The 56,003-nt window shown below is 49.5% G+C and carries 62 protein-coding genes, 1 tRNA gene and 1 pseudogene (2 of these 64 only partly in view); 2 read left to right on the top strand and 62 right to left on the bottom strand.

Features of this window, described 5'->3' with window-relative positions; all coding sequences use genetic code 11:
- The 28 genes from OQJ98_02185 to OQJ98_02050 all read right to left on the bottom strand — a co-directional run.
- Positions 1-1,131, bottom strand: the 5' portion of a protein-coding gene (locus OQJ98_02185) for a peptidoglycan DD-metalloendopeptidase family protein (protein MCW9054767.1). It extends 243 nt beyond the left edge of the window; only the first 1,131 of its 1,374 coding nucleotides appear in the window; its start codon is at positions 1,129-1,131; its stop codon lies beyond the left edge, outside the window.
- Complete coding sequence (gene gltX, locus OQJ98_02180) at positions 1,085-2,449, bottom strand: glutamate--tRNA ligase (GenBank protein ID MCW9054766.1); 1,365 nt, start codon at positions 2,447-2,449, stop codon at positions 1,085-1,087. Before gltX ends, OQJ98_02185 begins: the two co-directional genes overlap by 47 nt.
- Positions 2,450-2,456: 7 nt before the next feature.
- Positions 2,457-3,587, bottom strand: coding sequence for a UDP-N-acetylglucosamine--N-acetylmuramyl-(pentapeptide) pyrophosphoryl-undecaprenol N-acetylglucosamine transferase (locus OQJ98_02175; GenBank protein ID MCW9054765.1), 1,131 nt, complete (start codon positions 3,585-3,587; stop codon positions 2,457-2,459).
- A 3-nt stretch (positions 3,588-3,590) separates the two neighbouring features.
- Positions 3,591-4,682 (bottom strand): putative lipid II flippase FtsW, encoded by a 1,092-nt coding sequence (locus OQJ98_02170; GenBank protein MCW9054764.1) that lies wholly within the window; start codon positions 4,680-4,682, stop codon positions 3,591-3,593.
- 128 nt (positions 4,683-4,810) lie between these two features.
- Positions 4,811-5,899, bottom strand: coding sequence for a hypothetical protein (locus OQJ98_02165; protein ID MCW9054763.1), 1,089 nt, complete (start codon positions 5,897-5,899; stop codon positions 4,811-4,813).
- 2 nt (positions 5,900-5,901) lie between these two features.
- Positions 5,902-6,927, bottom strand: coding sequence for a serine hydrolase (locus tag OQJ98_02160; protein MCW9054762.1), 1,026 nt, complete (start codon positions 6,925-6,927; stop codon positions 5,902-5,904).
- 2 nt (positions 6,928-6,929) lie between these two features.
- Positions 6,930-7,487: an SMC-Scp complex subunit ScpB gene (locus OQJ98_02155; GenBank protein ID MCW9054761.1), complete on the bottom strand. Its 558-nt coding sequence runs from the start codon at positions 7,485-7,487 to the stop codon at positions 6,930-6,932.
- Positions 7,488-7,489: 2 nt separating this feature from the next.
- A complete protein-coding gene (locus tag OQJ98_02150) occupies positions 7,490-8,233 on the bottom strand; it encodes a segregation/condensation protein A (protein ID MCW9054760.1) in 744 nt (247 codons plus the stop codon).
- Positions 8,234-8,235: 2 nt separating this feature from the next.
- Positions 8,236-9,639 (bottom strand): leucyl aminopeptidase, encoded by a 1,404-nt coding sequence (locus OQJ98_02145; GenBank protein ID MCW9054759.1) that lies wholly within the window; start codon positions 9,637-9,639, stop codon positions 8,236-8,238.
- 12 nt (positions 9,640-9,651) lie between these two features.
- Complete coding sequence (aspS, locus tag OQJ98_02140; protein MCW9054758.1) at positions 9,652-10,989, bottom strand: aspartate--tRNA(Asn) ligase; 1,338 nt, start codon at positions 10,987-10,989, stop codon at positions 9,652-9,654.
- Positions 10,990-11,027: 38 nt separating this feature from the next.
- Positions 11,028-11,972 carry a tryptophan--tRNA ligase gene (trpS, locus tag OQJ98_02135; protein MCW9054757.1) on the bottom strand — a complete coding sequence of 315 codons (945 nt, stop codon included), beginning with the start codon at positions 11,970-11,972 and terminating at the stop codon, positions 11,028-11,030.
- Between the two features lie 90 nt (positions 11,973-12,062).
- Positions 12,063-12,560, bottom strand: a complete 498-nt coding sequence (locus tag OQJ98_02130; GenBank protein ID MCW9054756.1) for a hypothetical protein — start codon at positions 12,558-12,560, stop codon at positions 12,063-12,065.
- A 7-nt stretch (positions 12,561-12,567) separates the two neighbouring features.
- A complete protein-coding gene (locus OQJ98_02125) occupies positions 12,568-13,650 on the bottom strand; it encodes a DnaJ domain-containing protein (GenBank protein ID MCW9054755.1) in 1,083 nt (360 codons plus the stop codon).
- Between the two features lie 88 nt (positions 13,651-13,738).
- Complete coding sequence (gene dnaK / locus OQJ98_02120; protein MCW9054754.1) at positions 13,739-15,646, bottom strand: molecular chaperone DnaK; 1,908 nt, start codon at positions 15,644-15,646, stop codon at positions 13,739-13,741.
- An 8-nt stretch (positions 15,647-15,654) separates the two neighbouring features.
- On the bottom strand, positions 15,655-16,230 hold the full coding sequence (locus OQJ98_02115) for a nucleotide exchange factor GrpE (GenBank protein MCW9054753.1): 576 nt from the start codon (positions 16,228-16,230) through the stop codon (positions 15,655-15,657).
- Positions 16,231-16,327: 97 nt separating this feature from the next.
- Complete coding sequence (rpsI, locus tag OQJ98_02110) at positions 16,328-16,729, bottom strand: 30S ribosomal protein S9 (protein MCW9054752.1); 402 nt, start codon at positions 16,727-16,729, stop codon at positions 16,328-16,330.
- 13 nt (positions 16,730-16,742) lie between these two features.
- The gene (rplM, locus tag OQJ98_02105) at positions 16,743-17,087 is read right to left on the bottom strand and encodes a 50S ribosomal protein L13 (protein ID MCW9054751.1); all 345 of its coding nucleotides are present in this window, start codon (positions 17,085-17,087) and stop codon (positions 16,743-16,745) included.
- Positions 17,088-17,091: 4 nt separating this feature from the next.
- Complete coding sequence (rplQ, locus tag OQJ98_02100; GenBank protein MCW9054750.1) at positions 17,092-17,448, bottom strand: 50S ribosomal protein L17; 357 nt, start codon at positions 17,446-17,448, stop codon at positions 17,092-17,094.
- 6 nt (positions 17,449-17,454) lie between these two features.
- Positions 17,455-18,417 (bottom strand): DNA-directed RNA polymerase subunit alpha, encoded by a 963-nt coding sequence (locus OQJ98_02095; GenBank protein ID MCW9054749.1) that lies wholly within the window; start codon positions 18,415-18,417, stop codon positions 17,455-17,457.
- Positions 18,418-18,443: 26 nt separating this feature from the next.
- On the bottom strand, positions 18,444-19,052 hold the full coding sequence (gene rpsD / locus OQJ98_02090; GenBank protein MCW9054748.1) for a 30S ribosomal protein S4: 609 nt from the start codon (positions 19,050-19,052) through the stop codon (positions 18,444-18,446).
- A 4-nt stretch (positions 19,053-19,056) separates the two neighbouring features.
- The gene (gene rpsK, locus OQJ98_02085) at positions 19,057-19,491 is read right to left on the bottom strand and encodes a 30S ribosomal protein S11 (GenBank protein MCW9054747.1); all 435 of its coding nucleotides are present in this window, start codon (positions 19,489-19,491) and stop codon (positions 19,057-19,059) included.
- Between the two features lie 4 nt (positions 19,492-19,495).
- Positions 19,496-19,876 (bottom strand): 30S ribosomal protein S13, encoded by a 381-nt coding sequence (gene rpsM / locus OQJ98_02080; protein MCW9054746.1) that lies wholly within the window; start codon positions 19,874-19,876, stop codon positions 19,496-19,498.
- Positions 19,877-19,890: 14 nt separating this feature from the next.
- Entirely contained in the window at positions 19,891-20,004 is a 114-nt protein-coding gene (gene rpmJ / locus OQJ98_02075; GenBank protein MCW9054745.1) for a 50S ribosomal protein L36, read from the bottom strand.
- 119 nt (positions 20,005-20,123) lie between these two features.
- Positions 20,124-20,345 carry a translation initiation factor IF-1 gene (gene infA / locus OQJ98_02070; GenBank protein MCW9054744.1) on the bottom strand — a complete coding sequence of 74 codons (222 nt, stop codon included), beginning with the start codon at positions 20,343-20,345 and terminating at the stop codon, positions 20,124-20,126.
- A gap of 72 nt (positions 20,346-20,417) precedes the next feature.
- Entirely contained in the window at positions 20,418-21,701 is a 1,284-nt protein-coding gene (locus OQJ98_02065) for a hypothetical protein (GenBank protein MCW9054743.1), read from the bottom strand.
- Between the two features lie 56 nt (positions 21,702-21,757).
- Positions 21,758-22,813: a hypothetical protein gene (locus OQJ98_02060; protein MCW9054742.1), complete on the bottom strand. Its 1,056-nt coding sequence runs from the start codon at positions 22,811-22,813 to the stop codon at positions 21,758-21,760.
- Positions 22,814-23,049: 236 nt separating this feature from the next.
- Positions 23,050-24,936 carry an alanine--tRNA ligase gene (locus OQJ98_02055; GenBank protein ID MCW9054741.1) on the bottom strand — a complete coding sequence of 629 codons (1,887 nt, stop codon included), beginning with the start codon at positions 24,934-24,936 and terminating at the stop codon, positions 23,050-23,052.
- A complete protein-coding gene (locus tag OQJ98_02050; GenBank protein ID MCW9054740.1) occupies positions 24,923-25,138 on the bottom strand; it encodes a hypothetical protein in 216 nt (71 codons plus the stop codon). Before OQJ98_02050 ends, OQJ98_02055 begins: the two co-directional genes overlap by 14 nt.
- 88 nt (positions 25,139-25,226) lie before the next feature.
- Between OQJ98_02050 and OQJ98_02045 the strand changes: the two genes are divergently transcribed.
- Positions 25,227-26,489 (top strand): insulinase family protein, encoded by a 1,263-nt coding sequence (locus tag OQJ98_02045; GenBank protein ID MCW9054739.1) that lies wholly within the window; start codon positions 25,227-25,229, stop codon positions 26,487-26,489.
- Between the two features lie 8 nt (positions 26,490-26,497).
- On the opposite strand, the gene OQJ98_02040 is transcribed toward OQJ98_02045, so the two are convergent.
- Positions 26,498-26,920, bottom strand: coding sequence for an EamA family transporter (locus OQJ98_02040; protein ID MCW9054738.1), 423 nt, complete (start codon positions 26,918-26,920; stop codon positions 26,498-26,500).
- A gap of 40 nt (positions 26,921-26,960) precedes the next feature.
- On the opposite strand from OQJ98_02040, the gene ung reads away from it, so the two are divergent.
- The gene (ung, locus tag OQJ98_02035) at positions 26,961-27,641 is read left to right on the top strand and encodes a uracil-DNA glycosylase (GenBank protein MCW9054737.1); all 681 of its coding nucleotides are present in this window, start codon (positions 26,961-26,963) and stop codon (positions 27,639-27,641) included.
- 3 nt (positions 27,642-27,644) lie between these two features.
- Here the strand turns inward: ung and OQJ98_02030 are convergent, their stop codons facing one another.
- The 33 genes and pseudogenes from OQJ98_02030 to OQJ98_01870 all read right to left on the bottom strand — a co-directional run.
- Positions 27,645-27,890, bottom strand: coding sequence for an MGMT family protein (locus OQJ98_02030; GenBank protein ID MCW9054736.1), 246 nt, complete (start codon positions 27,888-27,890; stop codon positions 27,645-27,647).
- Between the two features lie 6 nt (positions 27,891-27,896).
- Positions 27,897-28,757, bottom strand: a complete 861-nt coding sequence (locus OQJ98_02025; protein MCW9054735.1) for a PD-(D/E)XK nuclease family protein — start codon at positions 28,755-28,757, stop codon at positions 27,897-27,899.
- A 63-nt stretch (positions 28,758-28,820) separates the two neighbouring features.
- The gene (locus OQJ98_02020; GenBank protein MCW9054734.1) at positions 28,821-29,330 is read right to left on the bottom strand and encodes an MgtC/SapB family protein; all 510 of its coding nucleotides are present in this window, start codon (positions 29,328-29,330) and stop codon (positions 28,821-28,823) included.
- Positions 29,331-29,340: 10 nt separating this feature from the next.
- Entirely contained in the window at positions 29,341-29,862 is a 522-nt protein-coding gene (locus OQJ98_02015; protein MCW9054733.1) for a hypothetical protein, read from the bottom strand.
- 28 nt (positions 29,863-29,890) lie between these two features.
- Complete coding sequence (locus tag OQJ98_02010) at positions 29,891-30,742, bottom strand: ATP cone domain-containing protein (protein ID MCW9054732.1); 852 nt, start codon at positions 30,740-30,742, stop codon at positions 29,891-29,893.
- Positions 30,743-30,752: 10 nt separating this feature from the next.
- Entirely contained in the window at positions 30,753-31,811 is a 1,059-nt protein-coding gene (mnmA, locus tag OQJ98_02005; protein ID MCW9054731.1) for a tRNA 2-thiouridine(34) synthase MnmA, read from the bottom strand.
- Positions 31,812-31,835: 24 nt separating this feature from the next.
- On the bottom strand, positions 31,836-32,849 hold the full coding sequence (gene mltG / locus OQJ98_02000; GenBank protein MCW9054730.1) for an endolytic transglycosylase MltG: 1,014 nt from the start codon (positions 32,847-32,849) through the stop codon (positions 31,836-31,838).
- Positions 32,850-32,851: 2 nt separating this feature from the next.
- Positions 32,852-34,180, bottom strand: coding sequence for a hypothetical protein (locus OQJ98_01995; GenBank protein ID MCW9054729.1), 1,329 nt, complete (start codon positions 34,178-34,180; stop codon positions 32,852-32,854).
- 75 nt (positions 34,181-34,255) lie between these two features.
- Positions 34,256-35,284 carry a hypothetical protein gene (locus OQJ98_01990; GenBank protein ID MCW9054728.1) on the bottom strand — a complete coding sequence of 343 codons (1,029 nt, stop codon included), beginning with the start codon at positions 35,282-35,284 and terminating at the stop codon, positions 34,256-34,258.
- Positions 35,285-35,371: 87 nt separating this feature from the next.
- Positions 35,372-37,039 (bottom strand): class I tRNA ligase family protein, encoded by a 1,668-nt coding sequence (locus tag OQJ98_01985; protein MCW9054727.1) that lies wholly within the window; start codon positions 37,037-37,039, stop codon positions 35,372-35,374.
- Between the two features lie 60 nt (positions 37,040-37,099).
- A pseudogene (locus OQJ98_01980) lies at positions 37,100-38,206 on the bottom strand (class I tRNA ligase family protein).
- Positions 38,207-38,215: 9 nt separating this feature from the next.
- Positions 38,216-39,169 (bottom strand): DUF5671 domain-containing protein, encoded by a 954-nt coding sequence (locus OQJ98_01975; GenBank protein ID MCW9054726.1) that lies wholly within the window; start codon positions 39,167-39,169, stop codon positions 38,216-38,218.
- 117 nt (positions 39,170-39,286) lie between these two features.
- Positions 39,287-40,384: a redox-regulated ATPase YchF gene (gene ychF, locus OQJ98_01970; GenBank protein MCW9054725.1), complete on the bottom strand. Its 1,098-nt coding sequence runs from the start codon at positions 40,382-40,384 to the stop codon at positions 39,287-39,289.
- 84 nt (positions 40,385-40,468) lie between these two features.
- Positions 40,469-41,065: an NAD(P)H-dependent oxidoreductase gene (locus OQJ98_01965; protein ID MCW9054724.1), complete on the bottom strand. Its 597-nt coding sequence runs from the start codon at positions 41,063-41,065 to the stop codon at positions 40,469-40,471.
- A 5-nt stretch (positions 41,066-41,070) separates the two neighbouring features.
- Positions 41,071-41,568, bottom strand: coding sequence for a hypothetical protein (locus OQJ98_01960; GenBank protein ID MCW9054723.1), 498 nt, complete (start codon positions 41,566-41,568; stop codon positions 41,071-41,073).
- Positions 41,569-41,576: 8 nt separating this feature from the next.
- Entirely contained in the window at positions 41,577-41,804 is a 228-nt protein-coding gene (locus tag OQJ98_01955) for a hypothetical protein (protein ID MCW9054722.1), read from the bottom strand.
- Between the two features lie 51 nt (positions 41,805-41,855).
- Positions 41,856-42,275: a hypothetical protein gene (locus OQJ98_01950; protein MCW9054721.1), complete on the bottom strand. Its 420-nt coding sequence runs from the start codon at positions 42,273-42,275 to the stop codon at positions 41,856-41,858.
- Positions 42,276-42,314: 39 nt separating this feature from the next.
- Positions 42,315-42,599 (bottom strand): RNHCP domain-containing protein, encoded by a 285-nt coding sequence (locus OQJ98_01945; protein ID MCW9054720.1) that lies wholly within the window; start codon positions 42,597-42,599, stop codon positions 42,315-42,317.
- A 122-nt stretch (positions 42,600-42,721) separates the two neighbouring features.
- Positions 42,722-43,234 (bottom strand): hypothetical protein, encoded by a 513-nt coding sequence (locus OQJ98_01940; GenBank protein MCW9054719.1) that lies wholly within the window; start codon positions 43,232-43,234, stop codon positions 42,722-42,724.
- A 145-nt stretch (positions 43,235-43,379) separates the two neighbouring features.
- Complete coding sequence (locus OQJ98_01935) at positions 43,380-43,940, bottom strand: hypothetical protein (GenBank protein MCW9054718.1); 561 nt, start codon at positions 43,938-43,940, stop codon at positions 43,380-43,382.
- A 73-nt stretch (positions 43,941-44,013) separates the two neighbouring features.
- The gene (locus OQJ98_01930; protein ID MCW9054717.1) at positions 44,014-44,430 is read right to left on the bottom strand and encodes a hypothetical protein; all 417 of its coding nucleotides are present in this window, start codon (positions 44,428-44,430) and stop codon (positions 44,014-44,016) included.
- 270 nt (positions 44,431-44,700) lie between these two features.
- On the bottom strand, positions 44,701-45,114 hold the full coding sequence (locus OQJ98_01925; protein ID MCW9054716.1) for a hypothetical protein: 414 nt from the start codon (positions 45,112-45,114) through the stop codon (positions 44,701-44,703).
- Between the two features lie 179 nt (positions 45,115-45,293).
- Positions 45,294-45,367: transfer RNA gene (locus OQJ98_01920), tRNA-Ala, on the bottom strand.
- 24 nt (positions 45,368-45,391) lie between these two features.
- Positions 45,392-46,360, bottom strand: coding sequence for an ATP-grasp domain-containing protein (locus tag OQJ98_01915; GenBank protein ID MCW9054715.1), 969 nt, complete (start codon positions 46,358-46,360; stop codon positions 45,392-45,394).
- A gap of 40 nt (positions 46,361-46,400) precedes the next feature.
- On the bottom strand, positions 46,401-47,636 hold the full coding sequence (locus OQJ98_01910) for a GIY-YIG nuclease family protein (GenBank protein MCW9054714.1): 1,236 nt from the start codon (positions 47,634-47,636) through the stop codon (positions 46,401-46,403).
- 48 nt (positions 47,637-47,684) lie between these two features.
- Positions 47,685-47,951 carry a hypothetical protein gene (locus tag OQJ98_01905; GenBank protein ID MCW9054713.1) on the bottom strand — a complete coding sequence of 89 codons (267 nt, stop codon included), beginning with the start codon at positions 47,949-47,951 and terminating at the stop codon, positions 47,685-47,687.
- Positions 47,952-48,041: 90 nt separating this feature from the next.
- The gene (uvrA, locus tag OQJ98_01900; protein MCW9054712.1) at positions 48,042-50,666 is read right to left on the bottom strand and encodes an excinuclease ABC subunit UvrA; all 2,625 of its coding nucleotides are present in this window, start codon (positions 50,664-50,666) and stop codon (positions 48,042-48,044) included.
- A 134-nt stretch (positions 50,667-50,800) separates the two neighbouring features.
- Positions 50,801-51,265 (bottom strand): trp operon repressor, encoded by a 465-nt coding sequence (locus OQJ98_01895; GenBank protein MCW9054711.1) that lies wholly within the window; start codon positions 51,263-51,265, stop codon positions 50,801-50,803.
- 237 nt (positions 51,266-51,502) lie between these two features.
- Positions 51,503-53,515, bottom strand: a complete 2,013-nt coding sequence (gene uvrB / locus OQJ98_01890) for an excinuclease ABC subunit UvrB (protein ID MCW9054710.1) — start codon at positions 53,513-53,515, stop codon at positions 51,503-51,505.
- Positions 53,516-53,583: 68 nt separating this feature from the next.
- The gene (tgt, locus tag OQJ98_01885; GenBank protein MCW9054709.1) at positions 53,584-54,783 is read right to left on the bottom strand and encodes a tRNA guanosine(34) transglycosylase Tgt; all 1,200 of its coding nucleotides are present in this window, start codon (positions 54,781-54,783) and stop codon (positions 53,584-53,586) included.
- Positions 54,784-54,810: 27 nt separating this feature from the next.
- Positions 54,811-55,026 carry a hypothetical protein gene (locus tag OQJ98_01880; GenBank protein MCW9054708.1) on the bottom strand — a complete coding sequence of 72 codons (216 nt, stop codon included), beginning with the start codon at positions 55,024-55,026 and terminating at the stop codon, positions 54,811-54,813.
- A gap of 2 nt (positions 55,027-55,028) precedes the next feature.
- The gene (locus OQJ98_01875; GenBank protein ID MCW9054707.1) at positions 55,029-55,508 is read right to left on the bottom strand and encodes an FKBP-type peptidyl-prolyl cis-trans isomerase; all 480 of its coding nucleotides are present in this window, start codon (positions 55,506-55,508) and stop codon (positions 55,029-55,031) included.
- 78 nt (positions 55,509-55,586) lie between these two features.
- Positions 55,587-56,003 carry the 3' portion of a rhodanese-like domain-containing protein gene (locus tag OQJ98_01870; GenBank protein MCW9054706.1) on the bottom strand. The gene runs 186 nt beyond the window's last position, so the window shows 417 of its 603 coding nt (coding positions 187-603); the start codon falls outside the window, past its right edge; its stop codon occupies positions 55,587-55,589.

Here is a 56,003-nt window from a genome sequence, read left to right as displayed (position 1 = left end):
TGTCGAGAGTCCGTTGTTGTGTTTAATAAGGACCCATTTTCCATATGAATAACAACCGCGTTGTAGGTCGGTGTCTCCGGTTTCAACGACAGTACCGGCGAGTGCTGCTTGTACCTTGGTTCCGGTTGAGGCGCGGAAGTCGACACCGCTGTGTCCTCCTCCGTTGTAGACTTGTGGGTTCTTTGATGCAAATGGCGTGTTGCCAAAGTACTGGGTAATACAATAGATATTGCCAAGGTAACCTTCATACGAAGGACACTTTGACATATATGATTCACTAAACGGCCAGCGAAGCACCCCAGCGCCGATTGGTGGGATGCTACTCGGGTCGATAATGACGCGCAGCTGTGACTCGATATCGCGGAGTTCGCTCTCAAATTTCTCGCGAGCTTCTATTTTCTCATTGAGAAGCGCTTGGTACTCGGACTCTTTTTGTGCGGTTCTCTTAAACTTTACGCTTGTCTCAGAGAGCGTGCCTTCGAGTACCACTCTTTGTCCTGAGAGTTCGGTATTGTAATTCGTCAGCTCAGCCTTTTTTCGCTCAGACGCTTTCTTCGTTGTCTCAAGCTCCGTCTTAAGCCTAATGAGTTCCCGCACCTCGGCAGCGATCCTGGTTTGGAACTGTTGGATGGTCTCAAGATCATCCCAGAATTCGTTAAGAGTATCGTGTCCGAGTACCGCTTCAATCATCGACTGTGACTCAAGTTCATTGATGTGACGAAGAGAACGCGCGACCGCCTCTGCCCCGTTCTCGATTCTGCTGTGTTTGTCGACAATCTCGCCTCCCAACTCCTCGATCTGGAGTGTGGTTGAGTAGATGCGGTTCTGCGTGATCTGTATATTGGTGAGAAGCTTCTTGCGGGACACGCGGAGTTCATCAACAGCTTTTTGAAGTGTTTGTTTCTCTCCGCCAATCTCGGAAAGCTGTGCTTCATACTTGGCGATCTCGGCTTCAAGCTCAGCGATCTTCGTGTTGTAATCAGTGATTTGCCCCTTAAGCTCATCCACACTTTGTGCGGACACGAACGAAGCACCAACACCAAAGGATGCCAGCATGAGTATCGCAAGCAGGGTTTGTGTAATATTAAAGTCTATTTTCATACGCGTCTCGCAAGCGCTTACTTGTCTCATCCTTCCCGAGTATCTCAGAGAGCTCAAATGGGTCGGGAGATTTATCTTTTCCTGAGAGCGCGACACGCATCGGCCAGAGCACTGACCCCCTCCCCTGCTCTCCCGCAAAATCCCAAACAGCTTCCTTTACTGAGCTAGCGGTGAATGTGTTTTCTGGAACCACATCAATACGCTCAAGCACACCGCTGAGGTTCCCAGTACTCTTCTCTATTGGGTCATCTTTCCAAGAGAGTTTTGCTTCCATCTTGGGGGTGTCAAAAAAGTAATCAAACTCCCCTGCTTCAGCGAGCTCGGTGAGTTCACTGAGAGACTCAACACGTTCAATGAACACCTTGCTCGCTTTATCTAAGCGTTCTTTTGAGTATTGTGGCAGTTCCTTCACACGCTTCGGGAGAGCGCTCTCGATTAGCGAGAGAAGTTTTTCGTGCGGCAACCCCCTGACGTGTTCTTTGTTGAACCAGTTAAGTTTTTGGGTATCAAATATAGCACCACCTTTCTGCACCTGTTCAAGTGAGAAGTCACACACAAGCTCGTCGAGCGTGTAGACCTCTTTCTCGGTTCCCGGATTCCAGCCAAGGAGCGCAAGGTAGTTCACAAGCGCTTCGGGGAGGTAGCCTAATTTGCGGTATTCGGTGATAGAGGTTGCTCCCTTCCGTTTAGAGAGTTTTGAGCGATCTGAGGCCAAAATGAGTGGAATATGGGCATATTTTGGTTGCTTGATGCCCAGAGCGCGCTGGATAAGGATCTGTCGTGGGGTGTTTGAGACATGGTCTTCTCCGCGGATCACGTCGGTCACTCCCATTTCAAAGTCGTCAACAACAACCGCAAGATGATAGAGCGGCTCGGTGAGTGACTTCGCAATGACAAAATCCCCTAGCTCGGCAGTATTGAACGTTATCTCCCCGCGGATCTGGTCGGTAAAAGTAACGTCTTCACCGGGGTTCTTGAGCCGCACCACTTCGACTGTCTCCCCCGGCTTTGTTTTACTTTCTTCTTTAGAGATATACGCATGACCACTCCTGATGAGTTTTTTAAGATATTTCGTGTAAATATCGGTCCGTTCAGACTGGCGATAGAGCGCGTCCCATGAAAGTCCGAGCCATTCCATGCCATCAAGGATATCTTTCTCGTATTCGGGCTTACTGCGTTCTCGGTCAGTGTCTTCAATGCGCACGATAAACTCACCTCCATATTTTTTAGCAACAAGATAATTAAAGAGTGCTGAGCGTGCCGTTCCCACATGGAAAAGCCCAGTCGGACTTGGTGCGATGCGCGTGACCATTTTTTTAGATGAAAATAGTTTCTTTAGAAAAAACATAACAGTTCTAGTTTTCGTGCTCAATACCGATGTTGACCAACTTCTTCGCGATAACATTGGCGGCGTCTGATCGCGCGAATCCTTCAGCAGCCTTCCCCATCTTCTCCATTTCATCAGGATTATCGAAGAGTCGGATTATCTCGCTTGAGAGCAGATGTGGCGTGAGATTGTTTTGCTCAATCACGATGGCGGCACCGGAGCGCGCATATGAGAACGCGTTCGTGCTTTGGTCACGTGAGATGTCTCGTGGTATCGGGATAATGATACTTGGTTTGTGCGCTGCTGCGGTTTCGAAAATTCCACCTGAACCGGCGCGAGATATAACAAGGTCTGCAGCGCCGTAGGCCATGCGGAGCGCGAGCGTGTTTAAGAGACCAAAGGTGTGGTAGCGCCTCTTCTGTTGAGGGTCAGCTAGGAGCACCGATGCACGACGCTCCACACTCTCAAGATTCTTCTCACCGGTCTGATGGATTACTTGGAAGCGCGGCAGAAGCTCGGCGAGCGCGTCGATGACCGTGTCATTTATCGCTTGTGCACCTTGCGAGCCACCGAGAATGAGAATAACCGGAACACTTGGTTCGAGATTAAGATACTCAAAGGCACCCTCCTTCTCTGGGCGGAAAAGATCCTCTCTGATTGGGTTACCGGTGAGCGCCACGCGCTCGTCGCCGAACTCTTTTGCGACACCGGGGTATGAGATGGCGATACTGTCTGCGAATTTTGCCGCCCAGGCATTTGCCCGCCCCATCACTGCGTCTGACTCGTGTACCACCACCGGGATGCGCAGGAGGCGTGCCGCAAATACCGTTGGGAAACTCGCATACCCTCCCTTGCTGAAGACGACATCCGGATAGATAACAAAAAGCTGTATAAGCGCGAGAAAGGCACCCCAGAGCGTCTTTGCCATATCGATATAATTCCAGATCGACGGGTATGTGCGCATCTTGCCGGCGCTACTGTAGCGGTGTTCGATGTCGAGTTCAAAAAGCGCTCGTGCGTCAAACGGTTCTGGTCCGAAGTAGTACATCTTTGGGGGCAAGAGTTTCTGCTCAGCTGCGATCGAGCGCACCTTCTCAGCCACTGCGATGATTGGGTAGAAATGTCCGCCGGTTCCTCCTCCTGTAAAGACAATACGCATAGATTAATGTTTTTGATACTTAGAGATATTCAAGACAATACCGACCGATGCAAGAGCGAATAGAAGCGCAGTGCCACCATGACTGATAAAGAGCAGTGGCAAACCGGTCAGCGGGAAAACGCCAAGCATGGAACCGATATTGATAAAAGACTGCGATACAATCAGTATAACAATACCCACAACCAAGAGTCCACTGAAATAGTCTGGTGCTCGGGAAGCAATCTTGAGTCCCCGGAAGCAAAATGCAAGGAAGAGGAATATAAGCACCAGCGCCCCGAGGAAGCCGAATTCTTCCGCCGCTACCGCGAAGATTGAGTCCCCTATCGGCTCAGGAAGATAGTTGAACTTTTGGATGCTTTGTCCGAAGCCGCGCCCGAAGATGCCACCGGAGCCAATTGCAATGAGTGACTGATTGAGCTGGTAGCCCGACTCTTGTAGGTGCTTTTCAGGACTGATGTATGACTCAACACGGTCGCGTAGGTATGGACGCTGATACACAAGCGCTCCGAGCGCGAGTACTGCTATAACAAAAAGAATAAGGAGATCACGAATCTTTCCTCCTGCGACGATGTACATCGCCGTGGCGGCTGACGCGATTACCAGCACTGTCCCGGTGTCCGGTTGCAGGAGTAAGATCAGACTCGGCACGCCGAGAATGAGCGCAAACGGAATGAGCCCGTGGCGGTACTCATGAAGCCTTTGTCGTGCTCCGGCGAGGTATGCGGCGAGGTAGATAACAAATCCGAGTTTGAGGATCTCAGCGGGTTGGAATGAAAACTTGAATACTTCAACCCAGCGCTTTGCGCCATGGAGCTCAAGCCCGAGCCCGGGTATAAACACAAGGAGGGTCGCAAGTATCGAGAGACCGAATATATACGGTGCGTACATCTTCCACATGCGAAAACGTATCTTTGAAGTGAGGAGGAGCGCCGCGGTGCCCAATATCATACCAAAGAATATCTGGTTGAACGCTATAGAAGAAAAGCGTGGCCCTTCACGCGCGAGGAGCCCGAGCGAAGCCGAGGTAAAAATAAAGAAACCGACCACCGCGAGTATCACAGTGATAAGCAAAAGCGGCCGATCCATAGTCTTCATGTGTATCAGTATACCAAATCAACGCCTCATACGTATGAGGCGTTTACCCAAACAGAGCTCATAATAGCCGGAAGAAACACCTCACATGAGTGAGGTGTTTGACTTACTGGCTGTCTGGGATTCGAACTCTACCCTGCTAGGGCGACGATGATGCCCAATACGGCGCAGATGATGCTGATGACCCAGTAGCGCATGGCGACCTTGTAGCCCGGCCAACCAATCGCTTCAAAGTGGTGGTGGAGCGGTGCAACCTTGAAAACCTTCTTCCCTCCCCGAAGCTTCTTTGAAGTAACCTGGATCACCACAGAGAGTACGGTAAAGACGAGAAGGAGTCCGACGATAGGAAGCGCGAAGACGCCGTTCCCCTCGCCGAGCACGTCGGTCATAAATGCGACCACGGTGAGCGCCATGGTGAGCCCCATGATGCCAGTCTCGGTCATGTAGAAACGCGCCGGTGGGATATTAAACCAAAGAAATGCCAGAATACCGCCAACGAGAGTCGCGCAGAGTGCTGCGATGTCGTACTGCTGTTGGTAGAACGCGATACCGGCATATGCCGCGAAGATGGTTGCAAACACGCCCCCAGAGAGACCGTCGATACCGTCAATGACGCCACTTGCGTAAATTGCGAGTGCGACGAGTACGAAAAATGGAATGAAGAACACACCGAGTTCAAGTGAGCCGTCGAATGGGATATTGATACTACTGATTTCAAGTTTGTCGTAGAACCACCATGCGGCGAAGAGCGCGACAGACCCCACGGTAAGGAGTCGTTGTGAGAGCGGGAGACCACCAGCAAAGTGCTTCCCGGTGCCACGCACGACGAGAACGTCGTCGACGAGTCCAACAATAGCACCGACCATGAGTGCCAAGAACGGTAGCCACGTCTGGCTTCGACTGAGGAAGTTGAAGCTCTCAAGGATTGGGTTCGGGCCGATCACGTTAAGGAACCAAATGCCGATAATTGTGATACACACACTCGCCCAGATGACGATTCCGCCCATGCGCGGAGTCCCGGTATCTTTCCCTTTATGAAGTTCATCAAAAATCGGGGTAGCCCCTCCGCCGTAGCCAACACCCTTCCCTGCTTTCTTCTTCCACGCTTTGTATTTGTAGAGATAATGCGCAATAACCGGCGTAATCGTAATTCCAATAAAGAATGCCAGCGCCGCCGGCACAATGACGCGTACAATGTCGATGATTACTATGGTTCCCATGATTACTGGATTATTTTAGTAAGTGTCGCGTTCACGAGTTGCTCCATATCGCTAAACCGCCCGTCAAAGCTCGACCCGAGGACAATCGCAACAATAGGTCGATTGATTCCCGCATCAAATGCAACCATGAGGTTACCGCCAGCAAGTTCGGTATATCCGGTCTTTGAGGCGATGATTCCCGGGATGACACCAATCGCGGCATTTGTATTTGTCGCATTGTAGATGAACCCGTCCTCTGAAGCAAACTGAAGAGTATTAAAAGAGGTTGCCTCGAGAAGATGTGGTCGCTCACTCACAACAAACGAAAGCAACGTCGCCATATCTTGCGCGGAGCCATAGCCCCCACTCACCTCGGTATTCGTATCAAGTCCGCTTTCATTAATAAAGTAGGTCTGCAATAACCCAAGTTCTTGAGCTGTTGCATTCATAAGCTCGACGAAAGCCGCATGTGAGTCTTTCTCATTGGCTTGTGTGGATCGTTCAAACGAGCCTGCCACACCGGCAATCGCGTGTGCGCCATCGTTGGAAGAGACGACGAGTGTATAGTCGAGGAGATCTTTAAAGTTCCACACCTCCCCTGCCTTAAGACCGCTATCACCGTCAACTGCGATTGATTTATCACTTAGTACGATCGCGGTATCTGCTGAGACTTTCTCAGAAGCTACGAGCGCGGTCATGACCTTGGTAAGAGACGCGAGCGGGAGCTGTGCAGACTCATTTTTCGCGAAGAGCACTTCGTCATTTGAGAAGTCATATACATATGCGGCAGAGGCTTCGATGTTGATGAGAGTAAAAGGGTCGATCGCTTCCTCTATCTGCGTATCAGACACTACAACCGCTGCCGTTGAAAAGAAGCGCGGAAGCGCTCGCTCACCAAAGGTGTACACGATGATAACGAGCACGATTCCGAGCAAGCCTACGCGAAGCAGTGTCTGTGGGTCGATAATCGTCTCCTCAGATGCGCGCTCCTGCGGTGCTTCTGGGGTATTGTCTTCCGGGATATTGTTTTGTGTCTGTAGGTCTTCCATGGTTATGCTGCTTGCTCTTCCTTTTCTTCTTTCTGCGTCTCAAATACAGTAATCTCTGCACGCACCTCCTGATACTCGGGCAACTCTTCCACGGAAGATACTCCCAGGTATGAGAGAAGCTCAAAGGTCGGCTGGTACAAGTACGCACGGGCGTCTTTCGGGTTGGTGACCTTCTCTACAAGTCCGCGGATGAGCATGCTTCGCAGGATAAAAGTGGAGTTCACACCGCGGATGTAGTCGATGTCTGCGCGGGTTACCGGACCGCGATAGAGGATGATCGAGAGTGTCTCAAGGCCAGCCTTACCGAGGTCACGCGCAAGTTCGTCTTTACGGATATCCATAAGCGACTCACTGTACGCGGGTGCGGTACGGAGCGCTATTTCCCCATCTTTCTCCATAAGGGTGATACCCCGACCGGAAAGCTGTTCTTTGAGCGTTGCGACTCCGGCGTCAATCTCGCTTTCGGTCTTGCCGAGGGTTTTTGCGAGCCAAGTCTTCTTCAAGGGTTCATTCTTAAAGAAGAGTACTGCTTCGAGTTGTGCTGAGAGACTTTCGTTCATACTTACTCATACTTAGGAATACCGACAGTGTCGGTCTCCATGGTTATATCTGAGAATTTATTCTCTTGTGTTGCATTTATTATACCCTGTTTTACCAACTCAAGCAGAGCCAAGAATCCCACAATAACCTCGACCTTCTCTTCCTTGTCGATGGATTTACCGGCCTTCGAGAAGTCAAAGAAGCTCATGCGGAGGTTCTTTGTGACCCTATCGGTGAGGTTGTCGATCATCTCTTCAAGGCTCACGACTTTCTTAACGATTGCCTCGGGAACCGCTTTTACCTTAGGAAGCGCCGCGATGACATGTGCCACAGCCTCGCCAAGTGAGGCGAGTGTTGCATCTTGAGGTGGGGAGAAGACCGGCTCAAACGATTTACTGTCCTGTGCACTGAGCAATACACGTTTCCCAAAACGCTCCGAGATATGCACGGACAGTTCCTTGGTGCGCTTGTAGAGCTTGAGGCGCTCTTCAAGTTTCTCGATGTCCTCTTCCTCTTCTTCGGTAAGGTTGAGTGTTGGGAGAAGCGACTTTGATTTGATAAGGAGGAGTGTCGAGGCAATGAGTACAAAGTGTGATGCTTGTGAGAGTGGAAAGTCTTTCTGTCTCTCAATGAACTGAATATACTCGTCGGTCACCGCTGCCAGCGATACGTCATTGATTGGGAGCTTGCGCTTTTCAATAAGGGAAAGCAAAAGGTCCAGCGGACCTTCAAACCCTTCGATTTTTATCTTAAACTCCTCGTCCATTTTTATGTAAGGTCAGCTATGAAGCGGGTCAAGAGCCGCACCGGCTCCCCCGCCGCACCAGTGGCAAGGTTGTCGCTCGGAATCGTGGTCATACGCGGGGCGATGTCGATGTGTGCCCACGAGCAATCCTTTATGAAATCTTTTGCAAACTGAAGTAGGAAAATGCCGCCATTGATGGCACCACCATACTGCGGGTTCTTAGTGCTCAAGTTTGCGATGTCAGCAACTTGGCCGCGCACCTCTTCTTCATATTCTTCCCAGAGCGGCAGTCGCCAGAGGTAGTCACCTGATTTTTCGCCGAGCTCAATAAGCCTCGAGGCAAACGCGTCATCGCGAGACATCACCACTGAGGTATGTTGTCCGAGCGCGACAAGTGATGCCCCGGTAAGTGTGGCGACATCGATTACGTGCTTTGGGTTATAACGCTTCGCGTAGGTGAGCGCGTCAGCGAGAATGAGACGCCCCTCGGCGTCAGTGTTGAGGACCTCAACCGTCTTTCCTGACATAGTGGTAAGCACGTCTCCGGGGCGCACCGCGCTTCCGGACGCCATATTCTCAACCGACGGAATAAGTCCGATGACATTCTTCTTGAGCTTGAGCTTTGCCACAAGCGCAACTGTTGCCATGACCGCTGATCCTCCGGACATATCAAAGTGCATCCCAAGAAGCGCAGATGAGGGTTTGAGGTTGATGCCACCGGTGTCATAGGTGACCCCCTTCCCAACAAGTACCACTGGACGTTCAGACTTCTTCCCCCCTTTGTATTCCATGATGATGAACTTAGGCTCTTCGACAGAACCTTTTGCAACACCAAGAATTGCTCCCATGGAAAGACGCTCCATATCGCGTCTACCAAGCACACGCACAGAAGCCCCGGTACCCTTCGCCAGTCGTTTTGCTTCTGCGGCAAGCGATGTTGGAGTCATATCTCCTCCCGGCGTGTTTGCAATCGTGCGACACTCATCTACCATCTCCCCAATCACGATACCCTCTTGGGCTCCTTCAGACACTGTCTTCGCGGAGACGCTAGCGAAGAAGAGTTCCTTAATATCTTTCCATCCATCTTTAGGTTTGGTTTTGAATTTACGGAACTCATAGGCGGCCATGACGAGGTTCTGAGTGATGGTCGAGCCGAGCTCTTTGCCGGAGAGGTCAGTGAAGCGGGTGAACTCATTGAGGTCGATAGCAACTTTCTCGCACTGGTACTGCTGTGCGGTGCGCACCACACGGCGCACCGCTTTTACGAACTTTCGTCGCTCGTCTTTCTTGATCGCACCAACCTTAATGCGCAATTCGGTCACTCCGTCTGCTTCGATGAACTTAGTCTGCCCTTTCTCAGAGAGCGTAATACGAACAACGCCCTTCGGGCGCGTCGATGCTTTCTTTGCGGTGACTGTGATCTTCATGTTGATGTGTGGTTATTCTGAAAGGAGTGTGTCGATGCGGTTTATCTCTCGCGGGAAGAGTGTCGCTTCTTTTACGTTATCGAGTCCGAGCATCTTCTCGGTGAGACGCTCAAGCCCCATCCCCCATCCGCCGTGTGGTGGTAGGCCGTACTTGAATGCCTGGAGGTAGTATGAGAAGCTCTCCGGGTTGAGCCCCTTATCTTTGATCTTCTCTACGAGCTGGTCATGGTCGTCTACGCGCTGTCCACCGGTTGAGAGCTCGACACCGCGGAAAAGCAGGTCGAAGCTCTTGGTGAATCCTTGGTCTTCTTCGTCTTCGTAGGTGTAGAACGGGCGCTTTGAGACCGGATAGTGGGTAATGAAAATAAAGTCTGAGCCGTGCTCTTTGAGCGCGTACTCTGAGAGCCATCGCTCGTGCGCGGGCTCGAGGTCCGGCTCCTTTGTGCAGTCTTCACCCGTCTCTTTGTTGATAATCTCTTGCGCCTCGCGAAGCTTCATCACCGGGATTACTTCAGGCATCTGAGGGAAGGTTGCACCAATGACTTTAAACTCCGCTTCGCACGTCTCCTCAAGGTGCTTCAAGACACGACGGACGACTTCGCTGAGCGTGGTCATTACGTCGGTGTGGTCTTTCACAAAGCCCATCTCGGCATCGAGCGACGTGTACTCGTTGAGGTGACGGGTTGTGCTGTGTTTTTCTGCGCGGAAGACGTTGCCGGTTGCAAAGACGCGCTCAAAGACGCCGACCATGATCTGCTTGTAGAGCTGTGGCGAGGTCGCGAGGTACGCGTCCTTATCATAGAAATAGTCCACCTTAAAGACGTTGCCGCCCCCTTCAGCATCGTCGCCGACAAGCTTTGGTGCTTGAAACTCAGTGAAGCCGAGCTCAGTGAGTGCTGTGCGATACGCACGGACGATCTCTGCTTGTACTTTGAATATTGCGCGGCTACGCCCGGTGCGGAGCGTGAGCGGCATATTGTCGAGGTAGGTGTCGAGGTTGAGCTCGGCATCCATATCAAACGGAAGCTCGTGTGCCGCACTCAAGACCTCAATACCGGTAATCTCAAGCTCAATATCGCCGTTCATAACCTTCTCATTGATCATCTTCTCGGGGCGTTTGTTCACCTTGCCGGAGACCGAGACCACCCACTCGGGGCGGAGTGTCTTCGCGACCTCGAGCACCTCAGGCTTACCAAAGACGACACCTTGTACCATACTTGTGCGGTCACGGAAATCAAAAAATGCCATCTTGCCCTGGTCGCGTGCGGTGTCGACCCACCCAGAGATGGTTACCTCTTCGTCGATGTGCTCTCGCAGGTCGCCGATCAATGTTCTTTCTATTCTTTCCATGTTTTTTCTAGTATCTAAAACCTAATCCCTACAACCTATTACAGTGCTACACCAATGCTCGCTCGCACTGCCGCCAGCTTCTCTTGCGCGCGAACACGTGCTCTCTCAGCACCTTTCTCAAGGATTGCCTTCACCTCACCGTCAGTAATCGCATCACGCTTCTCACGCATTGGTGCAATGTGTGCCTCGATATCTTCGATGAGTGCCTCCTTGAGTGCTTTGTAGTTGCCCGTGTTCTCCTTGTAGAGCGGCGCGAGTTCTTCTTCGCTCTTAAAGAGTCTATGGATCGCGTACACATTCTCCGGGCGATCACCCGATGAGTCAGTGACAATACTCATCACCGCTTTTGCGATCTCGTCTTTGGTAGCAAACAGTGGAATAGTGTTGCCGTAGCTCTTGCTCATCTTCTGCCCGTCAGTGCCGGGCACCACGCCGACCCCTTTGAGGATCATCTCCTTTGGTGTTGAGAAGAGCTCGCCAAAGGTGCTGTTGAACTTCCCTGCTGCTTCGCGCGCGTACTCGACGTGCTGACGCTGGTCTTCGCCCACCGGCACCACGTCGGTGTCGTAGAGCAAGATGTCTGCCGCCATGAGCATAGGGTACGTGAAGAGCCCCGCGTTTGCCTCAAGCCCCTTCGCAACTTTGTCTTTGTACGCGTGCGCTTGCATAAGGAACGGCACGGTTACCAAACAGTTAAAGACCCAACCAAGCTCGGTGTGCTCCGGCACGTCAGACTGCTTAAAGATAGTCACTTGCTCCGGGTCAACGCCGGCGGCAATGTAGTCTTTGATAACGTTAAGGATATTCGTGCGGAGCGCTTCCGGGTCTTTGATAGAGGTGAGTGCGTGGAGGTCAGCGATCATGAGTGTACTCTCGTACTCGCCGTAGAGGTCGACAAAAGGCTTCAGCGCACCAAAGTAGTTCCCGATGTGGAGTGTGCCTGAGGGTTGTAATCCCGTAAGAAGTCGCTTTTTACCCGTCATATGAGGGAAATTGTACCAGAAATCGGCGCTTCTGAACACCCTACTCCACACCCATTACACTCAATGTGGTCTGACTACGTCGAATATCGATTAGTGCCGCGTCACCAAATACAATCCCCCAAGCGGAGCAACGAGCCAGTAGAAGAAGTAGGCAGATGAGAAAAGGTTGTCGATTGACTGGTTGAAGTCGTAGAGGGTTGCAACGGGGAGGGTGTGGTATGCGAACGCAAAGAGGAGTGCGGTTGAACCGGCGGCAAGTATCCCTGCTTGAAGGAACTTTTGTGCGGCACCTCCCGGATACTCGGCGTACACACTTCGCTTGATGATAAGGTACGCAAGGAAGGTGCCGAGCGCAAAGACGGCGATGTGTGAGAGGGTCACTTGTACTTCTGAGCTCTTGAGAAGTGTTAATTCATCAAGAAACGGAAAGCTTAAAAATGAGAGAATAGCAACGTAGATCGAGAGCATAAGCGCAATGCTTCTGCTCTTGCCGCGTTTGGCGGCAAAGAAAAAGAGCGCCCCGAAGACCGCCGCGATTATCAGTACGTCTGTCGTGAGCGCTCCTGAGAGTGTGTCAAAGATTTGCATCTATATATTATATGCCCTCTTTCCGTAGAATATCAACCGCTTCTTTTGCTTTTCTGCCTAATTTCTTCGGCATATCGATATTGATCTTCACCAGAAGATCGCCGTGTGAGAATCCTGACGGTACCCCCTTCCCTTTTACGCGAATTACTTCGCCAAAACCCACCCCTTGTGGCACTTTTACCTTTACCACATCTCCGTCGAGTGCCTTCAAAGAGTATTCGCTGCCGGTGAGTGCATCAGAGAGCTTCACATTGAGCGTGGTGATGAGGTTGTTGCCTTCTTTATGGAAGTTTGGATCCGGGTGCACGTGAATCTTCACGTAGAGATCTCCGGCGTCGCCGCCGGGCACCGCTTCGCCACCACCGGAAAGGCGGATCATCTCGCCGTTGTTGATGCCAGCCGGCACGCGCACCACAATCTCCTCTTGTTTACGCACGACACGCTCACTCTTGCAGGTCTTACACTTCTCTTTTGGTACCTTTCCGGTGCCAAAACACTCCTGACAAGATCGCACGCTCGTGAACGTGCCAAATGGCGACTGTTTGTTCTCATGCACACGCCCTTTGCCATTGCAGGCTGAGCAGGTCACTGAACCAGAGTCTTTCTCGGCTCCTGATCCACCACAAGTGTCGCAACCTGATGTCTTGGTGATAAGGACTCGTCGCTCTACACCAAAGACAGCGTCTTTAAATGAGAGTTCAAGATCGATTGAGATATCACGTCCGCGTGCTCGGCGAGCACCGCCGAATCCGCCGCCAAAGATATCACCGAAGATGTCGCCAAGGTCAACACCGCCCTGGAAGCCGCCTTGCTGAAATCCGGAGAAGTCAAAACCACCAAAGCCGCCTCCTGCTGTGCCTTGTTGTCCTCCGCCGGCGCCGGAGAATACGCGGCCGTACGCATCGTACTCGGCGCGCTTTTTATCGTCAGAGAGGACGCTATACGCCTCACTTGCTTCTTTGAACTTCTTCTCGTCACCCGTCTTTTTGTCCGGGTGGTACTTGTGAGCGAGTTTGCGGAACGCTTTCTTGATCTCCTCTTTACTCGCGTTCTTTGCGACACCAAGTACCTTGTAGTAGTCGTTACTCATGTGGCTATTGTACGCATCTTTAGCTAAAAATCAACGCCAATCCCAAAAATCTTGACGTCCGACGTCAAGATTTTTAATTTATGTTAGGTTATTTGTTTTCTTCTGATGAGTCGTTGTTTGGCTCTTCGCCCGGTTTCTCTTCTCCGGTGCTTTCTCCTTTCTGCTCTGCGTCTTGTGGAGGGGTCTCAGATTGTGCTTGCTGTTGCATTGCTTCGCCGATTTTTGCGAGCGATGTGCTGAGTGCTTCAGATGCCGCTTTGAGTGCGTCGAGATCGTCTTTGTCTTTCACCTCTTTAAGCGCCGCGACCTTCTCCTCGATCTCTTTCTTTACATCTTCACCAACCTTGTCACCGTGCTCTTTAACCGAGCTCTCTGCGGTGTAAATGAGTTGCTCAGACGTGTTGCGGACATCAACAAGCTCTTTCTTTTTCTTGTCTTCGTCTGCGTGCGCCTCAGCATCCTGCTTCATCTTCTCAACTTCTTCATCTGAGAGTCCTGATTGTGCTTCTATGCGGATCGACTGCTCCTTTCCTGACGCGTTGTCTTTTGCGGTCACGTTGAGGATGCCGTTTGCGTCGATGTCAAAAGTTACCTCAACCTGTGGTGTGCCACGTGGTGCCGGTGGAATACCCTCAAGAATGAATCGCCCGAGCGATTTGTTGTCAGCTGCCATCGAACGCTCCCCCTGAACAATGTGCACCTCAACTGAGGTCTGGTTGTCGGCTGCGGTTGAGAATGTTTGCGATTTTGAGGTCGGAATGGTCGTGTTGCGTTCGATAAGCTTGGTTCCGACACCGCCGAGAGTCTCGATACCGAGCGAGAGCGGGATCACATCAAGAAGAAGTACGTCCTTTACGTCTCCTTGCATGATACCGCCCTGAATTGCTGCACCGAGCGCAACCACCTCGTCCGGGTTGATCGACTTGTTCGGCTCTTTACCGAAGAGTTCCTTTACGCGCTCGACAATCTTCGGCATACGAGTCTGCCCGCCAACGAGGATCACCTCGTCGATATCTTTGATCTCAAACGGTGACGCTTCGATCGCGCGCTTGGTGATCTCAATTGAGCGATTGATGTATTCTTTTGCGAGCTCTTCGAGTGTTGCGCGGGTAAGTTTGAGCAAGAGGTGTCTTGGACCAGTCGCATCTGAGGTGATGAACGGGATGTTGATCTCTGACTCAGTTGCGGTTGAGAGTTCGAGTTTCGCTTTCTCAGCTGCCTCATCAAGTCGCTGGAGCGCGAGCGGGTCTTTGCTGATGTCGATACCGCTTTCCTTCTTGAACTCATCAACAATCCACTTAATAATCGCCTGGTCGATGTCGCGACCGCCCATGTGGGAGTCACCATCGGTTGATTTTACCTCAATAACTTCATCACCAACCTCAAGAACCGAGACGTCGAAGGTTCCACCACCAAAGTCGAAGACTACAATCTGCTCGTCTTTCTTTTTATTAAATCCGTATGCGAGCGCGGCCGCTGTTGGTTCGTTGATGATGCGCTTCACCTCAAGTCCGGCAATCTTCCCGGCGTCTTTTGTTGCTTTGCGCTGTGAATCGTCGAAGTATGCAGGAACGGTGATAATCGCTTCAGTGATCTTCTCACCAAGCTTTGCTTCTGCGTCCTGCTTCATCTTCTGGAGGATCATTGCTGACACCTCTTCTGGGCGGTAGTCTTTGCCATTAAGCTCAACAAGCACACCATTGTCGCCACCCTTCTTGATGTTGTATGGAACCGTCTCTTTGTCTTTCTGTACTGCAGTATCTTCAAAACGGTGCCCAATGAATCGCTTAATACCGTAAATAGTGTTCTGTGGGTTCGTGACTGCCTGACGTCGTGCGAGTGTGCCCACAAGCCGTTCGTTCGTCTTAGAAACAGCAACGACTGACGGCGTGGTGCGTGTTCCTTCGGCATTCTCAACAATAGTTGGTTCTCCGCCGGTAACGTACGCCATTGCGGAGTTGGTTGTTCCTAAGTCTATACCTAAAATTTTTCCCATAGTACTATTTATTTATTTTTTCCAATAATAACCTTTGCGGGACGCAATACGCGCTCGCCCTTCCGGTACCCTTTCTGAAGGACAGCGAGTACGCGCCCGTCGTCTTTTTCTTCTGCCACTTCCTGTGTTTTGACTGCTTCGTGTATGGCGGGGTCGTTTACTTCCCCGGCATTATCAATAACTGAAATTCCCGCATCTTTCAAGACCTGAAGTGCCTGTGAGTAGATGTGCTCAACACCGACACGCCAGTTCTTGTCAACTGACTCCCAAACATCCTTGTTGGCGAACGCCATGTCAAAACTATCGAGGATTGGAAACAACTGCTCAAACACTTCCTCTTGTGCGCGTGAAGTTAATTCTGTACGCACCACTACTGCCTCTTTCTCCCGGTTTACCAGGTCTGCTCGAGCACGTTGCCACCCATCGAGGTACTCAGCGCGCTCCTTTTCGCATTCTTTGAGCTTCTTTTGCACTTTCTTGAGTTTATCAAGAACCCCAAGACCTTCTTCTTCAAGAACAACATCATCGACTGATTCAATGTCTTGTGTATCTGTATCGATTTTTTCTATCTTCTTCTTTGGCATACTGTTGCGTACATAATGGTATACACCAATGTTCTAGTATGTATGGTGTATACCAATTGCGTAAGGCTCTGTGCGGCCGCAAAAAAAGTGTGTGCGACTATCGCTTGCTCCACTGTGGAGACTTGCGCGCTTTCTTAAGTCCGAACTTCTTACGCTCCTTCATTCGTGGATCTCGCTTGAGGAACCCTGCCTGTTTGAGTCCCTTACGGAGCTCTTCATTGTACTTAGTGAGTGCGCGAGCAACGCCGTGTCGGAGGGCTTCCGCCTGTGCGTGGATGCCACCACCTACTATCTTCGCGGTTACTTTGAAATTTTCTCCTTCAGGAGCATGTGTGAGAGCCGACTCAGCAACTTTCTGGAGTTCTGTTGTAGGAAAATGTGTTGCAAGATCTTTCTCGTTTACCACAATCGATGAATCTTTTGTCTTAGAAATACGCACGCGTGCGGTTGCCGTTTTTCGGCGTCCGATAGTCTCGATATATTCTTCTTTATGTTTCATGTCTGCCATAATACTATTCTTCGATGATCAGGTTTTTCATTCGCTTGGCGCGCAACCGATTCCCCGGAAGCATACCATAAACCGCCATGCGGAGCACCTCTCCCACACCCTTCTTCTCGACAACTTCTTCAAGTGTGCGCTTGCGAAGGCCGCCCGGGTGTCCGGTGTAGTGTGTGTAGACTTTCTTTGACGCCTTCTCCGGTGAAATCGCAAGCTTGTCAGCGTTCGCAATCTTAACCGTCACGTCTGCAACGACATTCTTCTGGAACGAGGTTGTATCCTTGCCCATGAGAAGGTGTGCCGCTTCGCTTGCTACACGTCCGAGATTCTTTCCTTGTGCGTCGATAGTGTGTTCCATAAGCCTATACAAATTCAATTACTGCCATTTTACGCGCATCATGCGTTGACTGCGTATGAAGTTTGGTGATGCGAGTGTACCCGCCTGCTCGCTCCGCGTACTTCGGTGCAATCTCTTCCTTCAACTTCTTTGCGACGCGATCGTCGCACCCTAAACGAGCAATCGTCAATCGATATGAAGCGAGAGCCCCCTTCTTGTTGAGAGTTATCAATTTCTCAACAAAACGCTGAACCTCCTTAGCTTTCGCTTCGGTTGTTTCGATCTTCCCATGAAGAATAAGCGCACGAGCAAGTGAGCGGATGAGTGCTACTCGTACCTTTCGAACGCGTCCAAATTTTCTTCCGTGTGCTGTATGCTTCATGGTGTGTTACTTAAGGGTGACGCCAAAGTTGCTAAGCGCCCGCTTGATCTCCTGGAGACCTTTTTGTCCGATACCCTCGATTGAGAGGATATCTTCTTCTCGCTTTCGCGCAAGCCCACCGACTGTGCGGATATTTGCACCATCAAGTGCGTTTGCGGTTCGTGCTGAGAGGTCGAGGTCGTCAACGCGAGTCTTGAGGAACTCAGAATCAACCTCTTTCTTTTCTTCTTTTGACTCTTCTTCCATTGCTTCCTCTTCAGGGAGAGCAAGTTCCTCTTCTTTGAACCCAACAATCGAGCGTAGCTGGTTAATCATGATCTCGATCGCCTTCTCGAGACCCTCTTTTGCGGTGATGGTTCCGTCAGTCTCAATAAAAATACGGAGTCGGTTAAAGTCGGTTCGGTCTCCCACGCGCATGTTTTCTACCTCGTAGTTCACGCGGCGAATCGGTGTGAAGATCGCATCAAGTGAGATTTCTCCAACCTCGACACGCTCCTTCTTGAGTGCTTCTTTTGCGACATAACCGAGTCCACGCTCTACGGTCATCTCAATTGAGAAGTCAACGCCTTTTCCGGTAACTTCAGCAATCGGCTGCTCTGGGTTGAGGATCTCAACTTGCCCCGGCGCCTCGATGTCTGCCGCGGTGATTGATTTTGGACCCTTCACTTTGACGGTCATCTGTTGTGGCTCATCTGAGAGCATTTGAATGCGCACACGCTTAAGGTTGAGCAAGATGGTGATCACATCCTCCTGAACTCCTTCAATGGTTGAAAACTCGTGATCAACCCCCTCAATCTTCACTGAAGTGATAGCTGCTCCCGGAAGCGATGAAAGGATGATACGGCGAAGTGAGTTGCCGAGCGTGTGCCCGTATCCCGGATAAAGACCATCAATCTCATAGACACCCCCGAACTCCTTTTCGGATACGATGCGTGGTTTAGATGGAAGTGCGACGTTGTACTCTGACATAATATATGTAGTTAAGATGAATAAAACTATCGGCTATAAAACTCCAGAACCAGTCCCATATCAATAGATGCATCCGCTCCAGAAAATTCAGGAAGTGCGACAACTGTGCCTTCAAGCTTCTTTTCGTCAAAAGAAAGCCACTTTGGCGCAGTGTAGTTCTTTAACCGCTCTTCGAGGTCGGTAAAGAGACCCTTCTCTTTACTGTTTACACGAACAGTAACCACGTCCCCGACACTCACCGTGTATGACGGTACGGTCATCCGTTTCCCGTTTACAGTGATGTGTCCGTGAGAGACAATCTGTCGCGCAAAACGACGTGTTGGGACCAAACCGAGTCGATAGACAACGTTATCAAGACGCGATTCAAGCGCTTGGTAGATCTTGTTTGCCGGTTCGTGGGCGCCTTGAGTCCCCGTCTTCACATATCGAGAGAGCTGTTTTTCAGTAACCCCGTATGTAAAGCGCACCTTCTGCTTCTCAAGAAGCTGCTTCCCGTAATCAGAAATCTGCTTGGGTCGTTTTCCACGACGCTTCGCGCGACGCGACTCAGACAACGCAAATTTCTGTGTCTGACATTTCTCAAAAACACTTGCGCCGAGTCGTTTTGCTATTTTGTATTTTGGTCCGATCTTCATAATGCTATACCCTACGTGGTTTCTTAGGTCGCGGTCCGTTATGTGGCAACGGAGTCACGTCTTTAATGCTGGTTATATCGATCCCTTTTGCTGAGAACGCACGGAGCGATGACTCGCGCCCGGATCCAGCTCCTTTAACAACAACGTTAACCTCTTTAAGGCCGATCATCTGTGCCTTTTCTCCAAGAAGTTCACCCACCTTTGCCGCGGCAAAAGGTGTGCCTTTTTTGGCGCCCTTGAACCCAAGTCCGCCACTTGAAGACGACATGACCGCGTTGCCGTTCTTGTCGGTGAGAAGAAGCTTGGTGTTATTAAAGGTTGCCTGCACGTGAAGGATCCCCGAATCAAGCTTCTTCTTCGGAATACGAGAAAGAGATCGCGACTTGAGTCCCGCGCTCGCTTCCCCACCTGCCTTTTTGATAATGCGTTTCTTTCCCATACGATTATTTCTTTTCTACAGTACGACGACCGGATCCCATAGTCTTTCGTTTGTTACCGCGCACTGTTCGTGAGTTTGTCTTGGTCCGCTGTCCGCGAGCCGGAAGACTCTTTGCGTGCCGGCTTCCTCGATACGAATTGATATCTTTAAGACGCTTAATGTTTCCTGAGATGCTTCGACGAAGTTCTCCTTCAATAAGGAATGATTCAATCTTCTCGCGAATTGCACTCTCTTCCTCGGGTTTGAGGTCACCCGGCTTCTTGCCGAAATCGACTTTAAGCTCGTCCAAGATCTCAAGTGCACGCGGACGACCAACGCCGTATACGGCAGTGAGTCCGATCTCAAGTCGCTTATTGTCTGGGATGGTGATTCCGGCGATTCGCATAGTGTATATATAAATTACCCCTGTCGCTGTTTGTGGCGAGGGTTAGAACAAATGACATAGAGCCGTCCCTTTCTGCGAACGGTTTGGCATTTTGCACAGATCTTTTTTACTGAAACCTTTACTTTCATTGTTTTTTTGAAGACAACAAAAAATTGCGCTTTCCATTTCCATGGTGTGGATCTCAAAACCACTACTCAATCGATTCCACTCTATAGCGCAGTATGGATCACTCAAGCGCACTGTATCCTTACAGTCGCTTAATGATCCGTCCCTTCCCCCCGTACGGTTCAAGCTCAACAGCGACCGTGTCGCCGACAAGCACCTTGATCCGGTGTATACGCATCTTCCCCGAGAGGTAGGTGAGAATCTGCTCACCGCTCTCATTAAGCGTTACCCGGAAAAGTGTGTTTGGCAGGGCCTCGTCCACTACTCCGGTGACCGCTTCAGGTTTTGTCTTATTCTCTGACATGTGCGTACCGAGGTGGACACATACTACCAGAGACCGGCACAACACGTCAAGTGGTCTCTGTGGATGTGGTCCCTACTCTTCAACCACCTTAACGATCTTGATATCTTTAACTGTCTCGGGGAAGGTCTGCCGCCAAAATGGACGGAGGACGATCTGAGCCTCATCGATGCTTGAGTAGCCGGTCAGCACGGTCTCTAGCGCCCCTTTCGACTTTCCTGCAAGGTCTTCCTTGAGCTGGTCGGTATCGAAAGTCCATACAAGGTGCGCTTCTCCATTAAGAGTGAAACGAAAAGCGTCTCCAACCCACGGCTCAGTGTCACTCTCAGCCAGTACGAAGGAGAGCTTCTCTGGACTGACGATCTCCACCGGTTCACCGTCAAAACCGGCAACGGTATTCTCCGCAATAAGCTGAGCAAAATCATCCGTATCAAACAAAATACCGTAAAGTGTCGCTTTCTGTCTGATTACCGCTTTTGTACCACGTTCCCCGTCAGAAAGAGACGAGAAGACGATAAAGAGTGCGTCCGGGTAGAGCTCAAATCCTTCGGGCTTTTGTGTGGTCGCCTCACTCTTAAGTTGTGCAGTCAATTCCTCCTGGATCATCGCACGCGCTTGCGTTTCGTCACTTTGACTGACTGTCTTCTTATTACCAACAAAGCCGCCGGTCATTTCTGTCTTTGACCGAGCATAGAAGCTCTCAAAACGAGGCGAGCCTTCAAAACCGGGGATGGTGAAATCGGTAAGCCCAATATTATAATCGTCTCCCGCCTCATCGGCATAAACAGTCACCTCAATACTTCCGGGGACCATGACGCCTTCCTCGATACGCTGCCCCGGCACAACCACCGATTCGTTGATCCGGTATATCAGACCATCAGGGGTCTCAAAGCGGGTGTTCTTAATGAGCCGCTGACTAGATTCGTTGTAGTTGTTGTAGACAACAATGTTGCCGGATGCTTTCTCTTCAACATATGCTTCACCGCTTGGCTCGACCTCTCTGCTTCCTTCGCGCTCAATAGTCATGATTTCATACCCGATCCCGCCAAGGGTTGGAACTTTTGCGGCTTCAAACTCCGCGTCTATCAAGACCGAACGCTGTTTCGGAGTGACAACAACTTTTGCTCCTGAGAATGCAAATGAGAATGCAAAGAGGAGCACGAGAATCGAGATAATCGCAATTATCCAAAGACCCCAACGATATGTGCCACGCCTCCCTCGTGGAGCTTGGTGTCGTTGCGTTGTTTCTTCTACTTCTCGCTTCTCACGAGGCGCACGCCGGCGCACGCCTTTGTCTACGCTCACCTTACGGATTGAGCGACGCTCCGGTGGGACAATATCTCCAAAGCCATTTTCCATATACTCCTAGTCTACCTTAATCTTACCTCTATTACCAAATACATCTTGTGCATAGACTACTGATGCGCCCCATATTCTCTACTGTAGAACAGCGCGTCGGTCATAAGGAAGACGTCTTTTTGAACACTTCTCTCAAAAGAACATTTCTCTTCGAGGGATTTCTCTGAGATTAATATTGCCTCGAAGTGCTTCTTTGTTACGGTGAATTGAGCGAGTTCTGGAGATTCGAGGACGGTCTTAAACCAAGACCCAAATACCGGATCTGAGATAACGAAGACCTTCGACGGAAGTGGCACCGCTTCAAAAGAGAGTCTTTTACAAGCCTCTGTAATATGTTTAAGCCATCTTTCCTCCTCTGCACCAATCAACTCTTGAAGCTCTTGGTCGTCTCCTCCTGCAAAAAAGAGTTTAACGCGTGATAGAGATTCTTCAGGGATCGCCCCTGTCGCCTTTGTAATATTCTGAATCAGCGTATTCCGTCCATAAGGGATGTTGGCGGTATCTAATAGAATCGAATTGTGCACGACTGAGATGTTGCTCGTCCCTCCGGTCACATCAATAAGCAAGAAATCATTGTGTGGACTTAGGATGTCTCGTACAACCGAAAACGATGCAAGAGTAAATGAGCGAAACGCAAGCGGAATGGATGGACTAAACACTTCGTAGAGAGCCTTTCGAAGCAGTTTCTCCGTGGCCTGGAATGTTGAACTTTCAAGAAAAGCAACCGAAATGCATCGTGCGGTCTTCCCGATTGGTGACTGGGTTGAGTACCCGTTAAGCGACGATTCGATAATCATCTCTTCAATGGTCACCATCTCCTCCGCCCCTTCTCTTTCGTCTTTCTCTTTCTTTTCCTGTATTTGTGCGAGCAGATTATCCATAACCGCGTCAGTCACCAAGAAGCTCTCTTTCTGCTCAACAGATGCGGTGATCGTCTGGGTCTGATGCCAAGGTGAGCCAAGAACACAAACAATCTCGCGTGGAATTATATATTTCTTCCCTCCCGGTTCTACGAGCCCGTTTTTTTGAATATTTTTTGCCACCTCCACAAGAGCGTCCGCAAGCTGCCCCGGGAAACTCTCCTTGTGAAGTGTACTGCTGAGGGGGATCATCCGGCGGACACTGTAGGTTACACACGGTGCGTTATGTGATAGTTGTGCCACCGCACCACCCACACTGGAACTCCCGATATCAAATATAACAACCGTGCGGTGACCCGCCTTTCTTCTAAACAAACGTGCAAGTGTACTGAGAGACTTCATTGTCTTTTATTATAGTGTGCGAAGAGAGCCAGAGCAACGAAAAAACACCGAATAGAACCTCCCTTTCAACCTTCCAGTACGCAGAATTAATCCTCTTCCAAAACAGCTTTGATGCGTCGTACGCCAGCTGATGATGAACTCTCTTTGACGATCTTAAACACTCCTCTAATCGTGGCGGTATTCTCCACATGGGGGCCACCACAAAGCTCGCGTGAATAGACAATGCCGTTGTCGTCTCTAATCGTGTAGACTTTTACCTCGTCCGGATACTTCTCCCAGAAGCTCCCTTCAACAGTCGGGTCACTCTCTGCGTCTTCTTTCTTCATGGTCTCGGTTTCAACGTGTGCGCCCGCTTTGATTGCGCTGTTTACAAACCCTTCAATGCGATCGAGTGTCTCTCGGTCGACTTTCTCCGGGTGCGTGAAGTCAAAACGCAGTCGCTCACTGGTGATGTTTGAGCCAGCTTGATGCACATTATCACCAAGTTCTTTGCGGAGCCCCGCAAGCAAGAGGTGTGTGGCGGTATGGTACTCAACCGTTTTTTGGCTCTGGTCAGCGAGGCCGCCTTTGAATTTCTGCTCGGAACCGGCTCGAGAAAGTTCTTGATGTCTTTCCATCTCTTCATCGAACGCTGCCTTCTCAACCGAGATTCCCTTCTCAACCGCAAGCTCTTCAGTAAGCTCCAGCGGGAAACCATACGTGGTAAAGAGCACAAATGCATCATGTCCGGAGATGTCGCTGCTGCTCAACTTCTCAAATTCTTTCATCCCTTTTTCAAGGGTGAGATTAAACCTCGTTTCTTCTTCGGTTATCGTCTTATCAATGATGTCAGCCTTCTCTTTGAGTGCCGGATAGAAATCTTTGTACACCTCTGCAACAATATGAGCGACGGTTCCGAGCGGAAAGGATTCTGCTAAGTTAAGTGAGCGCACCTTCATTACCGAGCGTCGTATAAGCCGCCGAACAAAGTACCCTTGTTCAGTGTTTGAAGGGAATACTCCGTCGTCAATCATAAATACTGCGGCGCGCATATGGTCTGCTATAACCCGAAAATCTTCCCGGTATTGTTCTTCTGAATATGACTTACCGGAAACCTTTTCAATCTCAGAGATGATACCTCTCAGTGAATCAATTTTAAACATATCCGCGTCATCATTTGCTGCCGCGGCAATACGCTCAAGCCCCCCACCGAAGTCGACGTTCTTCTGCGCAAGCGGTTCAAATGAACCATCTTCTTTCTTGAGGTACTCCATAAACACCGAGTTGCCGATCTCCATAAAGCGCCCGCAGTCACAGTTCGGGTGACAGTGCTCACCAAATCTGGAGTCATGCTCGATGTCAGTGAATTCATAAAAGACCTCCGAGTCTGGGCCACCCGGTTCACCCGCGGGCATATTCTCTGGCTTCCCTGCTCTACTCCACCAGTTTTTAGAAGAATCGTAGTAGAAAATGCGCTCGCCTTCCTTCATGCCGCGCTTACCACCATCTTCTTCCGAACCAATCTCGGCATCTCTTGCGTTAATTCCCTTTCCTTTGAAGAGCTCCTTCCAGATATCTGCCGATTCAGTATCCTTCGGAATACCAAGCACCTCATCTCCGAGGAATGCGGTTACATAGAGCTTTTGTGGGTTAAGCCCAACGACGTCGGTGAGAAAACCAAACACCCACGGGAGTTGCTCCTTTTTGAAATAGTCACCAAAAGACCAGTTGCCGAGCATCTCAAAGAAAGTGGTATGGCGATTGTCGCCCACTTCCTCGATATCCTCAGCACGAAAACATTTCTGTGAGTTAACGACTCGTGTGCCCTTTGAGTGTTCCTCTCCGAGAAAATATGGCAACAAGGGCTGCATCCCTGAGCCGGTAAAGAGGGTGGTGGGGTCATTCTCCGGACGCAGTGAAGAAGACGGGATAACCGCGTGCCCGCGCTCGTTAAAGAAGTCTAGGTATTTTTGTCGTATCTCAGATGAATTCATAGAATAGCAGCTCCAAAATGTATCCTACGAGCATAAAAATAATACCGAGAAGAGCAAGGTTGCGCTCCCGCCGCATCTCGGTAAGTACCGCTTTGTCTATCTTGTGTTCTTTCACAATCTTCCAGTGCACACTCATAACCGTAAAACCGAGAATGACTTTACCGATAATTCCTATAGTGAGTCCCCAAAAAAGTAGATTCATATTGCTTTCGAGTATATCACACTACATTTCAGCGTTAAACTGACCCGAGGTGTGTAAGCAGATGGTGGTGTGATACTATGTGATGGTTATGAGACTACATACGAGAAAACTAGATAACGGTCTGACGCTACAAGTGGTAGAAATGCCCGGAACAAATGTCGTCACTGCTCTTATTCTCGCTGGCGCCGGATCACGATATGAAGACCTCTCGAATGCCGGGATCGCTCATTTTCTTGAGCATATGTTTTTCAAAGGCGGTGAAAAGTATAAAACCCCAAAGGAAGTGAGCGAAGCGATTGACGAGGTTGGTGGCGAATTCAACGCGTTTACCGCAAAGGAAGTCGCTGGGTATTATGTTAAGGCGAGTAAGGAGCATCAAAAAACCGCGCTCTCAGTCTTAAGTGACATGCTTCTTAATGCGCGGTTTCCAGAAGAAGAAATAGAGAAAGAACGCGGGGTTATCCTTGAAGAGATGGCGATGTATCTCGATATGCCAATCTACCAAGTCGCTTGGGACTTTGAGCGAGTTCTCTTTGGTGATCAGCCGCTTGGCCGTGACGAGATTGGCACCCGGGAGGTGATCACGTCAGTGAAGCGGGAGGACTTTCTTTCATTTCGTAATGGACTCTATGTCCCTGAAAATATCGTAATCACACTCGCTGGGGCAGTTACACAAAAAGATCTCGACGAATTAGAGAGATATTTCCATTTCAATGACACAACACAAACAAAACACGAGCCCCCTTTTGACCATGAACTCGCAACAGAAAAATACGCCATCCGAGAAAAACAAACCGAGCAGTATCATATAAACTTTGGCGTCCGTGCGGTCCCCAGAGGCGATGAGCGGTTCCCGACCCTTAAGGTGCTCGCCACAATCCTTGGTGGCAATATGTCATCGCGTATGTTCCAGACAATCCGTGAAGAGAAAGGTCTTTGCTACTCAATACACACCCAGGCCGAGGGGTTCACCGACACCGGACTTCTTACCACGCGCGCCGGTGTGCGTCTTGACCAAGTGCTTCCTGCTGCTCGTGCCATTCGTGAAGAGTATAATCGTATTGCCAAAGACGGCATAAGTACCGCTGAGCTGAAGAAAGCCCGGTCATACATAAACGGGAAACTTGACCTCAAAACAGAAGATACCGAGGAAGTTGCGCTCCATTTTGCACAAAAGAGACTTCTCGACAAAGAAGACGGTTCGTTTGAGCAATTAAAAGAGAGCGTGGCGGCGGTTACCACTGAAGATGTTCATATGCTTGCGAAGGAACTCCTCAAGCCGGAGCATTACCACTTTGCCGGAATCGGTCCAAGGATTGACGAAGAAAAGCTCCGCGAAATACTCTCGTAACCACCCTCCTATCGGAGTGTTATCAATATTGCGCCACCTGTCATAAGGAGTGCGCCAATGACCGCCTTCCAGCCGAATCCTTCACCGAGGAAAAGTGCAGCAAGGATCACCACGAAGACAATGCTCATACGGTCGATTGCTACGACGCCGCTTGCCGTCCCTGTCTTAAGTGCGAGAAAGTAAAAGAGCCACGAAAGCGCACCCGCAATACCTGCGAGGAATATTAAGAGCCATTCTTTTCCACCAAAGCTTGTGAGTGAGAATCCGTCGAATTTTTTTAAAAAGAAACTCACAATGATAAGGAACCCCGCCATGATGATCGCGCGCACGGTTGTTGCGAGCGTCGAATCAATGTCCTTAAGCCCCATCTTTGCAAAGATTGCGACAAGTGCCGCGGTAATAGCCGAGATAAATGCGTAAATAGCCCACATAGTAGATTTCATTATACACCACTGCTACACTTGAGATAATATGACAGGGTCTGAAAACGTGCATGTGCCAGACGAGTGGAAAAGGCTTATTGCTCACGAGTTTGATAAGCCATATTTTACAGAGCTTGCCGAGAAGGTGCGCGAGGAGTATCTTGCGCGCTCGGTCTTCCCTCCTCCTCAGCAAGTCTTTCGCGCGTTTGAGCTCTGCGAACCGCAAGATGTCCGCGTCGTTATCCTCGGGCAAGACCCATACCACACACCGGGCGTTGCCGACGGCCTCGCGTTCTCGACTCACTCTGAGAACCGAGTGCCACCCTCGCTTCAAAATATATTTAAAGAAATCGAGTCTGAATACCACAAAGACTGCAACAAAGACCCGAATCTCACCCGCTGGGAGAAACAAGGAGTACTACTCCTCAATGCGTCGCTCTCTGTACGCAGTGGCGAGGCAAACTCACACGCAGAGTACGGCTGGCATACATTTACCGACGCGGTTATCTCGGCACTCTCTGAGAACTACGAGCACATTGTCTTCTTGCTCTGGGGTGCATTTGCCGGGCAAAAGCAGTGGCTTATCGATGGCACGAAGCATCTCGTCCTCACCTCGCCACACCCCTCCCCCCTCTCCGCACACCGTGGATTCTTTGGCAACAACCACTTTACCCTCTCCAACGAATACTTAAAGAAGTACGGCCGCGGCAAAATCGACTGGTGCTCGTAACTCTTAAATGGCTTTTTCTGCTTTCAGTTTTTCATATTTCTGTTCCTTGCCGCGGTTGTATTCGCCCACTGAGCCATCTGACTTGATAACACGATGACAGGGAATGTTAGGGTCATAGTTTGCCTTCATAATACTCCCCACCTTGCGATACGCGCGGGGTGAGCCGGCACGGAAAGCGACTTCTTTGTACGAGAGCGTCTCCCCTTTTGGAATATTTCGAACGATGTCTAGTACTCTCTTTGTAAACATAACTTTCTAAAACAGTGAATCGGTTTTGACGTCTTCGCTCGTGTCATTGGGCTCCTTTGCCTTTCTTACTGTAATAGGCTTTTCTTCAGTCTTCTTTGCGCCAACCTGCCCCGTGTGCACTTTCAAGAGCTTTTTACCGGCAACTTCGCGGTATGGGCAGTAATCACATTCTTTTCCGATTGCGGGAATTGTATTGCTCTCAAGACACGCCTTAATCTCGCGGAGTACCGGCTCAATCCACGTGTCCTTGCCGGTGTATGGAAGGAGCTTGATCTCAAACTCGAGCTTCCCGTCAAATTGATCGACGTCGGTGCGTCCGTTCACGTAGACAAAATAGCCGGTGTCGGAGACTTTGAAACCATTTTGCCTGAAAAGCCACTGATACACTTCCATCTGCCGTTTGTAACCATCCTGCCATTCTGCATCGAGATTCACGTCACCATTCTTGCTCGTTGCTTTGTAGTCGACAATGATAAGTTCTCCGTCTGGCGAGACCCACACGTCATCAATTGCTCCAGAAACTGTAAGTCCGGTTGGCTCGTGGAGAAACTCAGCGCCTTTGAAGTTGTCGCGCCAAAGATCGATGTCTTTGTGCTGGAATGGCACTGCGTCAATCCCGTACTCTTCCATGAATGGGTGTGGGGTCTTGTTCTTGCGGTGAATATCAAACTCTTTCTTTAAGAGTGTGTCGACTGCGATGTTGAGGTTGAGTGGGTATCCGGGTGGACGCTTCGTACCAAGCTTGTTATCAAGCCAAAAGCAGCGAGGACACTCCATAAAGAGGTCTATCTTCGAGCGAGAAAGACGCCACTTCCTACCGCCGTAATTCCAGTCAGCTCCTCGGTCCGGATTATAAAATGCTCCCATAGTTGCTCTTAGTATAGCACAAAGAAAAAAGGGCTCGTCAGAATTGACGAGCCCTTTTGGTGTCTAAACTCGTGGTTCTCCTTTTTGTTGCTCGCGCTCAAGGCGTACACGTCGGTGCGTATCAGCGATACGACCAAACCACTCCTCAAGATTCCAGAGGAGCGAGAAGATGAGAACAGTGATGATTGTCGTGAAGATCGCAACCGCATAGAGCTCATAGGCGACCGCAAGACCGATACCCGCCGCGACCCAGAGCCCGGCGGCCGTGGTAAGCCCTTGGAGCTTGTTGTCATGGAAAATGATAAGTCCGGTGCCAAGGAAACCGATACCAGTGATGATCCCCGCAGCAACACGCATTGGGTCGAAAGTAACGAGCCCAAGATACTGCGAAGTTACCTGGACTGAGATAACTGCAAAGAGACATGCTGCGAGCGAAACAAGCGCGTACGTGCGCATACCTGCACGTTTGTTCGCAAAGACTGAGCGCTCAGTCCCTAAAAGCACACCAAGAACGACCGCAAGAAGGATCTTCCCGAAGATGATAAAGGTTGAGCTAAAGAATATCGGCTCCATGTGTCAGATATTACTGAACAATAAAAGTACTGAGAACTGGTTGGTTCCCGTCCTGAAGGAATGGAAAATCCTCATCAAGGTTAAACTCGCGGTCGCCGTTGTCTCGATAGAGTACTGCACGATACAGAGTCCCCGGCTCTGTCGCACGCAAAAGATCAACAACTCCACTGTGTTCACCAGCATCAAACCGGGCAGCACCAAGCGCATTACCGATCTCGCTCGCGGTTCCTTCATGAATCACCACCCACCCATCTTCCGAAAGTATCGCTGTATCAATGAACACCTGTGTGCCGGGGCGTTGGTCTGGAACCACTATCGCTTTATTATCAATATTCGCGCCAGAGAAGATGTTCTCTGGAGGTGTGTCTAGATCATCGAGAGCTTGTTCTCCCTCAACGTCAACCATTGATGTAGTTGGAGCAAGAGCCTCTTGAGTCGCCACCCACATCCATGACACAAAGACACCGACAAACGCCCCTGCAATGAATGTAAAGACGAGCTTCTGGTTCTCTTTTGATGGTAAGAATTGCATACGCAGATATCTACTTATATGTTCCATTCTACACTTTCTCGCAGGACTGACACAAGGTTGACGCCTCCTCAAGGAGTACGGGTATTTTTTTCTCTGAGATACCGTATCTGACCAACTCGCCCGAGTGTTCTTTTATGTCACGACACAAGACAAGGTTGTGCTCAAGCAAGATTCGCTTCTCCCTGCTTGAGATAGACGGGAGGCAAGTTACCGGATGGAGACCGGCACCAATGATCCTCGCGTGCAGATTGCCATCTTTATGCGGATAACTCCATGATATCATCGAGAGTCCGGCACATGTTCCGTAACGCTCGGCGTTACTTGTAAACTTCGTATTGGTGATAAGCACCCCTTCACTAATCGTCACATCCAGCTTCTTATCGTAGACACCAACAAGGTCATCGAATCGCGCTTTTACGTAAAGAGCAGCTTTAAGGTCGGTCTTAATCCCCAGGCGATTGTGAAATTTTATTTCCGCGGCAATGGTCTTGTTGTCTGAAGTGGCAAGCATATCAGTCTCGTGTGATACACAGCGACCTTCAAGAATATCGTTGTTACTCACACGATATCCTTCTGCTTGATACAACTCACCGATGAATGCCTCAAATGGGAAACCACTTGGCCCGAGTGCGAAGACTGCTCTTTTCAACGAATACCTCGCCGTTACTGTGCACGCCTCTTTTTTACGGAGCAAAGAATGAGCTTTCTTGTAAATCTGTGTCGTGCTCATCCTCGACTCAAGCATACCGAGCACCTCAGCGACGATCTCCTCAACATGCTCGTCACTCGCGCCGGCGCGCCGAAGCGAGCGCCGAAGCTTGCCGCTCTGAAACGGCTCCATGCTCCCGTCAGTCTTCTTGATGAGTACTTCTTTCTCCATTGTTTTTAGTCTACCAAGAGATCACACCACCACCAACACACTCTTCCTTGTCGTATATGACAAGCGACTGACCACGCGCAAGTCCGTTCTGCGGTTCCCTGAAATTCACGGTGTCTCCTTTCACCGTGCATGGGTATAACTCTCCGCGATGCCTGAAGCGTGCTGTGTATTCCCTTCCTGCCTCCGGCGCACCGGCGACCCAATGACTATTCTCAAGCACTACATCCTTTTTATTAAATTGTGGGTCGTTTGGATTGTGCGAGACCACGAGTATATTGTCGAGGATACGCTTTTCAACCACATAGTACGGCTTACGCTCAGTATCTGCTTCCGTTATCTCGAAGCCGTGTCGTTGCCCAATGGTATAAATCAACGCACCATGATGTCTACCCACAACCGTGCCGTCCTGTGTAATCACCTCACCAGGTTTTGTATCGATATAATGTGAGAGAAATTCCTCCATATCGACTGGGCCAAGGAAACAAATGCCTTGACTATCTTTCTTCTCAGCAGTCGAGAGTCCGAACTTCTTTGCAAGTTTGCGTACTTCCGGTTTTGTATATTCACCAATAGGAAAACGTACGTGTTTGAGTTCGTCTTGTGAGAGTGTCCAGAGGAAATACGATTGATCTTTCTCTTTATCGACTCCCTGAAGGAGTCGATAGGAGCCACCCCGTTCATCGACACGCGCATAGTGTCCGGTTGCGATAAAGTCAGCTCCTCTTTCTCGCGCAAAATTAAGAAAACTCCCAAACTTCACGTGTTTATTACACATCACGTCCGGGTTTGGTGTCCGTCCTCTGCGGTATTCTTGAATTAAATACTCAGCAACAAATTCTTTGTATTCAGCTTCCGCGTCGAAGGTACAGAAAGGTATACCAAGCCGTACGCACACCCGCATCGCGTCCATTCGCTCACGCTCCCAATTGCACGGTAAGAAATCTGGGTGCCATACCTTAATGAACACACCAACCACATCATATCCGGCTTTCTTGAGAAGGGCAGCAGACACCGAAGAGTCTACACCCCCAGAGACACCGACAAATACTCGCCCTTTTCCTTTCTTCATGCCCCTACTCTATCACAGATACCTCTACGGTAAGTAACGCTCTTTCTTGGATTTATGTTCTTCAAAAGTCTCACTAAAATGAGTTGTTCCGTCTTCATCGGCAAGGTAGTAGAGGTAATTAGTCTCTGCTGGAGTTACTGCTGCGCGAAGTGAATCAAGCCCCGGGTTTGCAATTGGTGTCGGTGGGAACCCTGTGTTCGTGTAAGTGTTGTATGGTGAGTCAATCGCAAGGTCCGAGAGAGAGAGCTCGGCTGTCCCCTTTCCTAATAGGTAGACAAATGAAGCGTCAACTTGCAGTGCCATCCCGATTTTAATACGGTTCCAGAGAGCGCTCGCGATCTTTCGCTTTGTCTCAAGGTCATCCCCCTCAAGCTCGATGATTGATGCCATGGTAACTACCTCATCCAGTGGTTTGCCAAACATCTCTATCTCCTCAGTAAGGATGGCAATACGCCGATTGAAATTCTCTCTCATTGTGCGATATACATCTTGCTCACTAATGTTCGGCAAGAAGTGATACGTGTCGGGGAAGAGATACCCCTCGTCAGCCTGTGCGTATGCGAGAAACAGATCTGCGTCGAAGGTGTCAAGAGACCCGCTAAGTTGTTCGGCAACCAAGGTTGCCGACGCTCCTTCGGGTATGCGGACGACAATCGGTTCAAGGCCGAACTGCCCGAGTGCAATTCGGTACGCAACCCGAAAGACTCCTTCAGGCCTCTCGAAAAAATAGTCTCCGGCATGCGCTCGTTTTTCGCCACCAAGCAGAATCACCGTACTCCTAAAGAGGAGTGGAGAACGTATGACATCACGCTCTTTTAACTGCTGTGCGATCCCTTCAAGGGTTGTACCGCGCTCAATGGTCACAATGTGTCCCGAAGGAAAATTGCGTGGCGCAGTAATCAGCCCTACATAGACAATCAACACACAAAGAAGGACCAAGGATGTTGCTGTGCGCCGAGCAGATGTCCCAAACAAGAAACCACCACACCAAGAGATGACGTTGAGAGAAGATCTTTGAAATTGTGAAAATGCACGCATGTCTAACCGGGAAGATTTGGTGGCGCCTCTCCTTTCGTGGATGAGATTCGCTCAAGGGTCGGAGCCTGAACAACTGAACCGGGGAAATGGAAGATCGTTGCAATTTCCTCAGTATTAAATACAAACCAGGGTGTCTTATATGGCTCATGGAACCACGAGCGTCGACGGTACGCATCAATAATCCATTTGCGGTAATTCTCCTGCTTCTTCCCAAAAATATCCTGCCACGGGTAGCCAAACTCAGTGAACCAACGTGTTGGTGCAATACCGTTTCGATCACTCGCGTTCAGTTGTTTAAGTGATGATGTCAGAGCTGCGATGTTCGATGGGTTGAACGCGTCCTTCTTTGCGATGTAGATACCCCGCATACCCGCATCAAACCCCAGTTTTGAAACACTCCGTTCAAGCGCCTTGATCTTGTCAGTCTGCCCCGGTGTTGGGTTGGGGAATCCGGGGAAATCTCCGGAGGTTTCAGGGCGCGATTCCTCTCGAATCTTTTCTATTTCTTCTTTAGCCTCATCTTTCCAGCTCGTGGTCTCAACAAAAAACACACCTTTCTTATATTTTCGGTCTTCACGGAGTTTGTCTTTATTCATTCGTATCATGAGCTGAAACCAAATCTGCTCATCCGGCCCGATATGACTCAAGAACTCGAAGAATCCTGCCATCGGATCGATCTTATATTCCTCCTTTGGATCCTTATCAAGACCGTAATCAATGTACGTCTTGATCGGATACGCGTCCTTGCCGGTAAGTTTGAAATCACACCCCCATAGACCATACCGATCAGGATGATAACCAAGTTTTTGTGCGTAATCCTCAACTTCGTGTACCTCAACCATTGGATATTGTCCGTAGATCTGCGCCTCAACTACATCTCTGAGAAATGCACGTGTCCAAATAAAGAAGTGGATTCGTCCACCAAGTGAGGCGATCTCAAGCGAATACCAGGGGCGCACCCTACCCTCAATGTAGCGGTTGATGAATGTACCCTCACCCATCCCAATATGAAGGTTGGTGAGCAAGGTCTCCATTGCTTGAGGAGAACGCACCACTTCACGTGGCAATTTGATCTCAAGAAGCACGTGCTTCTGGGAGCTAATAAACTTAGCACGAATATATTCAAGCCAAATCTTCCAAAATGTAACACTGAGTATAATCGGCACCCAGATCGGCGCAGAGAGAAGAAGCAAGCGAGCCGCAGGAGTGAAGGTCATCTCTGCGGGGGTCCAGTAGTAGACAATACCAAGTAAGACAAAAAAAGAGGCGATCACCAGACCGATTGTTGGGATACCAAAATCCTCGAGTATCTTAAAAGGATTGAAACTCATTACTGTAAATCATACCGCAAAAGAGCTGCCTAGAGAACAGCTCTTTGTGGGTTTCGAGGGATTATTTGAACACACTTAGACAAGTGCATATCGCCCATCCTCATCCTTCGTAAATATTGAGGAATCCTGGAGATTTACCAAGACGGTATTGTCTTTTACGTATCGCTCTTTGCGGATACGGTCAAGGATATCTTCTTTGGTGAGTGGTCCATCCTTCTCGAGGATTGCGCGAAGCACGTCTTTTACTACACCACTAGTGTAGCCCCACTCAGAGAGCACATAAAGACCGCGACCAACAAGCACGAACCGCTTGTCCTTGATGAGTTCATTGTGGCAGGTTGCTACGTGTGCCTTTTTGTTAAAGAGTTCTGAGATAGCCTCAGCAACCTCAGTGAAGTGCATCGGTGAACCATGATGTTTGATGGCAAGATACGCAAAATCACGAACACCCTTTGCGCGGACATTCGGCGAAGATGCAAGACCCCACTCACCAAGTGGATTCTTTGCGATAGTCTTCGAGAGTGAGAGCCAACGTTTGAGAATTTCTTCTTGTCGGTATTGCTCGTTAAGGCCTTTAAGTTTTTCCAAGAAATTCGCGATAAGCTGAGATTCGGGAATGAGATCATCGTCTGAAATATTGGTGTAGAGATCCTTAAGTGCTGTGTGTACCTGGTCAGCCAGATCTTTATCAACAAACCAACGAGGTGCGAACTCCGCATCTTCCTTTTTATTATTGAATGTGGTCCCAATCACAAGGAGAAAGTGGAGATGGTTTTGAGTAGCTTTTTCTTTTGAGATCTGCGCAAGAAGTTCATCCTCCGCAACGACACCACCAAGTGCATCAATCAACATTTCAAGTTCTTTGAATGCTGATTCTGATTTTTCAAACACATCTGACCTTTGAATATTCTGGAGCGCGTGATTCTCGATCTGGCGAACGCGCTCTCGAGTGATACCGTACTGCTCACCGATTGATTCGAGTGTCATCTTCTTCGTGCTCTTTCCAAGACCGTATCGACGTATCAAAATATCCCTCGCGCGCTCAGGAAGCGTCGCGAGTAGTTTTTGTGTTACCTGTTTTGGCTTAAATGTGATTTTTGCCATATATCCACCCGTGTATTACTGATATTGCTATGTGAGGAATAGTGTATCCTAATTTTTATCATTTGTCTAGTCTTGCGTCAAGAGTCCTCAAATAACTAAGTTTATCAACTTATCTTTGACATAGACGACCTTCTTTAATTCTCCCTCCCCAAGCCAGCGTGCGAACGCTTTGTCTGCTCGCACCTGATTGAGAACATCTGCTTCAAGAGCTCCAGTAGCGACTTCAGCCACTCCACGTGTCTTCCCGTTTATCTGTACCACCACTGAAGCTATATCAGAGACCAGTTTCTCCTGGTCATACTGCGGCCAAGATTCGAGATGTATTGAGTCTTTCTCACCAAGTTGATGCCAGAGCTCTTCAGTAACATGGGGTGCAAACGGCGCAAAGAGTACGAGAAGTGTCTTGTATTGATCTTCAGTAAGTCCTTCTTCTTCAGCACAGTTCGCACAAATCATCATCTGCGAAATTGCAGTATTGAAATTAAATGTGGCAATATCAGACCCCACCTTCTGGATCGTCTTATGGAAGACAGTCTCAGGAACTGATCCGGTACCGATCTTTTCCTTGAGCTTCCATATGCGTTCAATGAACCGACGTGAGCCGATCGTGTTGTCGGTACTCCACGCGATCGAGTTGCCAAACGGCCCCATAAACATCTCATATACACGAAGCGTGTCAGCACCAACTCTCTCGACGATGTCGTCCGGGTTGATCACATTCCCCCATCGCTTGCTCATCTTCCTCCCATCTTCGGCCTGGATCAGACCGACAGTGTAGAGACGCTTGAATGGCTCTTTGGTTGAGACAACTCCAATGTCGTAGAGAAACTTGTGCCAAAAGCGAGCATAAATAAGGTGCCGTGTTGCATGTTCAACCCCTCCAACATAGACATCGACCTGCCCCCAGTACTTCTCCACGCCTTTCTCTACGAGTGCATGGTCATTGTGCGGGTCCATAAACCTCAAGTAATACCAAGAGGACCCCGCCCACTGCGGCATTGTGTTGGTCTCGCGCGTTCCCGCGCCACCACACGATGGACAGGTTGTATTCACCCACCCTTCAATATTTGCAAGTGGCGACTCCCCTGTGCCGGTTGGCTCATAGTGCTCAACATCGGGAAGAAGCACCGGAAGATCTTCTTCAGGAACCGGGACCGCACCACACGTCTCACAATGAATAATCGGGATCGGCTCCCCCCAGTATCGCTGTCGCGAGAAGACCCAGTCTTGAAGTCGATACGTAACCGTCATCTCACCACCAACCTTTTTGGTGATTGCTTCTTTTGCCTCCTCTGAGTTCATGCCAGAAAAATCACCTGAATCAACAAGCACACCATGACCGGAGTACATCTCAACCCCGGCAAGTTGCCGCTGCCATTCACCAATCTCTGCATGTGTCATGTTCTCGTAGTTGAGCATCGATTCGTTGAGCCATATTATTTCGTGTTGTTCTTGCTCGGTCTCATCTATGGGAACGCGATCTTCGCTCATAAGTTCAAACACGACCGCAGAAGTGTATGCAATTCGATTCTCGTCTTTATGGGCCGCAAAATACTCCGCGCGCGCGCGATTTGGAAGCACCTTTACAAGCTTGAGGTTCGTGAACCCGGTCTCCTCGGCAACCTCGCGCCGCGCAGCATCCTCAACACTCTCTCCCTCCTCAACCCCGCCCATCGGGAAAGTGATCCAATCAAACTTCTTCCATTTCAACGCAAGGTACTTCTCTTCTTTTGGGTAATACACGATTGCATGCACATTTTGACGCTCCTTTGATTCCTTCCCGTTAACGGGCGGATTTCTGTGGTCAATGATGTTTGGTATGACCACCTCTCGTATCGGCAAACGAAACTTCTTCGCGAATTCAAAGTCACGTTCATCGTGCGAAGGAACCGCCATGATCGCACCTGTACCATATCCGGCAAGTACGTAATCGGCTATAAAAACAGGCACCTCTTCACCGTTTGCCGGATTGGTCGCCACAATACCCTCCAGTTTGACCCCGGTCTTCTCCTTTGTTGCGTCGAGTCGATCAAGTTCAGACTTCTTACCGGATACTTCGACATATCGAAGTATCTCTTCCTGGTTTTTTATTCCTGAGCCCTTGTCCTCGAGAAGTTTCGCAACAAGAGCGTGTTCCGGCGCAAGTACCACATATGTTGCACCAAAGAGTGTGTCAGGGCGTGTTGTAAAAACATCTACAGACTCTCCTCCGCTAATACTAAAAGTAATCCGTGCGCCCCGACTCCGCCCGATCCAATTGCGCTGAAGCTCCTTAACCGACTCCGACCACTCGGGAAGCAGCTCGAGGTCATCGAGCATACGATCGGCATAATCAGTTATCTTAAGCACCCACTGCCTAATCGGCTTTTTCTCAATCTCGCTCCCACAACGCTCGCACGCTCCGTCTTCAAGATCTTCGTTCGCGAGACCTGTCAAACACGAAGGGCACCAGTTGATCGGTTCGTACGATTCATATGCGAGACCCTTCTCATGTAATTTTAAGAAGATCCACTGTGTCCATTTGTAATAGTCGGGGTCAGTGGTATTGATTTCTCTATCCCAATCATAATTGAATCCAATATTGCTGAGCTGCTCTCTAAAGCGCGCCACGTTCTTCTCTACCGCAACACGAGGGTGGACTCTGTTCTTCAGAGCATACTGCTCGGCAGGCAAACCAAACGCGTCCCACCCCATTGGGTGAAGCGTGTTGCATCCGGACATACGCTTAAAACGAGAGTACACGTCAGTTGCGATATATCCTTTTGGATGACCAACATGAAGTCCTTCCCCCGACGGGTATGGGAACATATCAAGAACGTAGCATTTCTCTTTCTTTGAATCTTCTCCGGTGTGATACAGACCGTCTTCAGCCCACTTCTTCTGCCACTTCTTCTCTATCCCTGTATGGTCGTACTCTCTCATGGGTTAACGCTAGCGCAACTCTTTAATAAGAGGAAATTTGTCTGGATCAATGGTGCGCATAAAGCACTCCTCACCAATTCCGTGCTTCCAATACTCGTCACCTCGATCGTACATAAGACCAATATGAACCACTGAATACTCAGACGACTCAACATAATCTCTACTCTCAGTCTTGAAGTTTGCACAGAGCGAGAAAGTGAGTTCGTCACCGGGTATATATCCATACGCATCCTTGGTCTCCGGGTCAGTCGGAATGACAAAACCGGTAAGTGGATCCTCAAGTTCACTTAGAGACTCAGGCAAACGTTCTTTTTGCTGATAGAAATTCACGATCTGCCACTGGACCGAATTGAGGTCCCTTACACGCTCCTGATCAAAGCGCATAAGACGCTGTGTCTGTGGTGAGCCCATGATAAAGAATCCAGAAACAATTACTCCGAGCACACAGAGCGATACAAAAGCCCCAACGTTTTTTGAGAGACTTTCATTGTGCTCCCACACTCCCTTGAGGTCATTCCAGTAGTAGAGGAAAGTACCGCCAATCACCACAATGATTGAAAGTATTTTAAGAAGGAATCCTATCGTTAGCTCTTCACCACCGAGATAGGTATTGATGAGCACAATAAGGTCGACAACAATCGTCGCCCCGGCCACAAAGAGCGTGAAGTAGAGCAACCATCTACGCACCCAGAGTTCCTTTTTCTCGGGGTTTTTGCGCATGTCGTTGTTGAGGGTCCGTGTGAAGTAGAGGTAAAGCGGAAAGATGATAATAAGAGATGCAATCGCAAAGCGAATGACGCCAGAGTACGGATCAACATAGGTATCAAGCTTATCCTCAAATAACCTATCGATATACTGGAAGATGAGCGTGAGTAAACTCACCGCACTTATATAAAGCGTGACGATAGCTCCCACCCAGAGAAAGAAATCTTTTGGCGTCACTTTGGCTTGTGTCTCATTCATGATGATCAAATATTATTATCCGGTAAAGATATTCCCAATCGTACAACAAAAACACCACTCCGTAAATCACTCTCCGAACAGATGAAGAGAAAGAATATCCATATTCTGAAGAGACTGTTAAATGCGAAACTCAATCACATCGCCATCCTCGACAATATACTGCTTCCCTTCAGTACCTACCCAGCCTTTCTCACGAGCTGACGCATAGGATCCGGCTTCTATAAGTTTGTTGTATGCCACCACATCAGCACGAATGAACTTATCGCGAAAATCGGTGTGAATAGCCGCACCCGCCTCCGGTGCTGAGCTGTCACGCTTCACTGTCCAGGCTCGCGTTTCGTCTTCGCCGGTGGTGAAGAACGTGACAAGGTCAAGTAGTGTGTAGCTCGCACGAATAAAGTTCGAGATACCATCCTCAACCACACCAAACTCTCGCAAGAACTCAGCCCGATCATCCTCTGAGACATCCTTGAGCTCTTGCTCGATACCAGCGTCCACCACAACATATTGCGCACCCGAGCGCTCGACAAAGTCCACCAGACACCGCCATCTTTCATTATTTTCCTCATCAATATTAAGCGCGTTCGCTTTTTTGTTGAGAACATAGAGTATCGGCTTCATGGTGAGTAAGTGAAGCCCCTTCACTACCTCAGCTTCTTTTTCATCAAGCTCAGCCTGTCGTGCCAACTCTCCCGCCTCGAGTGTTTGTGCAATCTTTCTAAGTGTCCCTTGCTCAAAGAGCGCGCTCTTCTCGCCGCGCTTCGATTCACGCTCAACAGACTCCAGTCGTTTCCCGACTGTCTGCATATCAGCAAGGATAAGCTCAAGGTTAATGACCTCAATATCGTCAACCGGCTCGATACCGCCGTGCACGTGGGTAATATCGGCGTCTTCAAAGAGACGCACGACATGCGCAATCGCGTCCACTTCGCGGATATTCGAGAGGAACTTATTGCCAAGCCCCTCACCGGCAGCGGCCCCCCTCACAAGACCTGCAATATCGACAAATTCAATCGCGGTTGGAATGGTCTTTTTTGAGTGTGAGAGTTCGGTAAGACGATTAAGGCGCTGGTCAGGCACCGCGACAACACCAACCGACGGGTCGATGGTGCAAAAAGGGAAATTCTCCGCCGGCACTGAGCGCTTAGTGAGTGCATTAAACAATGTTGACTTGCCCACATTTGGCAAGCCAACGATACCAATAGAGAGTGACATATATTTGAATCGAAAATTATGGGAGCAACTATACCACCCAAACGCGCTTATGAGAAACCCCGCCTGGGGTGGGGTGAGAGTAGCTTAGCGTACCCTCTCACCAAGTCGGCGGACTTCTTCTTTCCATACATCCATCCTCTCATCAGATGCATGTTCGCATGGACCAATGGTTGAGATACGGACTGGTGCGACTCCCGCAAATCCTAGAATGCCGCGTGCAATCTCATTGGTGTAGTCGCCGAATTGTACTCGCAAGAAGAGTGGTCGCGTACCGCTCGTGATGATCACGCGAGCACTCTTGCCTTTAAGCATCCGAACCACCGTGTTTGTGCGCTTCCCTTCTGCGTCTTTCTTAAAATTGAAAGCAAACCCGGGAAGCCACATCCGGTCAAACATACCTTTGAGGATCGCGGGCATGGTACACCACCAGTTCGGATAGAGGATCACAATATGATCCGCCCACGTAAAATCCTCCTGCACTTTAATAAGATCTGGCTCAAGCTCCTGAATCTCTTTATACCCTTTGTGAAGTATCGGGTCGAATGACATCTCGCCGATGTTTGTACGTCGAACCTCATGCCCCGCTTCGCGCGCACCGTCTTCGTAGGCGCTTGCAAGCATACCTGAAATAGAATCCAAGTCCGAGTTTCCAACAAGTATAAATATTTTTTTCTTTTCCATATCGACTATTTTTTTAGATACCACTTTTTAATACTTTCGAGAATCGCCGCCACAACAAATACGGCAATACCGTATCCTATCATGACCTCCCCAAAGGAATATGAGAGGTCCCGCCAAGTCCCCAGAAGCGTCGCTGCCCACCACGACGTGAACGAGAGCGACGCCCCTAACCACATTGGAACCCATCGTTTTGAAATAAGAACCGCGTTTATAATGATTACTGCGGTCATCACCTCCTTTGCCCATAATTTTGCACTGTGAAGTGGCCACGTGTGACCTTCCACAGAGACCAGCCACCATACCATGGCGATCCCCGAGAATATGATCAACACCAAACCAACTCGCAATGTGCGATAGTTGGCGTGCATCATGCGCCGTTCGCTTGCATCAACATCGCCGTCTTTGAGGGCCATAAGGTAGAAAACCTCGGCAAGGGTCGCTCCGCCAACACCAAGGATGACCCCTGCGATATGAAGAAAGACTAAGATGTTATAGATATCCATGCTTTAACTTATTTCTTCATTATCTCTTGAAGTTCACTCTGATGCGCTTGCATAACCTCCATAGTGGCGGTCATCTGATCCTTCCCTTCTTTCATCTTTGCTTGGACCTCAACTCCGACTTTCTGGAAGAACTCGGGGTTCTTTTCAATAGCTGCAAATATCTGTTCCTGCTGTTCTTCAGGGACATCTTTCATCTTCGACTTCAATAGTCGCTTCATGATCATATTCTTAAACATATGAGAGGTAGTATATCAAATTATCCGAAACGCCGCAGGTGGTGAGTGTAACTAATCGCCACTCTGTTTGATCTGGTGCATGACCATAGCGCGGAGTGTTCGGCCACTATAATAGAGCGCAAAGAGGAAGACGATAGCTAAGAGTTGTCGAATGAGCGAGAGGAGCCCTTCGTCGTATCCATACCTGATAACCGCGGCGTACTCAAAGAGCACTACCGCTACCGCCGAGATAACAAGATCAACAAAGACGGTCCATCGTTGAAAGGGATTAACGATGGCCCCGCCAAGCGCGAGGAGGACCACAAACACCGTCAGGAAGCTGGTTCCAACCGGAAGGAGATTCTTATAAAACGGCAACGTTGCAAGAATGATGACGCCACCAACAAGGAAGAGAATCCGTACCACATCACCATGATAGTGTGGGACCTGTTCTTCTCCTGACTGTATTGAATATTCTATTGGGTCTTGCATATACCTTTAGTATCCCATATGTGCATAATATAACTAGCACTAACTGTTTAAAACAAGTTCGGGGTCAAATATATCCCCTTCTTGCAATTTATTGTACTTTTCATGCCCACAGAGCGTACATCGGTGGAGTATGCGGTACTCGCTGTGATGCGGCTCAAGTGCGACAGGGCGCATCATGCCGCCACACTCATTTGCGCGGTCTCCCGGCTCATTGTCGACATGTTTGCTCCAGAGACACTCCGGACAGTGGTTGGTATAGCCACTTCCGGGCACCTCGTACCCGCAACGCTCGCATATGAAATCTTCTTCAACTCGTTTAAACATGCCGCAAGAATACCATGTTTTAAATAAAAATTAACGCCTCATTCGAAGTGAGGCGTTAAAAAGAAAACCCCAGTGCATAAGCACTGGGGTTGTTATTTACTCGAAAGAACAGGAATTTTCTCTTACCGAGTGTCGGTCCGCAAAAGCTTGGTCACCCTCCGGATGATTTCACGAAAAGTGTTGTCGCGGCGGTCGTTGATGACGAAGGTGAAAAGACCCTCGTCTTTGATTTCGCCGGTCTCCTGGTTGGCGCCGAGGTCGGCATCAATCTGTCGGACTTCGTAGCGATCCGCGACAACCACACGGCCATTCGGAAGAATCAGACCGACGTAGTTGCCATCCATCGCCGAGCATTCTTTGCTCTCCACTTTGACGAGGAGGCGGTTCGCGTTCTCGAGGTACTTCACCACCTCGTATCTCACTTCCGCATCCTCACAGTTCATGAGAGAGAGATTGCCGGTCCATGTGGTACCAACAAGCTTTTCGCCGACCTTCTTCGAAAGTGGTTTCAGGTCGATCTTTGGCTGCATCGCCTCGGGCGGTGGCTCGGCAAAGCCAGTTTGGCTGCCGGTCGCGGCACACGCCGAGAGCGAGACAATGAGGCCGAACGCCCCAACGAGCATCTTGATATTCATCGAGTGTTCTCCTTTCCTGAATACTCTAATCTAAGCAGATTCTACAGTATTATTCATTTACTGTCAATAGCCTCTAAAGAAAAACGCCACTCGAGGAGAGAACTCCTGGAGTGGCGTTGCTTTGGGTTGGATTCCTTGCCCGGATTCACGTATTACTGTTGGGCTCGAGTTTCGCAACCACTTGAGGAACGTTGCCTTGCTCAAGATACGCCTGGGCTTCGGCAGCTTCGGCCTGTGTCTTCTGCTGATCAGCGAGACACGGACGTCCGGCGGCTCTGAGAGCGGCCGCATTCTCGGGAATCTGGCAGAGTCGCTCGAGAGCGGCTTCCTTCTGTCCGAGAGAACGGAGTTCTCGAGAGTCGAGGCGCGCTTCGCACCCCTCGTCTTTCCAGGTCGTCCCGAAGGACGCACCGATTGCAACGGCACCATTCCCGAAGGATGCGCCGCCACTGGTCGAGCCGTGACAGGTGTTTGCGTACGAGGTCGTAAGACCCGGCGCAACCGCGTCAGGAGCATTGACCACCTTGGTGTTCGAGGTTGAACCCTCGAAGTTCTGGTAGATCGATTGCCCCTGCTGACTGACAGCGCCCGAGCCGCTAACGGCTTGCGCCGCGGCTTCAGCCGAAGTGTCGCCAGCAAAAGCCGGTCCCACCGAGACGAACGCCGCCATAGCGAGTGACGCGAGCATGAGAAGATATTTTTTCATGGCTCACTTCTCCTTTCGAGGGTGTAGAGGAGGGGTGAGAGGAATCTCTCACCCCTTTGGTCATCGACCAGGTCTAGTGACCGTGACCGTGACCGTGGCTGTGACCGGACCAGTCGCCGTAGTCGAAATCGGAAGCGAACGATTCGCCCCAGAAATCGGAACCGGCGCCGGCTTCGGCGTTGCCGGAGGTACGCGCATACGAGTCGCTCATGCCAGACGAAGCACCCGAGGCAGACATGTCACAGCCGCAACCGTCCACGCTGGCACGGGTCGAAACGCTCGCCGCCGTACCGGCGTATCCACTGGCATTGCCAGGGCCGGCAACAGCGAAGGAACCACCCGCGACACCGCTGATAGCGGAGGCGCCATTGGCGAACCCGCCGCTGTAATCGTTGTGATTGCCGCCGCCCGCGAAGGACGGAGCCGAGATGCTGAGGGCGACCAGAGCAAAGACCGCAACGGCGGCCAAGAAGGTTTTCTTGATCTGCATGTGAAATTCCTCTTTCGTTTGTGAAAAGAACGTTCTGCCTCACTTGAGACAAAACCACACCAAAGTGGTGCGGCTCGTAGTATTTAACTCTAAAAAGATGTTTTTGTAAATATTTACATGTATCCATATATATGGTGTAATATTATCCTTAAAATGCCGGCTAATTGCCCGGAAATAGGTTTATTATAAGCCAAAATAAACACCAACCCGGGTTGGTGTTTATTTTCTACATATTTCTACTAAACATTGCCTGTGGTTATCTTCAAAGGATCAGTATGAGAATCCCGGGTAGTTAAAACCGTATCCCCACCTCCATGATGTGGGCATAAACAACCCACCGAACGCCCGGACTCCAAGATACATGATATCCCCCACAAAAGGTGCACGTTTGTTTACCCTCTCTCGCAATAAATCGTCTGCTTGTTTCCTTTCTTCGGCACTTCCTCCTCTCCAGTATTCAATATCATGCTCGATACAGATATCTGTCAGATCTTCACCCCAGATGCTATTTGGCCAGAGGCTGCACCCGTCGGTCGTGAACACGTATGGAGGTGGCACCTCAATACTTGAGTAGACCTCTTTGCGCAACTCTCCAATATCCTGAGGTTCAAAACTTTGATCATCGTGGATTACGATTATCAGCAAGACCAGTATGGCGAGTACGAGTATGTTTCTTTTCTTCATATGTATAGGTAGTATACAAAAAAGTTGCGGTAATGAGGAATCAATAGCATTTTGATTCAGATATGGACACAACCAAAACAAAAAACCCCGCTTCATGCGGAGTTCCGTCGTTTGATCCCTGTCTATTAGTCCACAAAATACAAAACACCTCACGAGATTGTGAGGTGTTTTGTATTTTGTGGACCTGACAGGAATCGAACCTGCGACCTCTTGAGTGCAAAACAAGTGCTCTAGCCAACTGAGCTACAGGCCCATCTAAGTACCGAAGTATTATACCCTACTTTCCTTCTACCGCAAGATTGATCGTGTGTTCAACAAACTCAGAAAAAGAACACCCCACTTCAGAAAGTGCGCGGTTGACGAGGGATTCTTCCCGTAGGTCGGGCTGAGTATTCGCCTCAAGAAAATAGATACCACGCGGAGTACATATGAAGTCTGAACGAGAATACTGACCAAGCCCTAATGCATCGTGCACTAATCGTGTTGCCTCACGAACACGCAGTTTCTCCTCCGCCGAGAGGCCTCCCGGGCAATGTGCGCGATAGAGACCGCTGTGTTTTGCCTCGGTATCAAGATATGGCCTCTCTCCTTCTAACTCAATTTCAATCGGCAAAAGCGTGTAGTGATCTTCACCTCGAAAATTTTTAATTACACCACTAGTAACCTCTTTCCCACGAACATATTCTTCGATCATTATCTCTCCCAGAGATTCAAATGTGTATTCGAGAGCCTGTTCGAGTTCATAAAAAGAACCGACAAAGACGATGCCTCGTGATGATCCACCACGAACAGGTTTAATAAGAAGCGGAAATGGGAAGGTGCGGAATATCTCGAGTGCGCACGAACGAAGATCAGAATTGTGTTCGACTAAACGAGTCATGGGTGTGCGTACACCGAGTCGAGAGACGATTTCCTTGGCGCGCAATTTACTCATCGCAAGCGCTGAAGGGAGAGCTCCAGAGCCGGTGTACGGCACACCGAAGGTGTCGAGAAGTTTTTGTACCACCCCGTCTTCACCGTACTCACCATGGAGCGCATTAAAGACCACGTCAACCTGTTTTAGTGCGCGTTCCGGCGACACCTCAAACCCACGCATATGCCACACACCGTTACGGGAAATGTAGATATCGTGCGTGGTGTATTTCTCCTTTGAGAGATGTTGTAACACACGCCCGCCCGTCTTCAGCGACATATCATAGTCGCTCGATTGCCCACCGCGAAGAACCCCTACCCGTAATTTTGACATACTAAAAGTATATCACGCTCCCACCAGAGCATTAATACCTCTAGAGTCCGCTACGAAGTTTCCTATGATACAAAACTGAAAATCGATGTGCTTCGGCGTTAGCAAGGACGATATCCCGCTCATACTCCTTCATGTAGTCCTTATCGCCAACAAACCCCTTTGGACGGTGATGTTCGTCCTTTACCACCCCAACAACCGGTATTGCATATCCGTATTCAGCAAGAACTTTCTTTGCAATGTTCACTTGCGCAGCACCGCCATCCACAACAATCAGTTTCGGGTAGCGCCACTCACTGTGCCCGAGTCGGCGCGAGAGAACTTCGCGAAGTGCAGCAACGTCATTGTTGGCGTCTCTCGACACTTTGAACTTTCGAAACTCACCTTTCTGCGCTTCCCCGTCTACAATCACAGTCATAACACCCGTTACCTGCTTGCCTGACGTGTGCGCCACGTCATATGCCTCAATGCGGAATGCCTCGGCACGCACCGGCTGATACTCCTCCTTAACGAGCGATACATCCTGAATATGTGTGAGTGCAAAAAGCTGTCGCCTGACCTCTGTCGCCTCTTCAAAACGCTCTTCCTTGGCAAACTGTTTCATCTCGCGTTCAAGCTGTTTGATGAGCTGCTTCTTCTTACCCTCGAAGAAAAGCTTAAGATGTCGCACGGTGCGCGCGTACCCTTTCTTATCAAGCTTCTCGCCCGCTCGCCCCGGGTAGACACCGATTGACTGATTGAAACGCACCGACTTTTCTTGGGCTCTAGTGAGCGTGTCGGTAATTGGAAACTTTGTATCAAAGAATGGAAAGATCTTGCGGATGATTTTAATAGCTTCCTTGAACTGACCCCCTTTTGGGTAGGGACCATAGATTGCTTTTACTCCGACCTGTCCAACTTTGAAAGTTGGCAGATCCTTCCCGCGCACTGAAAGCACGCGCGGAAACATTTCGTTTGTGATGACCACATAGTTAAAACTCTTATCGTCCTTCTCCCTCGAGTTGTAAATTGGCTGATGTTTCTTAATCAAATTCGCCTCAAGTATGAGCGCGTCGAGTACCGAATCAGTTTCCTCCCAGGTAATATCCTTTGCTTCATCGACCATACGTGCAATAAGTGGACTGCGTACGGTTGCGATATCGGAGGCAAAATAACTGCGCACACGGTCGCGCAGACTAGTTGCCTTACCGATGTAAAGTATCTCTTTTTTGGTGCCACGAAAGATGTACACACCAGGTGTATCTGGTAAGTCATTCTTTTTTAAATCTTTTACCTGCATGTATAAATAAGTCGCCGCGGTCATGAGACCGCGGCGGACGAAGGGTCTCTATTCCCCCTCTTCAGCAATGAGCTGGTATGTCCGCATAACAAAATACGGCAACTGTGCGAGCCTACGTGCACACGCCAACTCCCGATTAATACAACAACTTACTTCTTTGTGCGGACGGGACTTAGACTCCGGCCCATACTGTGAGTGGTACGACGCTAGAAAGACCCCCTTTATGGTTATTACACCAAAATGCTTCTTGAGCATTTTAAGCACCTCTTCTTGCGAAAAGGTAATGTTGTTAAACGTTTGTTTCTGGTCAAACATGACAGACCCCCCCTAAATCCTGATTCCAGAAAGATGAGAGCATTCTAAAGTCTTAGATTACCACTACTCACAAAAAAGTCCAACCACTCTTTATTTCTTAAGTACGTGCTTTAAATACTTTCCCGTATACGATTCTTTTGATTGTGCCACTTCCTCGGGAGTTCCTTTTGCAACCACCTTACCACCACCAACACCGCCTTCGGGCCCAATATCGATAACATAATCGGCACTCTTGATGATATCCATGCTGTGCTCAATTAAGATAACCGTATTCCCTTTATTTACGAGTTCCTGGAGAATCTCAATAAGCTTCTTCACATCCTCATAGTGAAGTCCGATTGTTGGCTCGTCGAGCAGGTAAATTGTTTTTTGTGTATGCGGGCGGTAGAGCTCACTTGAGATTTTTACACGCTGCGCTTCACCCCCTGAGAGAGTGGTTGCTGACTGTCCAAGCTCAAGGTAGCCAAGCCCGACGTCATTCAGTGTTTTGAGTCGATCGTAGATAGCCGGGATATCGTTAAAGAATTCAAGCGCCTCTTCAATTGTCATCTGGAGCACCTCGTAGATGTTCTTGTGTTTATATTTCACCTCGAGCGTCTCTTTGGTGAAGCGCTTGCCACCACAAACATCGCACGATACATGCACTGTCGGGAGGAAGTGCATCTCCACTGCAATCGTGCCGTTCCCCTGACATGCTTCGCAACGCCCACCTTTTACGTTGAATGAGAATCGCCCTGCTTTCCAACCACGTGCACGCGCTTCATTTGTTGCGGCGAAGAGGTCGCGGATATGGGTAAACGCACCAGTGTATGTCGCTGGGTTTGAGCGCGGTGTACGCCCGATCGGCGACTGGTCGATAAGGATTGAACGTCCGAGATACTCGGTACCGTCAAACTTCGAACAGTTATATACCTGAGCTGAGCGATACTTTCGATCAAACCGTGCACGGAGGTTTTTGTAGAGAATCTCATAGAGAAAACTCGACTTACCTGAACCGGAAACACCCGTCACGACCGAGAGTCGCCCAAGTGGTACATCCACGTTCATGTTTTTAATATTAAAGATGTTGCCACCGCGCACGATGAGCTTTCCTTTCTCTCCATCACGGCGACTGGAAGGCACTTCAATCACCCTCTCTCCACGCAGATACTCAAGCGTGACTGACTCCGACTTGTTGGTTTTTGCTGTGAGAAGCTCATCAAGCCACCCGGATACAACGATCTCTCCACCATGAACCCCTGCCCCCGGACCGATATCAACAATATAATCCGCCGCATAGATTGTATCTTCATCATGCTCAACAACAACAATCGTGTTGCCCAAGTCGCGCAAGTTAAGCAATGTCTTGATAAGGCGGTCGTTATCACGCTGGTGAAGCCCAATCGTCGGCTCATCAAGCACATAGAGCGCACCGACGAGACCGGAGCCGAGTTGGCTCGCGAGGCGGATGCGCTGCGCTTCTCCACCAGAGAGTGTATTTGCCCGACGATCAAGCGAGAGATACTCAATGCCCACGTCAATCATAAACTGCAACCGACTCAAAATCTCTTTGATAATCACATTTGAGATCTCCTGATCTTTCTTGGTCAGCTTGAGGGTCCCCAAAAACTCATATGCATCCGCTATCGAGAGTGCAGTAAAGTCAACGATGTTCTTGCCGCTCTTTGGGTCGCCACCAAGATAGACACGGAGTGCTTCTGGGCGCAGGCGTGCGCCCTGACACAAATCACACACCTCACTTCCAAAGAAATACTTGGTGCCGAGCCCATTACACTCTGAGCACGCGCCATATGGTGAGTTGAATGAGAAAAGTCGCGGTTCAACCTCAGGAAATGAGCTCCCATCCTCCGGACAGATGAACTTTGCTGAGAGTGTGCGCATCTCTCCATCGGGGCTTTCAATCTTGATCAAGCCATCGCTCTCCTCAAGGGCGCGCTCAACAGCCTCAGAAAGCCGCTCGAGTGCGCTCTTCTTGTCATCAGTAAACTCGCTCACATAGATCTCATCAACAAGCACATCAATATCGTGCTTCTTGGTCTTCTTGAGTTCTATGCGCTCGCGCAGTCTCTTGAGCGATCCGTCGATGAGCACGCGCTCGTAGCCCTTACCAAGAAGATCATAGAGGAGTTGGTAGTATTCCCCCTTCCGCCCCACCACAAGTGGTGAGTAAATACGAAGTTTCAGATCAGAATATTCCGCCCCGAGCACTTTCTTGCTTCCTTTTTTAATGTCAGTCTTTTTGATTGTTGAGAGAATCACCTGTACCACTTCTTCGTGTGAAAGTCTCTTGATTTCGACATCGTGGTGCAGACAGTATGGCTTGCCGATTCGTGCGTAGAGGATACGCAGATAGTCGTAGATCTCGGTAATGGTCGCGACAGTTGAGCGCGGATTGTTCGAGCGACTCTTCTGATCAATTGAGATAGCGGGAGAAAGCCCGGTAATCTCCTCAACATCCGGCTTCTGCATCTGACGAAGGAACTGTCGCGCATACGAAGAGAGTGACTCAACGTATTTGCGCTGCCCTTCAGCAAAGATCGTATCGAATGCGAGCGATGATTTACCCGAGCCGGAGACTCCGGTAAAGACCACCATTTTATCGCGCGGCATCTCAATATCCACGTTCTTTAGGTTGTGTGTCTTGGCACCTCGAACACAGATTTTGTGGGTGCCTATAACGTCTTTATTCTTCTTTTTTGAGTTGTTTTCTGTCATACCACACGGAAAGCCCCAACGCTTGCGCGCATAGGGGTATATAGAGTGAGTATATCAGGAAGATAGAATTATGAAAGCAAAATAAAAACCACCTTACTACCATATATGGTAGTAAGGTGGTTTTTTATTTTTGTCTAATCTTTTCTTTTTCCCCTTCTCCTTGAATTCTTTACCTTTTTAACTTTTACCGGATCTGGAAAAAGGAGAAAGTGTAGCGGGTACTTCTTCTTAAGAGCAGTGAGTCCAAAAGGATTCATAGCAACCGCACGTCCCTTTTCGCGCTTTGCATCTTCTTCGTAAAGTGCCTGTATTGCCTCTTCATAGCCCGGCATCTGATCACGAAGCCACCTATCAACACGACTTATTGTTCCATAGCCAACCTTTAGCTCAATCGCTATCTCATCATATGTCCAATCTTGTAATAATAATCTTGCGATCCAAATACGCCGTCCGAGCATAATGCGTTCACTCTCAGTCAATAGGTCGCGCAAAAAACGTCTCATTGAATCTCGTCCACGCACTCCCGACGTTGCTGTATAGAGCATGTCGAGCGTCTGCATGCGTTCAAAATCAGAGAGGTCGTTAGAGCGTTTCTTCATATACAACCAATACTACCATATATGGTAGTATTGGTTGTTTTTTTGTGCACTTGTTTTACTTAAGCTTTATCCTCTACCTGATTGCTTTATTGTTCATCACCGAACACTACCATATATGGTAGTGTTCGGTGATGTGTGTTGGGTGATGTGTGTTGGGTGTTATGCGTTGTATGTGTTAGATGTTATGTGTTGCGTATTATGTATTAGATATTGAATGTTGAGTGTTAGAGGTGATGGTTATTTGCTTCTGCTTTCGAGTATGTAGATCTCATCGCGGATGATTGCAGCTGTCTCAAAATCGAGTTCTTTGACCGCTTTTTCCATTTGCCTGCGTTTCTCCTTAATGAACTTCTCTGGATTCTTCTTGTAGAGCTCTTTATCAATCGTAAGTAGCGTACTGACTGACTTCTGGTGCTCCGTACGCAACTGCTCAGTGATGTCCTTGATTTGCTTCTTAATGGTCTGTGGTGTGATACCGTGCTCTTTATTGTACGCGAGCTGCCTCTCGCGGCGGCGGTTGGTCTCTCCAATCGCTCGCTCCATAGAGCCGGTCATCTCGTCTGCGTAGAGAATCACTTGCCCGAGAACATTGCGCGCTGCGCGACCAATGGTCTGGATGAGCGAGGTCTCTGAGCGAAGAAATCCTTCTTTATCAGCATCGAGAATACCGACCAGTTCCACTTCGGGAAGATCAAGTCCTTCGCGAAGCAGGTTCACCCCAACAAGCACATCGAACTCCCCTTTACGGAATTGAGTAAGTATCTCGATACGCTCGATGGTTTTTACATCGCTGTGAATGTATGTTGCTTTAATATCCTTGTCTTTCAAGAATTCACTGAGGTCTTCCGCCATCTTCTTAGTCAGCGTTGTTACTAAAACACGCCCGCCTCTCTTTACCGTCTTTTCTGTCTCCGCGATAAAGTCTTGGATTTGTCCTTTGTATGCACCCTTCTCCACAATTGGTTTTACCTCAATCTCCGGATCAACAAGTCCGGTCGGGCGGATGACCAACTCGACTGGTTTGCCTGAACACTCAATCTCATATACACCTGGGGTTGCAGAAGTGTAAAGACTTTCACCGACCCGCCTCTCAAATTCCTCGAAGTTGAGCGGGCGGTTGTCCTTTGCTGATGGTAAGCGAAAACCATATGCAACAAGGTTCTGTTTGCGTGCCTGGTCGCCTGCGTACATTCCACCAATCTGCGGGATGGTCACGTGTGATTCATCGATCACTGTGAGGAAATCCGGCGTACCATCCTTTTTATGAGGGAAATAGTCAAGCAACGTGTACGGCGGCTCACCTTCCTTACGGCGATCAAAGTGCCGCGAATAATTCTCGATACCGTTGCAGTATCCAATCTCACGAATAAGTGCAAGGTCTTGTTGAGTACGTCGTTTGAGGCGTTCTGCTTCAAGCGCCTTCCCTTCTCGCTCAAACTTCTTGAGTTGCGAAGCAAGCTCCTTTTTAATGTCTGCGATTGCCTGCGCGCGTTCGTGCTCGGGCGTGACGTAGTGCTTCGCCGGAAATATGAAAAGATTCTCTCTCTCCTCAAGTATTTGCCGCGATAGCGCGTCAATGACCGTGATGCCGGTCACTCCTTCCGGGGTCATGGTGATACGATAAATAACACGCTCACCCGTTGGCATGATCTCGATATAGTTCCCAAGTGCACGAAAGGTGCCGGGGGTAAGGTCGGCGTTGGTGCGCTCGAAATAAATATCAACGAGTTTACGTATGAAGTCAGCCCGCGAGAGCTTCTCGCCAACAGCCACATTAAGATGCACTTTTTTATACTCCTCGGGGGAACCAAGTCCATAAATACACGAAACCGATGCAACAATGATGACATCATTGCGAGTGAGGAGCGCTTGAGTTGATGCGTGACGTAGACGATCAATTTCTTCGTTGATCTGTGCTTCTTTCTCAATATAAGTATCAGAAGTCGGCACGTATGCCTCCGGCTGGTAGTAGTCGTAATACGACACGAAGTAATGTACCGCATTCTCGGGGAAGAACTCTCGATACTCTTGCGCAAGCTGCGCGGCGAGGGTCTTGTTGTGCGCGATGACCAAGGTCGGCTTTTGCACCTCTTCAATAACACTCGCAACCACGAAGGTCTTCCCCGAGCCGGTCACTCCTAAAAGCGTCTGGTGTCGTTCGCCTCTCTTTACACCCTCTGTAAGTGTCTTGATCGCACCCGGCTGATCTCCGGCGGGTTTATATGGGGAGTGGAGTTTAAACTTCTTCATATGTTATCGAAGAGCATATCAGAGAGGGGCTATGCTTGCCACCCGCGCTCTCGTTACTCACCACTGCATCACCCAAGATATCTCCCCAAAAATTCTTCTCTGAATCTGTCAAATCTATCATCTAGGATTGACTGACGAATATCTTTCACCAGCGTAACAATGAAATAAAGGTTGTGGATGGACGCAAGCGTCGCACCGAGCATCTCTTTAGAGCGGAAGAGGTGCGCCAGGTACGCACGCGTATAGTGGTTTGATGTATAACTTGGTGTATCAGGATCAATGAGAGAGAAGTCGGTTCGGTATTTGCTGTTGAGTATATTAATAAGCCCGTCTTTAGTGTAGAGCATGCCATTGCGTGCGATACGTGTTGGTGCTACACAGTCAAATGTATCGATACCGTGCTCAATACCTACAAAGAGATCTGCCGGCTCACCAATACCCAGGAGGTGTCGCGGTTTCTCCTCCGGTAGAATGCTGTTCACTGCCGGTAAGATCTCCTTAAAATCTTCTTTAGTGTATGAGCCACCAATGCCAAACCCAGCAAAGTCCATCTTGGCAAGCGTCTGTGCGCTCTCTTTGCGCAGATCTTCAAATGCACCACCTTGGACAATCCCAAAAAGCCCCTGCGCTGCATCTCCTCCCTGTGCCTTATGGTGCAGAAGACTGCGCTCCGCCCACCGGTGTGTGCGCTCCATTGCTTCACGCTGATATTCTTTTGTTGTTGTCGGCGATGGACACTCGTCAAACGCAAACATAATATCTGCGCCGATCGCGTGCTGTATCTCCATCGAACGCTCGGGAGTGAAGCGGTGGCTGCTTCCGTCAATATATGACTGAAACGACACACCGTCTTCATCAATCTTCACCATGGTCTCGCGTGTTTCGGTCCGCACATCCTCAATGGCAGCTGCATTAGTTGGACCAAACTTACTCAACCCTCGACCAAGTCCCGCACCGAGTGAAAACACCTGAAATCCACCCGAGTCAGTGAATGACGGACCCTGCCAATTCATGAATCCATGTAATCCGCCGGCCTCCTTAAGGATCTCCTCACCAGGCTCAAGGTAGAGGTGGTACGTGTTAGCAAGCACCGCCTGTGCGCCCACATCTGCAAGCAGCTGCTCCGGAGTAAGCGCTTTCACTGTTGCTTTCGTGCCCACAACAACGAACGCAGGGGTCTCAATGTGGCCATGTGGCGTCTTAATGACTCCCGCTCGCCCAAGGCGCCCCGGGAGCCTCTTGTCGATACGAAAAGAGATTGCTGACATTGATGAATGTTGTTTTTCGTGGGGAAGCTACAATGCAACGCCGCAAGAAGATCTAAGCGCGTGAATCGCGAGTAAAAAACCGAGAGTAAAGATAACCGCCCCAATAAAGCACTTTGAACGAAGTGGCTTACCCTCAAGCTCGGAAGAATGTCTTAAGAGCGAGAAGACGAATTGCACCCATGCATATGTCCCACCAAGCGCCAACACTGCGGCAAGAGCAAGGAGCGTCTGTTCAATACTCATATCTACTGACTTTTTACATCAATGAGCTCAACCTCAAAGAGGAGTGTGGAGTTTGCTGGGATTGAACCAATCGCACGCTCACCGTATGCGAGCTCTGCGGGGATGATAAGCTTTCGTTTGCCGCCGACTTTCATACCGGCAATTCCAAGATCCCACCCACGGATAACCTGCCCTGCTCCGAGCATAAAACTAAATGGCACACCCCGACTCACCGAGCTGTCAAACACAGTCCCGTCTTCAAGCGTTCCGGTGTAGTGGGCAACCACAATAGAGCCGGGTGTCGCCTCAGCCCCTTCACCAACAACAACATCTTCAATGATCAATCCTCCAGGGAGATTTTCTTCCATAGGCATGGTCGACCCGACACCCTGCGGCGCAGACCGAGAAATAAGTGCGTTAACAATACCAATAAAGAGTATGATTGCGACAGCTACCAGACCGACAGCTACCGCAACCTTCTCGTTTCGATTCATTTCTTGCATGGGTACATATATGGTGCGGTTAATAAGTACTTTCTATTATACGACAATACTCCACCAACACCATACCTACACACTGAACTAACAACCAAGTTCGTTCTCTATTGTGCAGGATGATCCGTCGCGCATCTGCGGCACTCCCGGCTCAGACCCTGAGATGACATAGTCAGAGACATCTGTTTCATCCCACTCGTGCTCATGATTCCAGAGTGTCCAGTGATATCTCCATTCGTTCCACCCGACACTGAGAAGCTGTACATATATACCGTGCTCCGCAAGCATATTGCCGATCTTTCGTCCGGTCATACACGGAATACTGTAGCAATAGACGATGATGTCCTTTTCTTGATCGAGTTCGCTGAAAGAATTTACAATACGCTCTACATCACCATATGCTGAAGTATACGGATCTTTGTACGCAGGTATGTTAATCGCACCGATGATGTGCTCGCGCTCATATTCCTCTTGAGAGCGCAAATCAACAAGAATAAAAGTATC

It is taken from the genome of Candidatus Paceibacterota bacterium (assembly GCA_026195275.1).
GTDB lineage: Bacteria > Patescibacteriota > Minisyncoccia > Phycocordibacterales > JABMNX01 > JABMNX01.
This window is presented reverse-complemented; position numbering and strand designations above follow the sequence as displayed.

Excerpts from the sequence above, each read along its gene's own strand:
- OQJ98_01895 (MCW9054711.1), bottom strand. The coding sequence starts at position 51,265 with ATGAAGAAACGCTCTAACGACCTCTCTGATTTTGAACGCATGCAGACG.
- ychF (MCW9054725.1), bottom strand. The coding sequence starts at position 40,384 with ATGTCACTCTCTATTGGTATCGTTGGCTTGCCAAATGTGGGCAAGTCA.
- rpmJ (MCW9054745.1), bottom strand. The coding sequence starts at position 20,004 with ATGAAAGTAAAGGTTTCAGTAAAAAAGATCTGTGCAAAATGCCAAACC.
- OQJ98_02160 (MCW9054762.1), bottom strand. The coding sequence starts at position 6,927 with ATGGAAGACCTACAGACACAAAACAATATCCCGGAAGACAATACCCCA.
- OQJ98_02165 (MCW9054763.1), bottom strand. The coding sequence starts at position 5,899 with ATGGGAACCATAGTAATCATCGACATTGTACGCGTCATTGTGCCGGCG.
- OQJ98_01955 (MCW9054722.1), bottom strand. The coding sequence starts at position 41,804 with ATGTTTAAGAATATGATCATGAAGCGACTATTGAAGTCGAAGATGAAA.
- OQJ98_02045 (MCW9054739.1), top strand. The coding sequence starts at position 25,227 with ATGAGACTACATACGAGAAAACTAGATAACGGTCTGACGCTACAAGTG.
- OQJ98_02055 (MCW9054741.1), bottom strand. The coding sequence starts at position 24,936 with ATGAATTCATCTGAGATACGACAAAAATACCTAGACTTCTTTAACGAG.
- OQJ98_02125 (MCW9054755.1), bottom strand. The coding sequence starts at position 13,650 with ATGAGTAACGACTACTACAAGGTACTTGGTGTCGCAAAGAACGCGAGT.
- ung (MCW9054737.1), top strand. The coding sequence starts at position 26,961 with ATGACAGGGTCTGAAAACGTGCATGTGCCAGACGAGTGGAAAAGGCTT.
- uvrA (MCW9054712.1), bottom strand. The coding sequence starts at position 50,666 with ATGACAGAAAACAACTCAAAAAAGAAGAATAAAGACGTTATAGGCACC.
- OQJ98_02040 (MCW9054738.1), bottom strand. The coding sequence starts at position 26,920 with ATGTGGGCTATTTACGCATTTATCTCGGCTATTACCGCGGCACTTGTC.
- OQJ98_01880 (MCW9054708.1), bottom strand. The coding sequence starts at position 55,026 with ATGAGTATTGAACAGACGCTCCTTGCTCTTGCCGCAGTGTTGGCGCTT.
- OQJ98_02115 (MCW9054753.1), bottom strand. The coding sequence starts at position 16,230 with ATGCCAAAGAAGAAGATAGAAAAAATCGATACAGATACACAAGACATT.
- trpS (MCW9054757.1), bottom strand. The coding sequence starts at position 11,972 with ATGACGGGTAAAAAGCGACTTCTTACGGGATTACAACCCTCAGGCACA.
- OQJ98_02020 (MCW9054734.1), bottom strand. The coding sequence starts at position 29,330 with ATGGAGCCGATATTCTTTAGCTCAACCTTTATCATCTTCGGGAAGATC.
- OQJ98_01990 (MCW9054728.1), bottom strand. The coding sequence starts at position 35,284 with ATGGCAAAAATCACATTTAAGCCAAAACAGGTAACACAAAAACTACTC.
- OQJ98_01875 (MCW9054707.1), bottom strand. The coding sequence starts at position 55,508 with ATGCAAGAAATGAATCGAAACGAGAAGGTTGCGGTAGCTGTCGGTCTG.
- OQJ98_02130 (MCW9054756.1), bottom strand. The coding sequence starts at position 12,560 with ATGCAAATCTTTGACACACTCTCAGGAGCGCTCACGACAGACGTACTG.
- OQJ98_01940 (MCW9054719.1), bottom strand. The coding sequence starts at position 43,234 with ATGAATATCAAGATGCTCGTTGGGGCGTTCGGCCTCATTGTCTCGCTC.
- rpsM (MCW9054746.1), bottom strand. The coding sequence starts at position 19,876 with ATGCGAATCGCCGGAATCACCATCCCAGACAATAAGCGACTTGAGATC.
- OQJ98_02065 (MCW9054743.1), bottom strand. The coding sequence starts at position 21,701 with ATGGAAAATGGCTTTGGAGATATTGTCCCACCGGAGCGTCGCTCAATC.
- aspS (MCW9054758.1), bottom strand. The coding sequence starts at position 10,989 with ATGGAAAGAATAGAAAGAACATTGATCGGCGACCTGCGAGAGCACATC.
- OQJ98_02150 (MCW9054760.1), bottom strand. The coding sequence starts at position 8,233 with ATGGACGAGGAGTTTAAGATAAAAATCGAAGGGTTTGAAGGTCCGCTG.
- OQJ98_01965 (MCW9054724.1), bottom strand. The coding sequence starts at position 41,065 with ATGGAAAAGAAAAAAATATTTATACTTGTTGGAAACTCGGACTTGGAT.
- OQJ98_02170 (MCW9054764.1), bottom strand. The coding sequence starts at position 4,682 with ATGAAGACTATGGATCGGCCGCTTTTGCTTATCACTGTGATACTCGCG.
- mnmA (MCW9054731.1), bottom strand. The coding sequence starts at position 31,811 with ATGAAGAAAGGAAAAGGGCGAGTATTTGTCGGTGTCTCTGGGGGTGTA.
- OQJ98_02155 (MCW9054761.1), bottom strand. The coding sequence starts at position 7,487 with ATGAACGAAAGTCTCTCAGCACAACTCGAAGCAGTACTCTTCTTTAAG.
- OQJ98_02145 (MCW9054759.1), bottom strand. The coding sequence starts at position 9,639 with ATGAAGATCACAGTCACCGCAAAGAAAGCATCGACGCGCCCGAAGGGC.
- rplM (MCW9054751.1), bottom strand. The coding sequence starts at position 17,087 with ATGGAACACACTATCGACGCACAAGGAAAGAATCTCGGACGTGTAGCA.
- dnaK (MCW9054754.1), bottom strand. The coding sequence starts at position 15,646 with ATGGGAAAAATTTTAGGTATAGACTTAGGAACAACCAACTCCGCAATG.
- OQJ98_02175 (MCW9054765.1), bottom strand. The coding sequence starts at position 3,587 with ATGCGTATTGTCTTTACAGGAGGAGGAACCGGCGGACATTTCTACCCA.
- OQJ98_01915 (MCW9054715.1), bottom strand. The coding sequence starts at position 46,360 with ATGTCAAAATTACGGGTAGGGGTTCTTCGCGGTGGGCAATCGAGCGAC.
- mltG (MCW9054730.1), bottom strand. The coding sequence starts at position 32,849 with ATGCGTGCATTTTCACAATTTCAAAGATCTTCTCTCAACGTCATCTCT.
- gltX (MCW9054766.1), bottom strand. The coding sequence starts at position 2,449 with ATGTTTTTTCTAAAGAAACTATTTTCATCTAAAAAAATGGTCACGCGC.
- OQJ98_01935 (MCW9054718.1), bottom strand. The coding sequence starts at position 43,940 with ATGAAAAAATATCTTCTCATGCTCGCGTCACTCGCTATGGCGGCGTTC.
- rplQ (MCW9054750.1), bottom strand. The coding sequence starts at position 17,448 with ATGAAGCATACAGCACACGGAAGAAAATTTGGACGCGTTCGAAAGGTA.
- OQJ98_02015 (MCW9054733.1), bottom strand. The coding sequence starts at position 29,862 with ATGCAATTCTTACCATCAAAAGAGAACCAGAAGCTCGTCTTTACATTC.
- OQJ98_01905 (MCW9054713.1), bottom strand. The coding sequence starts at position 47,951 with ATGTTTGACCAGAAACAAACGTTTAACAACATTACCTTTTCGCAAGAA.
- OQJ98_01975 (MCW9054726.1), bottom strand. The coding sequence starts at position 39,169 with ATGAATGAGACACAAGCCAAAGTGACGCCAAAAGATTTCTTTCTCTGG.
- OQJ98_02050 (MCW9054740.1), bottom strand. The coding sequence starts at position 25,138 with ATGAATCTACTTTTTTGGGGACTCACTATAGGAATTATCGGTAAAGTC.
- OQJ98_01960 (MCW9054723.1), bottom strand. The coding sequence starts at position 41,568 with ATGGATATCTATAACATCTTAGTCTTTCTTCATATCGCAGGGGTCATC.
- OQJ98_01930 (MCW9054717.1), bottom strand. The coding sequence starts at position 44,430 with ATGCAGATCAAGAAAACCTTCTTGGCCGCCGTTGCGGTCTTTGCTCTG.
- uvrB (MCW9054710.1), bottom strand. The coding sequence starts at position 53,515 with ATGAAGAAGTTTAAACTCCACTCCCCATATAAACCCGCCGGAGATCAG.
- OQJ98_01910 (MCW9054714.1), bottom strand. The coding sequence starts at position 47,636 with ATGCAGGTAAAAGATTTAAAAAAGAATGACTTACCAGATACACCTGGT.
- OQJ98_01925 (MCW9054716.1), bottom strand. The coding sequence starts at position 45,114 with ATGAAGAAAAGAAACATACTCGTACTCGCCATACTGGTCTTGCTGATA.
- OQJ98_02010 (MCW9054732.1), bottom strand. The coding sequence starts at position 30,742 with ATGGAGAAAGAAGTACTCATCAAGAAGACTGACGGGAGCATGGAGCCG.
- OQJ98_02030 (MCW9054736.1), bottom strand. The coding sequence starts at position 27,890 with ATGTTTACAAAGAGAGTACTAGACATCGTTCGAAATATTCCAAAAGGG.
- rpsI (MCW9054752.1), bottom strand. The coding sequence starts at position 16,729 with ATGAAACATAAAGAAGAATATATCGAGACTATCGGACGCCGAAAAACG.
- tgt (MCW9054709.1), bottom strand. The coding sequence starts at position 54,783 with ATGTCAGCAATCTCTTTTCGTATCGACAAGAGGCTCCCGGGGCGCCTT.
- rpsK (MCW9054747.1), bottom strand. The coding sequence starts at position 19,491 with ATGGGAAAGAAACGCATTATCAAAAAGGCAGGTGGGGAAGCGAGCGCG.
- OQJ98_01945 (MCW9054720.1), bottom strand. The coding sequence starts at position 42,599 with ATGTTTAAACGAGTTGAAGAAGATTTCATATGCGAGCGTTGCGGGTAC.
- OQJ98_02025 (MCW9054735.1), bottom strand. The coding sequence starts at position 28,757 with ATGGGAGCATTTTATAATCCGGACCGAGGAGCTGACTGGAATTACGGC.
- OQJ98_01950 (MCW9054721.1), bottom strand. The coding sequence starts at position 42,275 with ATGCAAGACCCAATAGAATATTCAATACAGTCAGGAGAAGAACAGGTC.
- infA (MCW9054744.1), bottom strand. The coding sequence starts at position 20,345 with ATGTCAGAGAATAAGACAAAACCTGAAGCGGTCACCGGAGTAGTGGAC.
- rpsD (MCW9054748.1), bottom strand. The coding sequence starts at position 19,052 with ATGAAGATCGGACCAAAATACAAAATAGCAAAACGACTCGGCGCAAGT.
- OQJ98_01995 (MCW9054729.1), bottom strand. The coding sequence starts at position 34,180 with ATGAGTTTCAATCCTTTTAAGATACTCGAGGATTTTGGTATCCCAACA.
- OQJ98_02060 (MCW9054742.1), bottom strand. The coding sequence starts at position 22,813 with ATGATCCCCCTCAGCAGTACACTTCACAAGGAGAGTTTCCCGGGGCAG.
- OQJ98_02095 (MCW9054749.1), bottom strand. The coding sequence starts at position 18,417 with ATGTCAGAGTACAACGTCGCACTTCCATCTAAACCACGCATCGTATCC.